General features: G+C 62.8%; 50 protein-coding genes (2 of these 50 cut by a window edge). 27 read left to right on the top strand and 23 right to left on the bottom strand.

The genetic code is table 11. The features are described from left to right. Positions 1-128, bottom strand: the beginning of a protein-coding gene (locus tag ACMU_RS13020; RefSeq protein ID WP_035260244.1) for a VOC family protein. Its footprint begins 355 nt before the window's first position; the window shows 128 of its 483 coding nt (coding positions 1-128); the start codon lies at positions 126-128; its stop codon lies off the left edge, out of view. 180 nt (positions 129-308) lie between these two features. Here ACMU_RS13020 and yghU point away from each other — a divergent pair, with 180 nt between their 5' ends. Both yghU and ACMU_RS13030 read left to right on the top strand, forming a co-directional pair. After that, entirely contained in the window at positions 309-1,175 is an 867-nt protein-coding gene (gene yghU / locus ACMU_RS13025; protein ID WP_035260641.1) for a glutathione-dependent disulfide-bond oxidoreductase, read from the top strand. A gap of 251 nt (positions 1,176-1,426) precedes the next feature. Continuing rightward, positions 1,427-2,485 carry an aspartate-semialdehyde dehydrogenase gene (locus ACMU_RS13030; protein WP_051588329.1) on the top strand — a complete coding sequence of 353 codons (1,059 nt, stop codon included), beginning with the start codon at positions 1,427-1,429 and terminating at the stop codon, positions 2,483-2,485. A 50-nt stretch (positions 2,486-2,535) separates the two neighbouring features. Here the strand turns inward: ACMU_RS13030 and ACMU_RS13035 are convergent, their stop codons facing one another. Together ACMU_RS13035 and trpS are read right to left on the bottom strand one after the other, a co-directional pair. Then, positions 2,536-3,066, bottom strand: coding sequence for a carbonic anhydrase (locus ACMU_RS13035; protein WP_051588330.1), 531 nt, complete (start codon positions 3,064-3,066; stop codon positions 2,536-2,538). Positions 3,067-3,212: 146 nt separating this feature from the next. Continuing rightward, positions 3,213-4,229 carry a tryptophan--tRNA ligase gene (trpS, locus tag ACMU_RS13040; RefSeq protein WP_035260245.1) on the bottom strand — a complete coding sequence of 339 codons (1,017 nt, stop codon included), beginning with the start codon at positions 4,227-4,229 and terminating at the stop codon, positions 3,213-3,215. 77 nt (positions 4,230-4,306) lie between these two features. Here trpS and ACMU_RS13045 point away from each other — a divergent pair, with 77 nt between their 5' ends. Then, positions 4,307-4,999: a rhomboid family intramembrane serine protease gene (locus tag ACMU_RS13045; RefSeq protein ID WP_035260246.1), complete on the top strand. Its 693-nt coding sequence runs from the start codon at positions 4,307-4,309 to the stop codon at positions 4,997-4,999. Positions 5,000-5,087: 88 nt separating this feature from the next. On the opposite strand, the gene murJ is transcribed toward ACMU_RS13045, so the two are convergent. The 3 genes from murJ to ACMU_RS13060 are packed head-to-tail and all read right to left on the bottom strand — an operon-like array spanning position 5,088 to position 10,583. After that, complete coding sequence (murJ, locus tag ACMU_RS13050) at positions 5,088-6,629, bottom strand: murein biosynthesis integral membrane protein MurJ (RefSeq protein ID WP_035260249.1); 1,542 nt, start codon at positions 6,627-6,629, stop codon at positions 5,088-5,090. Beyond that, positions 6,629-9,448, bottom strand: coding sequence for a [protein-PII] uridylyltransferase (locus ACMU_RS13055; RefSeq protein WP_081805528.1), 2,820 nt, complete (start codon positions 9,446-9,448; stop codon positions 6,629-6,631). Before ACMU_RS13055 ends, murJ begins: the two co-directional genes overlap by 1 nt. Further along, positions 9,408-10,583 (bottom strand): penicillin-binding protein activator, encoded by a 1,176-nt coding sequence (locus ACMU_RS13060; protein WP_035260252.1) that lies wholly within the window; start codon positions 10,581-10,583, stop codon positions 9,408-9,410. Before ACMU_RS13060 ends, ACMU_RS13055 begins: the two co-directional genes overlap by 41 nt. A 98-nt stretch (positions 10,584-10,681) precedes the next feature. Here ACMU_RS13060 and rsmI point away from each other — a divergent pair, with 98 nt between their 5' ends. The 4 genes from rsmI (at position 10,682) to ACMU_RS13080 (ending at position 14,295) form a co-directional block, all read left to right on the top strand. Next, positions 10,682-11,539: a 16S rRNA (cytidine(1402)-2'-O)-methyltransferase gene (gene rsmI, locus ACMU_RS13065; protein ID WP_035260254.1), complete on the top strand. Its 858-nt coding sequence runs from the start codon at positions 10,682-10,684 to the stop codon at positions 11,537-11,539. Then, entirely contained in the window at positions 11,536-11,889 is a 354-nt protein-coding gene (locus tag ACMU_RS13070; protein WP_035260256.1) for a YraN family protein, read from the top strand. Before rsmI ends, ACMU_RS13070 begins: the two co-directional genes overlap by 4 nt. Before the next feature lie 577 nt (positions 11,890-12,466). Beyond that, entirely contained in the window at positions 12,467-13,408 is a 942-nt protein-coding gene (gene gshB, locus ACMU_RS13075) for a glutathione synthase (protein WP_035260649.1), read from the top strand. Further along, entirely contained in the window at positions 13,405-14,295 is an 891-nt protein-coding gene (locus ACMU_RS13080) for an alpha/beta hydrolase (RefSeq protein ID WP_152544613.1), read from the top strand. The genes gshB and ACMU_RS13080 overlap by 4 nt, the downstream gene beginning before the upstream one ends. On the opposite strand, the gene ACMU_RS13085 is transcribed toward ACMU_RS13080, so the two are convergent. Together ACMU_RS13085 and ACMU_RS13090 are read right to left on the bottom strand one after the other, a co-directional pair. Then, positions 14,292-15,800, bottom strand: coding sequence for a YifB family Mg chelatase-like AAA ATPase (locus ACMU_RS13085; RefSeq protein ID WP_035260651.1), 1,509 nt, complete (start codon positions 15,798-15,800; stop codon positions 14,292-14,294). The genes ACMU_RS13080 and ACMU_RS13085 overlap by 4 nt on opposite strands. Positions 15,801-15,845: 45 nt before the next feature. Continuing rightward, positions 15,846-16,721: a glutathione S-transferase gene (locus ACMU_RS13090; protein ID WP_035260259.1), complete on the bottom strand. Its 876-nt coding sequence runs from the start codon at positions 16,719-16,721 to the stop codon at positions 15,846-15,848. 137 nt (positions 16,722-16,858) lie between these two features. Between ACMU_RS13090 and ACMU_RS13095 the strand changes: the two genes are divergently transcribed. The 7 genes from ACMU_RS13095 (at position 16,859) to ACMU_RS13125 (ending at position 24,189) form a co-directional block, all read left to right on the top strand. Next, entirely contained in the window at positions 16,859-17,737 is an 879-nt protein-coding gene (locus tag ACMU_RS13095; RefSeq protein WP_035260261.1) for an RNA polymerase factor sigma-32, read from the top strand. Beyond that, on the top strand, positions 17,734-18,513 hold the full coding sequence (locus ACMU_RS13100; RefSeq protein WP_035260263.1) for a ChaN family lipoprotein: 780 nt from the start codon (positions 17,734-17,736) through the stop codon (positions 18,511-18,513). Before ACMU_RS13095 ends, ACMU_RS13100 begins: the two co-directional genes overlap by 4 nt. A gap of 59 nt (positions 18,514-18,572) precedes the next feature. Continuing rightward, the gene (coaBC, locus tag ACMU_RS13105; RefSeq protein WP_035260264.1) at positions 18,573-19,766 is read left to right on the top strand and encodes a bifunctional phosphopantothenoylcysteine decarboxylase/phosphopantothenate--cysteine ligase CoaBC; all 1,194 of its coding nucleotides are present in this window, start codon (positions 18,573-18,575) and stop codon (positions 19,764-19,766) included. Then, positions 19,763-20,230 carry a dUTP diphosphatase gene (gene dut / locus ACMU_RS13110; protein WP_035260267.1) on the top strand — a complete coding sequence of 156 codons (468 nt, stop codon included), beginning with the start codon at positions 19,763-19,765 and terminating at the stop codon, positions 20,228-20,230. The genes coaBC and dut overlap by 4 nt, the downstream gene beginning before the upstream one ends. Continuing rightward, positions 20,227-21,264 (top strand): HesA/MoeB/ThiF family protein, encoded by a 1,038-nt coding sequence (locus ACMU_RS13115; protein ID WP_035260269.1) that lies wholly within the window; start codon positions 20,227-20,229, stop codon positions 21,262-21,264. Before dut ends, ACMU_RS13115 begins: the two co-directional genes overlap by 4 nt. Positions 21,265-21,312: 48 nt before the next feature. After that, complete coding sequence (locus ACMU_RS13120; protein WP_236626258.1) at positions 21,313-22,011, top strand: hypothetical protein; 699 nt, start codon at positions 21,313-21,315, stop codon at positions 22,009-22,011. Positions 22,012-22,164: 153 nt separating this feature from the next. Beyond that, positions 22,165-24,189 (top strand): M3 family metallopeptidase, encoded by a 2,025-nt coding sequence (locus ACMU_RS13125; RefSeq protein ID WP_035260272.1) that lies wholly within the window; start codon positions 22,165-22,167, stop codon positions 24,187-24,189. On the opposite strand, the gene ACMU_RS13130 is transcribed toward ACMU_RS13125, so the two are convergent. Next, positions 24,186-24,647, bottom strand: a complete 462-nt coding sequence (locus tag ACMU_RS13130) for an SH3 domain-containing protein (protein ID WP_328286660.1) — start codon at positions 24,645-24,647, stop codon at positions 24,186-24,188. The two genes, ACMU_RS13125 and ACMU_RS13130, sit on opposite strands and share 4 nt — an antisense overlap. Before the next feature lie 156 nt (positions 24,648-24,803). On the opposite strand from ACMU_RS13130, the gene ACMU_RS13135 reads away from it, so the two are divergent. The 3 genes from ACMU_RS13135 to ACMU_RS13145 all read left to right on the top strand — a co-directional run bounded on the left by ACMU_RS13135 (position 24,804) and on the right by ACMU_RS13145 (position 27,712). Further along, positions 24,804-25,790 carry a 2-hydroxyacid dehydrogenase gene (locus ACMU_RS13135; RefSeq protein WP_035260274.1) on the top strand — a complete coding sequence of 329 codons (987 nt, stop codon included), beginning with the start codon at positions 24,804-24,806 and terminating at the stop codon, positions 25,788-25,790. Positions 25,791-25,793: 3 nt separating this feature from the next. Beyond that, the gene (locus ACMU_RS13140; protein WP_035260276.1) at positions 25,794-27,236 is read left to right on the top strand and encodes a glycosyltransferase family 39 protein; all 1,443 of its coding nucleotides are present in this window, start codon (positions 25,794-25,796) and stop codon (positions 27,234-27,236) included. Between the two features lie 89 nt (positions 27,237-27,325). Beyond that, positions 27,326-27,712 (top strand): hypothetical protein, encoded by a 387-nt coding sequence (locus tag ACMU_RS13145; protein ID WP_152544614.1) that lies wholly within the window; start codon positions 27,326-27,328, stop codon positions 27,710-27,712. Between the two features lie 2 nt (positions 27,713-27,714). Here ACMU_RS13145 and ACMU_RS13150 read toward each other — a convergent pair whose 3' ends face one another. The 8 genes from ACMU_RS13150 to ACMU_RS13185 form a co-directional block, all read right to left on the bottom strand. Beyond that, positions 27,715-28,782 (bottom strand): NAD(P)/FAD-dependent oxidoreductase, encoded by a 1,068-nt coding sequence (locus ACMU_RS13150; protein WP_051588332.1) that lies wholly within the window; start codon positions 28,780-28,782, stop codon positions 27,715-27,717. A 66-nt stretch (positions 28,783-28,848) separates the two neighbouring features. Continuing rightward, positions 28,849-29,928 (bottom strand): BMP family ABC transporter substrate-binding protein, encoded by a 1,080-nt coding sequence (locus ACMU_RS13155; RefSeq protein ID WP_035260278.1) that lies wholly within the window; start codon positions 29,926-29,928, stop codon positions 28,849-28,851. A 71-nt stretch (positions 29,929-29,999) separates the two neighbouring features. Then, positions 30,000-30,932 carry an ABC transporter permease gene (locus ACMU_RS13160; protein WP_035260280.1) on the bottom strand — a complete coding sequence of 311 codons (933 nt, stop codon included), beginning with the start codon at positions 30,930-30,932 and terminating at the stop codon, positions 30,000-30,002. Then, positions 30,932-32,014 (bottom strand): ABC transporter permease, encoded by a 1,083-nt coding sequence (locus ACMU_RS13165; protein ID WP_035260281.1) that lies wholly within the window; start codon positions 32,012-32,014, stop codon positions 30,932-30,934. Before ACMU_RS13165 ends, ACMU_RS13160 begins: the two co-directional genes overlap by 1 nt. Further along, positions 32,001-33,524 carry an ABC transporter ATP-binding protein gene (locus ACMU_RS13170; protein ID WP_035260282.1) on the bottom strand — a complete coding sequence of 508 codons (1,524 nt, stop codon included), beginning with the start codon at positions 33,522-33,524 and terminating at the stop codon, positions 32,001-32,003. Before ACMU_RS13170 ends, ACMU_RS13165 begins: the two co-directional genes overlap by 14 nt. After that, positions 33,521-34,456 carry a xanthine dehydrogenase accessory protein XdhC gene (gene xdhC, locus ACMU_RS13175; RefSeq protein ID WP_035260283.1) on the bottom strand — a complete coding sequence of 312 codons (936 nt, stop codon included), beginning with the start codon at positions 34,454-34,456 and terminating at the stop codon, positions 33,521-33,523. The genes ACMU_RS13170 and xdhC overlap by 4 nt, the downstream gene beginning before the upstream one ends. Continuing rightward, positions 34,453-36,753: a xanthine dehydrogenase molybdopterin binding subunit gene (gene xdhB / locus ACMU_RS13180; protein ID WP_035260285.1), complete on the bottom strand. Its 2,301-nt coding sequence runs from the start codon at positions 36,751-36,753 to the stop codon at positions 34,453-34,455. The genes xdhC and xdhB overlap by 4 nt, the downstream gene beginning before the upstream one ends. Next, positions 36,750-38,108, bottom strand: coding sequence for a xanthine dehydrogenase small subunit (locus ACMU_RS13185; RefSeq protein ID WP_035260286.1), 1,359 nt, complete (start codon positions 38,106-38,108; stop codon positions 36,750-36,752). Before ACMU_RS13185 ends, xdhB begins: the two co-directional genes overlap by 4 nt. A gap of 254 nt (positions 38,109-38,362) precedes the next feature. Here ACMU_RS13185 and dnaE point away from each other — a divergent pair, with 254 nt between their 5' ends. Next, positions 38,363-41,887: a DNA polymerase III subunit alpha gene (dnaE, locus tag ACMU_RS13190; RefSeq protein WP_035260289.1), complete on the top strand. Its 3,525-nt coding sequence runs from the start codon at positions 38,363-38,365 to the stop codon at positions 41,885-41,887. Between the two features lie 299 nt (positions 41,888-42,186). On the opposite strand, the gene ACMU_RS13195 is transcribed toward dnaE, so the two are convergent. Further along, the gene (locus ACMU_RS13195) at positions 42,187-42,390 is read right to left on the bottom strand and encodes a SlyX family protein (RefSeq protein WP_407636996.1); all 204 of its coding nucleotides are present in this window, start codon (positions 42,388-42,390) and stop codon (positions 42,187-42,189) included. Positions 42,391-42,408: 18 nt separating this feature from the next. Continuing rightward, positions 42,409-43,182 carry a phenylalanine 4-monooxygenase gene (locus ACMU_RS13200; RefSeq protein WP_035260291.1) on the bottom strand — a complete coding sequence of 258 codons (774 nt, stop codon included), beginning with the start codon at positions 43,180-43,182 and terminating at the stop codon, positions 42,409-42,411. Positions 43,183-43,289: 107 nt separating this feature from the next. On the opposite strand from ACMU_RS13200, the gene ACMU_RS13205 reads away from it, so the two are divergent. The 4 genes from ACMU_RS13205 (at position 43,290) to hisG (ending at position 47,099) form a co-directional block, all read left to right on the top strand. Beyond that, the gene (locus ACMU_RS13205) at positions 43,290-43,748 is read left to right on the top strand and encodes an Lrp/AsnC family transcriptional regulator (protein ID WP_035260293.1); all 459 of its coding nucleotides are present in this window, start codon (positions 43,290-43,292) and stop codon (positions 43,746-43,748) included. Between the two features lie 75 nt (positions 43,749-43,823). Then, complete coding sequence (hisS, locus tag ACMU_RS13210) at positions 43,824-45,296, top strand: histidine--tRNA ligase (protein ID WP_035260295.1); 1,473 nt, start codon at positions 43,824-43,826, stop codon at positions 45,294-45,296. Between the two features lies 1 nt (position 45,297). Further along, a complete protein-coding gene (locus ACMU_RS13215) occupies positions 45,298-46,404 on the top strand; it encodes an ATP phosphoribosyltransferase regulatory subunit (RefSeq protein WP_035260296.1) in 1,107 nt (368 codons plus the stop codon). Continuing rightward, complete coding sequence (gene hisG / locus ACMU_RS13220; RefSeq protein WP_035260297.1) at positions 46,401-47,099, top strand: ATP phosphoribosyltransferase; 699 nt, start codon at positions 46,401-46,403, stop codon at positions 47,097-47,099. The genes ACMU_RS13215 and hisG overlap by 4 nt, the downstream gene beginning before the upstream one ends. Positions 47,100-47,178: 79 nt before the next feature. On the opposite strand, the gene ACMU_RS13225 is transcribed toward hisG, so the two are convergent. Next, the gene (locus tag ACMU_RS13225) at positions 47,179-47,607 is read right to left on the bottom strand and encodes a DUF1489 family protein (protein ID WP_152544615.1); all 429 of its coding nucleotides are present in this window, start codon (positions 47,605-47,607) and stop codon (positions 47,179-47,181) included. Between the two features lie 114 nt (positions 47,608-47,721). Here ACMU_RS13225 and ACMU_RS13230 point away from each other — a divergent pair, with 114 nt between their 5' ends. Then, on the top strand, positions 47,722-49,986 hold the full coding sequence (locus ACMU_RS13230; RefSeq protein ID WP_035260303.1) for an adenosylcobalamin-dependent ribonucleoside-diphosphate reductase: 2,265 nt from the start codon (positions 47,722-47,724) through the stop codon (positions 49,984-49,986). Positions 49,987-49,991: 5 nt separating this feature from the next. Here the strand turns inward: ACMU_RS13230 and ACMU_RS13235 are convergent, their stop codons facing one another. Both ACMU_RS13235 and ACMU_RS13240 read right to left on the bottom strand, forming a co-directional pair. After that, on the bottom strand, positions 49,992-52,547 hold the full coding sequence (locus ACMU_RS13235) for a hybrid sensor histidine kinase/response regulator (protein WP_152544616.1): 2,556 nt from the start codon (positions 52,545-52,547) through the stop codon (positions 49,992-49,994). Position 52,548: 1 nt separating this feature from the next. Continuing rightward, positions 52,549-53,037, bottom strand: a complete 489-nt coding sequence (locus ACMU_RS13240; RefSeq protein ID WP_035260659.1) for a molybdopterin-dependent oxidoreductase — start codon at positions 53,035-53,037, stop codon at positions 52,549-52,551. Positions 53,038-53,203: 166 nt separating this feature from the next. On the opposite strand from ACMU_RS13240, the gene ACMU_RS13245 reads away from it, so the two are divergent. Further along, a complete protein-coding gene (locus ACMU_RS13245) occupies positions 53,204-53,821 on the top strand; it encodes a response regulator (RefSeq protein WP_035260308.1) in 618 nt (205 codons plus the stop codon). On the opposite strand, the gene ACMU_RS13250 is transcribed toward ACMU_RS13245, so the two are convergent. Further along, positions 53,818-54,471 carry a GntR family transcriptional regulator gene (locus ACMU_RS13250; RefSeq protein ID WP_035260309.1) on the bottom strand — a complete coding sequence of 218 codons (654 nt, stop codon included), beginning with the start codon at positions 54,469-54,471 and terminating at the stop codon, positions 53,818-53,820. The genes ACMU_RS13245 and ACMU_RS13250 overlap by 4 nt on opposite strands. A 217-nt stretch (positions 54,472-54,688) precedes the next feature. Between ACMU_RS13250 and ACMU_RS13255 the strand changes: the two genes are divergently transcribed. The 3 genes from ACMU_RS13255 to ACMU_RS13265 form a co-directional block, all read left to right on the top strand. Further along, positions 54,689-55,567: a LysR family transcriptional regulator gene (locus ACMU_RS13255; protein WP_035260312.1), complete on the top strand. Its 879-nt coding sequence runs from the start codon at positions 54,689-54,691 to the stop codon at positions 55,565-55,567. Between the two features lie 119 nt (positions 55,568-55,686). Next, entirely contained in the window at positions 55,687-56,595 is a 909-nt protein-coding gene (locus ACMU_RS13260) for a lipid A-modifier LpxR family protein (protein ID WP_035260313.1), read from the top strand. Positions 56,596-56,684: 89 nt separating this feature from the next. Next, a protein-coding gene (locus tag ACMU_RS13265) for a Hint domain-containing protein (protein ID WP_035260315.1) crosses the window boundary here: on the top strand, positions 56,685-57,461 show its 5' portion. Its footprint extends 294 nt past the window's final position; the window shows 777 of its 1,071 coding nt (coding positions 1-777); the start codon lies at positions 56,685-56,687; its stop codon lies off the right edge, out of view.

The following is a 57,461-nucleotide window of genomic DNA, read 5'->3' on the forward strand; positions in this document are numbered from 1 at the left end:
CCGCGCCCCATGCGTTGCTGAACCTTGAAGCCCAACACACCAGCGTAAAACGCGACAGCACGGTCCAGTTCCGCAACGCGCAGGTGGATATGGCCGATTTTTGTTCCGGCGGGAGCGGTAAATTCCATCTTTGCACCTCTATTTGAGTCGTTTCGTTGATATTTGGGGGCGCGGACTGCAAACACGAGGTCAACATGCGAACCATATCTGTGCATGTGTGCAGATAGTGCAGGCGTGTACAATTCATTGCACCGACAAGAATGCCGCTTATGTTGGCCAGCGAAGGTTTAAAAGGAAAGCACGCAATCATGTCTGATACGTATACGCCGCCAAAGGTCTGGGAATGGGACCAGAGCAATGGCGGGCAGTTTGCCTCGACCAACCGCCCGATCGCCGGCGCCACCCATGACAAGGAACTGCCGGTGGGCGAACATGCCTATCAGCTGTATTCGCTGGCCACGCCGAACGGCGTGAAAGTCACCATCATGTTCGAAGAGCTGCTGGAAGCAGGCTTTGACACCGAATACGACGCCTGGCTGATCAATATCGGCGAAGGCGACCAGTTCGGCTCGGGCTTTGTCGACATCAACCCGAACTCCAAGATCCCCGCCCTGCTGGACAAAACCGGCGACGAACCGGTGCGCGTGTTCGAAACCGCGTCGATCCTGGTGCACCTGGCCGAGAAATATGACTTCCTGCTGCCCAAATCCGGCGCCGCGCGGACCGAGGTTATGAACTGGCTGTTCTGGCAGATGGGCAGCGCGCCTTATCTGGGCGGCGGTTTTGGCCATTTCTACGCCTACGCGCCCGAGAAATGGGAATACCCGATCAACCGCTTCGCGATGGAAACCAAGCGTCAGCTCGACGTGCTGGACCGTGCTTTGGCAGATCGTGAATTCATCGCTGGCGACAACTATTCGATTGCCGATGTCGCGATCTGGCCATGGTATGGCGTGCTGGCCCAAGGCAAACTGTACAACGCCGGCGAGTTCCTGGACGTGGAAAGCTACAAAAACGTTCAGCGTTGGACCGCTGCCATTGATGCGCGACCTGCCGTACAGCGTGGCCGCATGGTCAACCGCTCGTGGGGTGAACCGGCCGAGCAGCTGCGCGAACGCCACGGCGCGGCTGATTTCGACACCCAGACCTGGGACAAGATCGGCACCGACGAATAACCCGTTGCAATGGGGCCCCGGTTGCGGGGCCCTTTTCGCATTCGTGACTTGTGCGAAACGCGCCGCGCTGCTATTGGCCGCCGCATGATCCGTTTTATGACCACCAAGACCACCACCAAGACCACCGCCTCGGCGGGGGTTTCTGTGTGCTTGGCCTGACGAACGGTTAACCCAGAACGCCCCGCCGGAGACGGACGGGGCCGCAGTCAGAAAGGTCACCGTCCGCTCCTGAGACATCAAGGAGAGACATAATGACCGAACTTCACCCCATTGCCCCCGCCCCCCGCGCGCTGCCCGCTGCACCCGTGATTGCCATCGTTGGCGCCACCGGCGCCGTGGGCGTTGAACTGCTGGGCAGTCTTGCGCGCCGCAACTTCCCGCTGTCGCAATTGCGCCTGCTGGCCTCGAAACGCTCCGCCGGGCGCGAGATGCGCTTTCGCGGAGGCACGCTGATTGTCGAAGAACTGACCGAGAACAGCTTTGACGGCGTCGACATCGCGCTGTTTTCGGCCGGCGCCACGATCTCGCGCCGTTTCGCGCCCATCGCGGCGGCCGCCGGCGCCCGCGTGGTCGACAATTCCTCGGCCTTCCGCATGGACCCCGCCGTGCCGCTGGTGGTGCCCGAGGTGAACGCCGACACCATGCAGGGCGACGAAGCCATCATCGCCAACCCCAATTGCGTCGCCGCCATCGCCGGTGTGGCGCTGGCCCCGCTGCACCGCGCCTTTCCGATCCGACGGTTGCAGATGGCCACCTATCAGGCCGCCAGCGGCGCCGGGGCAGAGGCGATGCAGGAACTGCGCGACGGCACCGCGGCCGAGCTGCGCGGCGAAGCGTTTGAACCCAAGGTGATGCCGCACCCCTATGCGTTCAACATCTTCAGCCACAACGCCGATATCGACCCCCAGACCGGCTATAACGGCGAGGAAAGCAAAGTCATCGCCGAGCTGCGCCGCATTTTTGATCTGCCGCAGCTGCCGGTGGGCGTCACATGCATCCGCGTGCCGATCCTGCGCGCCCATGGCATGGCGATCAGCATTGAATTCGATCAGGTGGTTGACCCGCAGGTCGCGCGCGACCTGCTTTCCGACGCGCCGGGTCTGCGACTGGTCGATGACTGGGCGGGTAATCACTTTCCCATGCCGTCCGAGGCAACGGGGCAGGAGGACGTGCTGGTGGGCCGCATCCGTACCGATCTGGGCGATCCTTCGGGCCGCACCCTGACACTGTTCGTGGTGGGCGACCAGTTGCTGAAAGGCGCGGCGCAAAACGCGGTGCAGATCGCCGAAAGCCTTTTGCCGGCACATTAAGGTCACATGAAGGTCACGTGGGGCGGTCCAAGACCGCCCCGCTGTTTTGCTTAGGCGTCCAGGCGCGCCGGGCCTTCGACCTGCCGCAATTTGCCTGATTCGACGTGGTACATATGGGCCGAGGCGGTGATGTATTTCGGCACGCGCGGGTCCTTGCGCAACCGCTCCAGGTCGCGGCGCAGGTCTTCGTCGTGATCGGTGATCGCAATCTCGGACACATCCACACCGGTCTTGGCCAGCAATCCCTCGCGGAAGTCGGGCTTGGCAAACAGCTCGGCCCCGCAATCGCTGTGCTGGATGACCAACAGCTCAAACGGCGGCTCGTCCTTGCCGGAGGCCAGCTGCGCCAGATGGCCCAGCGCGGCCAGGTCGTCGATCACCGAATCGGTGACGCGGCCGCCGGTATTGCGGATCACCACCGCATCGCCCAGCCCGACCCCAAGCACATGCGCCGGGTCAACGCGCGGGTCCAGGCATGTCAGGATCGCCGCCCCCATCTTGGGAAAGGGCGGCAAATCGTCGGCTTTGAAGGTTTCGGCGAATTCTGCGTTGCGTTTGTAAACTTCTGTCGTGGCTGTCATCGGACCCTCCGTGGTTTGTGACACGGGTAGGATTTGATCATTAACTTTAAAAAATCAAGTAAGCGATTTAAAAAATAAACTTACGAGGCCGGACACAAAAAAAACCGCGCCCGAAAGCGCGGCTTTGTCGTGGTGATCGGCGGCGGCTACCGGCCCACCATCCCCACGATCTCATAGGTTTTGGCCAGGATCGGGTCGGCGATGGCGCGGGCCCGGTCGGCGCCTTCGGCCAGAACCCGGTCAATCTCGGCCGGGTCATCCATCATCCGCGCCATTTCTTCGGAGATCGGCGCCAGTTTCGACACCGCCAGGTCCGCCAGCGCCGGTTTGAACTGGCCCCAGCCAGCGCCCGCGTATTCGGTGACAACCTCGGCCGGTGTGACATCCGACAGAGCGGCATAAATGTCGACCAGGTTGCGCGCCTCGGGGCGCTCGGCCAGCCCGTCATAGGTCTCGGGCAGGGGTTCGGGATCGGTGCGGGCCTTTTTGAACTTCTTGGCGATGGTGTCGGCGTCATCGGTCATGTTGATGCGCTCCATATCGCTTTGGCCCGATTTCGACATCTTCTTGGTGCCGTCGCGCAGGTTCATCACCCGCGTGGCGGGGCCGTCGATCACCGGGTCGGGCTGCGGGAAGAAATCCACCTTGTAGTCATGGTTGAACTTGGCCGCGATATCTCGGGTCAGCTCTACATGCTGTTTCTGGTCCTCGCCCACCGGCACCTGCGTGGCGTGATAAAGCAGAATGTCAGCCGCCATCAGCGACGGATAGGCGTAAAGGCCCAGCGACTGCTTTTCAGCGTTCTTGCCGGCCTTTTCCTTGAACTGGGTCATCCGGTTCATCCAGCCGACGCGCGCGACGCAATTGAAGATCCAGCCCAGTTCGGCATGGGCGGAAACCTGGCTTTGGTTGAAAAGGATCGACTGCGACGGGTCCAGCCCCGAGGCCAGGTAACCGGCGGCCACTTCGCGGGTGGCGTTACGCAGGTCATCGGGGTCTTGCCAGACGGTGATCGCGTGCAGGTCCACCACGCAATAGATGGTTTCCATGCTGCCTTGGGTGGCGACAAATTTCTTGATTGCGCCAAGATAGTTGCCAAGGGTCAGGCCGCCCGAGGGCTTGATGCCTGAAAACACGCGCGGGGTGTGCACCGTGTCGGCCATTTTGCGTTCTCCGTCTGGAAATTCCTGCCCGGCTCGCTTACCCAAGGGCGCAAAGCCCGTCAACCGGAGGCCGGTAAATGAGTGATGCGCCGCACAACAATGCATTCAACCCGCTGCCCACGATTTTGTGGGTGCTGGCCCTTCCCGCAATTGCGGTCGAGGTTGTTCTGAGCCTTGCGAAGACTCCATTTATAACGGCACCGGGTGCCGATGCGTGGCGTGGGCAGGTTTTGCAGGACTATGCGTTCTTTGCGCAGGCGCAACAGTGGATGTTTGAAAACGGGCAATTCCCGGCGGAATTGATGATCCGGTATGTGAGCTATCCGTTCATACACCCGGCCCCGTTGTCGACCGTGTTTTCTTTGGTGTTTCTCTTGGCGCTGGGCAACATGGTGGCTCGGATTTTCGCGGTTTGGGCGGTGGTGGTGATTTACCTGACCGCGGCGATATTTGGGGCCTTTGTGTTCGGAGTTCTGGTGACCGAGGGCGGCATGCTGGCCGGTGGGTTTCCTGCAAGCTATGGGTTGATTGGGGCGTATACGTTCATTTTGTGGGTGAATCTTGCGGCGACGGGTGGGCAACAGAGCCAGGCCTTTACACTGATTGCGTTCCTGATGGGACTACAGCTGCTTTTTGGGATCATGTTCGATAGTACGCCAGACTGGATCGCGGACCTCGCCGGGTTCGTGGCAGGGTTCGGATTGTCATTTCTGGTCTGTCCGGGCGGGTTCCGCAATGCGGTGGCCATGATCCGGCGCCGCGGTAAGTAACCAAAATGCGCGCCTGCGGCGCAGGTTTTTTGTCTCGCACTGCGCCTTCGGCTGCGTGCTCGGGCGGGTGTTCGTTGCCCGGTAGGGATTAACCGCGGCGGAGCGAGGCTTTGAGTTCTGACAGGTGGAATGCGCCAAGAGCTTGGCCGATCACTGCGTAGCTGCCCATGCCGACAGCCACCAACAAGGCCAGCGCGGCATAACGGACGGTTGCCATTACAAGCAGCGGCTCCAGCAGAGAATGCGCCGCGACTAAAATGACAGCCATGAACAGGCTGGCCAGCAGGGCTTTGCCCGCGCGCGACCAGAATCGGGTGTCGAGTCGGGCGGCGTCACCCATGTCGCGGGATCCACGCCACAGCAGGGCTACGGTGGCCCAGCCTGCCAGGGTGGTGCCCAGGGCAGCGGCAAGGTAGCCGATGACGGGCGCAAGTCCCACGGCAAGCGCTGCGTTCACGGCCATGGCCACCAACGCGTAGTAGAAGGGGCGGCGGGTATCCTCGCGGGCGAAATAGAGTGGTTGCAGCACCTTCTGAATCACAAAGGCGGGCAGGCCGAGGCCATAGATCGCCACGGCCAGTGCGGTTGCGGCGGTATCTTGCGCAGTGAATGCACCGCGTTGGAACAGTGTGCCGATCAGCGGGCCGGGAATGGCAACCAACGCAGCGGCGGCGGGCAAGGTCAGGATCAGGGTGATTTCGCCAGCGCGGCTGAGGGCGTTCTGGCTGCCAACAGTGTCTTCGGCCTGCAGGCGGCGGCTGAGATCGGGCAGAAGGACCACTCCAATGGCGATGCCGACCACGCCAAGCGGCAGCTGGTACAGCCGGTCGGCATAGTTCAGCCAAGCAATTGCACCGTCAAAGAAGCTGGCCACTTGACGACCAACCAGCAGGTTCACCTGCACCACGCCGCCTGCCAATGCCGCCGGGGCTGCAATGATGGCAAGGCGTTTCAGTTCGGGCGTCATGCGGGGCATTCGCGGGCGCAGGCGATACCCGGCACGCGCCGCCGCGGTCCAGACCAGCATCAATTGGGCAAGCCCAGCCAGCGGTACGGTCCAAGCCAGTGTATCACCGATAGGCCAGCCGGACAGATGGCCCAAACCCATTGCCCCGATAAAGAGCACGTTCAGCAGCACCGGCGCCGCGGCTGCCGCGGTGAACCGACCCAGCGCATTCAAAACACCAGATAACAACGCTGCCAGCGAAATGAAGAGGATGTAAACGAACCCGATCCTGGCGAAGTAGGTGGCCAGATCCAGCCGTGCGTCACCGGCAAAGCCACCGGCCATGGCCAGCACCAGCCAAGGCATGAAAAGCTGTGCCAGTAGAGTGAAGACGATCAGTAGGCCCGCCAATCCGGCAAAGGCATCGCGGGCGAAGTCATGCGCACCCTCACCGGCCTCCAGCTTTTTCGAAAACATCGGAACGAAGGCCATGTTGAACGCGCCCTCGGCAAAGAAGCGGCGGAACATATTGGGCAGCGAGAACGCGATCAGGAACGCCTCGGCGACCGGCCCGGCGCCAAGGAACGCGGCGATCAGGATATCACGCACGAACCCCAAGACACGACTGAGCAGCGTCCAGCTTCCGACGGTCAGAAACCCAGATCCCAGCCGGATCGCCCGCATCAGGCCTGCGCCCGTTCTGCACCGCGTTCAATGGCGCGGCGCAGCTTTTCTTCCAACGCCTTCTGGCGGTTGTCGGCGTGCAGTTTCAGCCCGAACATGTCTTTGACATAGAAGGTATCAACGACCTGCGCGCCGTAGGTCGCGATCACGGCCGAAGCGATATACATGTTGCTTGCCGCCAGTGTGCGGGTCAGGTCAAACAGCAGGCCGGGGCGGTCGCGGGTATCCACCTCGATGATCGTGTAAATCTCGGACCCTTCGTTGTCGAAGGTGATTTGGGTTGGGAATTTGAAGCCGCGTTCGCGTTTCGGCAGCTTGTCCTTGTCGGCAAATTTCTGGCGTGCGATGACTTCGCCCTTCAACGTGCCCTCGATCATCTTGCGCAGCCGCGGCAGGCGGCCCGCGTCATAGGGGGCACCGTCGCCATCCTGCACCCAGAACGCGGCGGTGGCATAGCCGTCTTTCGAGGTATAGGTGCGCGCATCCACGATATTGGCGCCAACCAGCGCCAAAGCCCCCGCCAACCGTGAGAAGATACCGGGGTGATCGGCCAGCGCGAACAGCACTTGTGTGGCGTCGCGGTCGGGGTCCGGGGTCAGGTTAATGCGAATCTCGTTGTCCGAAATGCCGTGCAAAAGCTTGGCCAGCTCTGCGTGGCTTTCGGTGGGCAGACCTTGCCAGTAGGGAGGGTAGTGGCGCGTGGTCTCGCGGCGCAGGTCGGTTTTGTCCCAATCGGACAGGGCCTTGCGAAGGGCGGCTTTGGCCTCGGACATACGGGCCTCGCGGTTGACCGCCTCCATGCCGTTTTCCAGAACCGCGGCGGTTTCGGAATAAAGCGTACGCAGCAGCTGCGCCTTCCAGTTGTTCCACGTGCCCGGCCCAACCCCGCGAATGTCGCAGACCGTCAGCACCGTCAACAAGTCCAACCGCGCGATGGATTTCACTTGTTTGGCGAAATCCCGAACCGTGCGCGGATCGGAAATATCGCGCTTTTGCGCCACGTCGGACATCAGCAGGTGGTTGCGGATCAGCCATTCGACGGTTTCACAATCCTCAGCCTTCAGGCCCAGACGTGGGGCAACCTTGCGCGCGATGCGGGCGCCGAGGATCGAGTGATCTTCTTCGCGTCCCTTGCCGATATCGTGCAGCAGCAGCGCCACGTACAGAACCTTGCGGTTCACGCCCGCCTTCAGGATGCGGCTGGCCACGGGCAGGCTTTCACGCAGTTCCTCGCGCTCGATCTGCGCCAGAACCGAGATCGTCTGAATCGTGTGCTCATCCACCGTGTAATGGTGGTACATGTTGAACTGCATCATCGCCAGGATCGGCTCGAACTCGGGCACAAAGGCGGCCAGCACGCCCAGCTCGTTCATCCGGCGCAGGGCGCGTTCGGGATTGCCGTGTTTCAACATCAGGTCAAGGAAGATGCGCTGCGCGTCCTTGTTGGCGCGCAGATCGTCGTCGATCAGGTGCAGATTGGCCTTGATGAACCGCATCGCGTTAGGATGCAGCAGCGTGCCGGTGCGCAGCGCCTCTTCAAAGATGCGCAGGATGTTGACGGGGTCATCCAGAAACGTTGCCTCGTTTTCAACATCCAGCCGGTTCTGTTCGATCTTATAGCCGGCCTTGGCGCGCTTGCGGCGGCGAAAGAGGCGCGTCAGGCGGGGTTCCTGTTTGACATGGCTTGCTTCCAGCGCGGTCAAGAAAATCCGTGTCAGCTCGCCCACATGGGTGGCGTGGCGAAAGTAATCCTGCATGAAGTGTTCAACGGCGCGTCGCCCACCCTTGTCGACATAGCCCATGCGCGCGGCCACCTCGACCTGGCGGTCAAAGGTCAACTGGTCCAGCGCCCGGCCCGCGATCAGGTGCAGATGGCACCGCACCGCCCACAGAAAGTTCTCGGCCGCATCAAACTCGGCAATCTCGTCCTGGGTAAAGGCGTCCAGCTTGACCAGATCGGCCACCGTGTCGACGCCATGAACGTATTTGGCAATCCAGAACAGCGATTGCAGGTCGCGCAGGCCGCCTTTGCCCTCTTTCACGTTGGGCTCAACCATATAGCGCTGGCCGCCCTGCTTGGTGTGGCGCTCGGCCCGTTCGGTCAGCTTGGCCTCGATGAAGTCGCGGGCGGTGTTGCTGAACAGTTCGTTTTGCAGCCGGTCATGCAGTTCGTCGTAAAGGGGTGCATAGCCGCCAAGATAGCGCAGTTCCAGCATCGCGGTGCGGATCGTGTAGTCCTCGCGGCCCAGCCGCAGACAGTCGCGCACGGTGCGGCTGGCATGGCCGACCTTCAGCTTCAGATCCCACAGCATGTATAACATGGATTCGATCACGCTCTCGGCCCAGGCGGTGATCTTGTAGGGCGTCAAAAACAGCAAATCGACGTCCGAATGCGGCGCCATTTCCGCCCGGCCATAGCCGCCCACACCCAACAATGCCAGCTTTTCACCTTCGGTGGGCGAGGGGCAGGGATGCAGGTATTGCGTGGCCACATGATGGGCCCCCAGCACAAGGCAATCGGTCAGATAGGCATAGGCCCGCACCGCCCGGCGCGAGGCAAACGGTTGCGCGGTGATGGCGGCATCGATGGTCGCCGTCCCGGTCTTGCGGGCGTCCCGCAGCAAGGCAACGGTGGCGCTGCGCATCTTGGACCGGTCAGAGGTGTCGGCCAAGGCGTCACCGACGGCCTGCAAGAAAGCGCCGCCGTCGAAAATCTCGGCGGCGGGGCAAATCAGGCCGTCAGGTGCGTTCTTGAATGGATGGGCGGGGTGGGCCGGATCAGCTGCCGGCGCCACCAAAACTTCTTGGGGCAGGGTCAATAACAATTACCTGGTTTTCTTTGATTTCAGCCACGGCAAGGCCGCGCTCGTTTGTTCCGTCGGCGCGCAGACGGAACACGCCGCTGACACCGGCAAAGCCGGACGGTTGCGTCAGGCCAACCGTGGTCAGGGCGTTAGAGTTGCCCTGTTTGATCAGCGCACCGATCGCAGCAATTCCGTCATATGCAAGGCCCGAGATCGGGTGCGGCGCCTGACCGAAGGCCGCTTGGAAGCGGGCAGCGTAGGCATTGCCCAGCTGCGGGTCGGGCAGTGCAAACCAGCCACCTTGTACCCCGGGAAGTGCCAGCGTTGTGGCAGGAATGTCCCAGCGGGTCAGTCCCATGAACTGGAACTGCGGCGCGGAAATCCGGTTCTCGGGCAGCAACTGCGTGACCAGCGGCAGCGCGCCGGCGGTGTCCGCGGTAAAGAACAGCGAATTTGCGCCCGAATCGCGCGCCGTTGATGCAATCTCAGGGATCGCCTGAACGATGCCGTTTTGTGAGAACTCATAGGTGACCTCGCCAACAACGGCGGTCCCTGCGGCGGCTGCGGCACTGCGGATCGCGCTTGCACCGGCCTGACCGGCAACGTTGCCGTCGCTGACAATCATGACAGAGCCGCGCCCGCGTGCATTGGCAAAGCTCAGCAGCCGTTTGGCGGTGTTCTGGAAGGTCGGACCAAGGACAAACACGTTGCCGCCGGCAATCTCGGTGTTGTTCGAGAAGCTCAGGACGTTCACGTTCCGGCTGGCAACGGCCACGCCGGCAGCGTTGGCGTTTTGTGCGTAGACGGGGCCAAGAATGATCTTGGCGCCTTCGTCCACGGCCTGTTTTGCAACGCTGGCCGCAATTTCGGGGTTGCCGGCGGTGTTGTAGACGCGCAGGTCAATTTTGACGCCGTCCAGATCGGACACGGCCAGACGCGCGGCGTTTTCAAGGTTTTGTGCCAGAACGTCATCGGCTGCCTCGCCTGAACCGCCCGGCACCAAAAGGGCCACCTGCACCTCGGCATTGGGATTGATCGAACGTCCGGTCTGACCCGTGGTGGCCGGCACACAGGCCGCAAGGCCCAGCATCGAAACCGCCATTGTCATACCATACATCGCCTTGCGAACAGGCCGGAAAACGGCAAACATAAGATCTCTCCATCACTGGCGGGCGACATGCCCGGCACGCGGCGCGACACTACGCCGAACCGGGGGGCAAGTAAACGACCCAGAGGGGCCATTTCGCCGTGAAGATTGAAACAGGCACGCTTTCGCCGGGGCTCTATTTTGTCGCTACACCCATCGGCGCGGCGCGCGACATCACGCTCAGGGCGCTGGATGTATTGGCCTCGGCCGATGTGCTGGTGGCCGAAGATACGCGCACCCTGAAACACCTGCTGCGCCTGCACGGTATCACGCTGGGCGACCGGCCGGTGCTGGCCTATCACGACCATTCCGGGCCCGAGACGCGCGACCGGATCGTCGCCCGCATCGCCGAAGGCCGGGCCGTGGCCTATGCGTCCGAGGCGGGTACCCCCCTGGTGGCCGACCCGGGCTATCAGTTGGGCCGGGCGGCCATCGACGCGGGCCTGCCGGTGACCACCGCGCCCGGCCCGTCGGCCGCCATCGCGGCGCTAACCGTGTCGGGCCTGCCGTCGGATCGGTTCCTATTCGCGGGCTTTGCGCCCAATGCCGGCGGTCCCCGGCGCAAATGGCTGCGCGATCTGGCTGGCACGGATGCTACGCAGATCGTCTATGAATCGCCCCGCCGCCTGGCCGCCTTTCTGGCCGATCTGGCCACCACGCATGGCGCCGACCGCCCGGTCGTGATCTGCCGCGAACTGACCAAGAAATTCGAAGAAGTGCGCCGGGGCACTGCCGGGAATCTGGCCACGGCGCTGAAGGATCAGCCGGTCAAGGGCGAGGTTGTGGTGCTGATCGCCCGAGCCGAGGCGCAGGTGGCGGATGAGGATACGATCGATGCGGCTTTGGACGCCGCCCTTGAACGTCTGTCTGTCAAGGACGCCGCGGCCGAGGTTGCCGCTGCCCTGAACCTGCCCCGCCGGCAGGTCTATCAGGCCGCCCTGACGCGGGCGAAGAAATGACCGGCAAGACCAGCTATCTGAACGGCCACGCCGCCGAAGACATCGTGGCGCGCCACTACGCGGCGCGTGGTTACGCCCTGTTGGCCCGCCGCTGGCGCGGGCAGGCGGGCGAGATCGACCTGATCGTCGCCGACGGTGACGGGCTGATCTTTGTCGAGGTCAAAGCCGCCCGCGACCACGCCACAGCCGCCGCCAAACTGCGCCCCGCGCAGATGCAGCGTCTGTTGCAGGCAGGCGCCGAGTTTGCCGGCACACAGCCCCGCGGCCAGTTGACGCCAATGCGGTTCGATGCCGCCCTGGTGGATCGCAGCGGCACCGTCGAAATCCTCGAAAACGCCTTCTCGGCCTAGCCGCGGCACCTCCAGCCGGTTAACAGCGCCGAAGGCGCCCGGCTGTTCCATTGGCAACAGGTGTTTCTGAAGGAAACACCGAGTGCACCAGACCGCCTCAGAGGGCTGGCCATTTTGCACGCGTCACCCACGGCATGTCTGTCGAAGGCATGTTGCCACCATTGACCTCTTCGGTGCCTGCGTCCCGTCGCCACCCCGCGGTCTTTGCCACCAAGCTGTAACACCCCCAGCCGGTTAACAGCGCCGTAGGCGCCCGGCTGATCGCCAGACCGCCCGGATGGGCTGGCGATTTTGCGTGCGGCGCGCGCGACATTTCTGTTGGAGGCGTTTGGCCACCATAAAGCACTCCAAAACCAACGTCCCCTCGCCATCCCGCGGTCTTTATCGCCAGGCCGCAACGCCCGGGCCTGTTTACTGCACCATGGGCACCCGGCTTTTCGCCATGCCGCCCCCGCGATCTTCCGCGCCATTTGCCCGCACAGCCAATGTTGAAATCCCACCAACCGCTTTTCGCACCCAAACGATTGCAACCGGCGCCCGGGCTTGCCATGTAAGGCGCAGCCTGCAGGAGACCGCAATGCCCCTCAAGATCGCCTTTCAGATGGACCCGATCGGCCCCATCGACATCAATGCCGACAGCACCTTCCGCCTTGCCATCGAGGCGCAGGCGCGCGGCCACAGCCTGTTCTATTACACACCCGACAAGCTTTATTGGGACAATGGCCGCGTCATGGCGCGCGGCTGGCCGCTGGAGGTTCGGCGTGAGGTGGGCAACCATTTCACCCTGGGCGATGAACAAGACGTGGACCTGGCCGAATACGATGTCGTGTGGCTGCGCCAGGACCCGCCCTTTGACATGGGCTATATCACCACCACGCATTTGTTGGAGCGTATCCACCCGCAAACGCTGGTGGTCAATGATCCGTTCTGGGTCCGCAATTTCCCCGAAAAGCTGTTGGTGCTGCAATTCACCGACCTGATCCCGCCCACCATGATCGCCCGCGATCTGGACACGATCCGCCGGTTCAAGGACGCCCATGGCGACATCATCCTGAAGCCGCTTTATGGCAATGGCGGGGCCGGTGTGTTCCGGCTGGACCCCAATGACCGCAACCTTGCCTCGTTGCACGAGCTGTTCACCGGCCTCAGCCGCGAGCCGCTGATCGCGCAGAAATTCCTGCCCGACGTCTCGGCTGGCGACAAGCGTGTGATCCTGGTGGATGGCGAACCCGTGGGCGCCATCAACCGCGTGCCGCAAGCCGGCGAAACGCGGTCGAACATGCATGTGGGCGGTCGGCCCGAAAAGATCGGCCTGACCGAGCGTGATCTGGAGATCTGCGCCGCCATCGGCCCGACCCTGCGCGACAACGGCCAGATCTTCGTGGGCATCGACGTGATCGGCAACTACCTGACCGAGATCAACGTGACCTCGCCCACCGGCCTGCAAGAGCTGGAACGGTTCGACGGCACCAACGTGGCCGAGAAGATCTGGCAGGCGATCGAGGCCAAGCGCGCGTGAGCCTGCGCATGGGGTGGTCGGCGGCGCTGATCCGCCCCGTCGCGCGGGCCGCCATGGCCCGGGCCGACGACCCCGCACCGCTGCGCCGGGCCATGCGGCTGATGTCGAAATACCTGTTGCGCGGGCCGCGCAATGTGCCGGCCCAGACTATCACGACGCCCACCGGCCGCGCCCTGTGGCTGGGCGCGCGGTACGCCGACGGCCCCGTCATCCTCTATTTTCACGGCGGCGGCTTTGTCGCCGGTTCCCCGCAAACGCATCGCAAACTGGCCGCGCGCTTATCGGTTCTGACCGGTCTGCCGGTGGTTCTGCCGCCCTACAGGCTGGCACCCGAACACCGCCTGCCCGCCGCGCAACACGATGCGCTGGCCGCAGCGGACTGGCTGATCGGGCAGGGGGTTGCGGCGGACCGGATCATTCTGGGCGGTGACAGCGCCGGGGGCGGGCTGGCCTTGTCGGTACTGTCGGCGCTCTGCAAGCGCGACACACCGCCCCGCGCCGCCTTTGCCTTCTGCCCCTTCACCGATGTCACCTTCGCGGGCGCTTCGGTGCGCGAAAATGCCCGCACCGACCACTTCTTTCCGGGTGACCGAGTGGGCGATCTGGCCACACGCATTCTGGGTGATACCCCGCCCGACGATCCGCGCCTGTCGCCGCTTTTTGCGCGCTTTCCCAATTGCCCGCCGGTGCTGCTGCAGGCTTCGACCACCGAAATCCTGCGCGACGACAGCGCGCGCATGGCCGAAGCTCTGACCGCGCAGGGCGCAGAGGTCACATTGCAATTGTGGGAAAACGCCCCGCATGTTTGGCACCTGGCCGACGGCTGGTGGCCCGAAGCACGGGCCGCCTTACGCAAGGCGGCCACATTTCTTTCAGAACTTGATTAGGCGTTTGATAGGTTCAGGCGAAAGCTGACAGCCTCGGCCACATGGGGTTGGGCCACGGTATCCGCCCCTTCCAGATCCGCGATTGTGCGCGCAACCCGCAAAACGCGGTGATACCCGCGCGCGGTCAGGCCGAACCTTTCAGCGACGCGGGTCAAAAGGGCCCGACCCTCGGTGTCTGGCGTAGCGATATCATCCAGCAACTGTCCCTCAAGGTCTGCGTTGGTGCGCGCGCCGCTGTGCTCGAAGCGGGCCGTTTGAAGGTCGCGCGCCCGTGCAACCCGTGCTGCCACAGTTGCGCTGTCATCGCCCGAAGGTGGCAGGTCAAGATCGGTGAACGCAACGGGCGGCACGTCGATGCGCAGATCGAACCGGTCCAAGAGTGGCCCCGAGATGCGGCCCAGATAGTCGGCCCCACATTGCGGCACGCGCGCGCAGGCGCGCGACGGATCGGACATGTGTCCGCATTTGCAGGGGTTCGCCGCGGCCGCCAGCATGAACCGACAGGGATAGCGCATATGCGCGTTGGCGCGCGACACCACAACCTCGCCCGTTTCGATGGGCTGTCTAAGCGTTTCCAGCACGTTGCGCGGAAATTCGGGCAACTCATCCATGAACAGAACGCCGTTATGTGCCAGGCTGATCTCGCCCGGTTTGGCGCCGCGCCCGCCGCCCACTATTGCCGCCATAGACGCGGTGTGGTGCGGTTCGCGAAAGGGGCGGCTTCGCGAGATACCGCCTTCGTCGATCAGCCCGGACAACGAATGGATCATCGAAGTTTCCAGCGCTTCGATCGGTGTCAGCGGCGGCAGGATCCCGGGCAATCGCGCCGCCAGCATGGATTTGCCCGAGCCCGGCGGGCCAACCATCAGCATATGGTGACGCCCGGCAGCGGCAATTTCCAATGCGCGTTTTGCGCGTTCTTGTCCTTTGACGTCCCGCAGATCGCGCGCGGCAGGATCACCGGTGGCCTCGCCCGGTTCTGCCGGCGCCAGGGGCGACTGCCCGCTGAAATGGCGCACAAGTTCGGCCAACGATCCTGGCGCGATCACCTGCGTGGCGCCGACCCAGGCGGCTTCGGGGCCGCATTTGGCCGGGCAGATCAGCGCCCGTTCCGCCTCGGCCGCAGCCATTGCGGCGGGTAGCGCGCCCAGCACCGGCACCAGCGAGCCGTCTAAAGACATCTCTCCCAACGCGACGCTGCCCTCGGCCTCTTCCCGAGGCACCACGTCTAGCGCGGCCAGCAGGGCCAGCGCAATCGGCAGATCAAAATGCGACCCCTCTTTGGGCAGGTCGGCGGGCGACAGGTTCACCGTGACCCGTTTGGATGGCAACGCCAGCGACATCGCTGTCAGAGCGGCCCGCACCCGGTCGCGCGCCTCGCTGACTGCTTTGTCCGGCAGACCGACGATGGAAAAAGAGGGCAGGCCGGCGGTTACGGCGCATTGCACCTCGACCAGCCGCGCCTCGACCCCTTCAAATGCTACCGTATACGCCCGCGCAACCATCTGTGCCGTTCCCATAACCTTGGTTAACGGCTAGCGAGGGAAGGTTTACGATTGGTAAATTTCTGCAAAAGCGGACCAAGCCAGCGGATCATTCACCGTCTTGTCCCGACAAAAAGCGTTGCAGAACCCAAAAACCCGGCCATCCACTTGCAGAAAATGGGTCATTTCTTTCTTTGAATAGGGGCAAAGCGTGTTTTCCGCGTTCTTGCCGCTGTCCACTGCCTGGGCTGGCAGGGGGGCGGGACCGGGCCACGGGGCCTTTTCGGCGTCCATCGGATAGGGCTCGAAATCATAGGACTTGGTTAATCCCATCGCGCGCCAGCGCCGAAAGGCCGGGTCCGACAAATGCGCCGCGACATAGGCCTGCGCCGCGTCCGAGACCGGCAGGCCGTATCCGGCAATCCGCGCAGCGACCGGCGCATAAAACGCATCGGCAGCTGAATACTTTCCGAACAACCACGGGCTGGTGCCGCCAAACTTTGCTCGTGCAGTGGCCCATAGTGTTTCGATCCGCTCAAGATCGGCCTTGACCCCGTCCGACACCGCAAAGTCGTTATAGCCTGTGCCCAGGTTCATCGGGCATTCGCTGCGCAGGGCGCCGAAGCCTGAATGCATCTCGGCCGCAACCCAGCGTGCCAAAACGCGTGCAGAAGGGTCGGCAGGCCAGATGCCGGCCTCGGGGTGGTGTTCGGCCAACGTCTCGGCAATCGCCAGCGTATCCTGCAAGGGGTCGCCCTGCGGCGTTTGGATGGTTGGAACCAGCCGCGCGGGTGCATAGGGCGCAAGATCCTGCGCCATCGTACCCGAATACAGCCCCACCATGGTGGTTTTGAAAGGAATGTCGAATTTCTCGAACAACAACCAGCCGCGCAAGGACCAGCTGGAGAAGGTTCGGTCGCCAATAAAAAGATCATAAGTCATGACCTTTACCCTGCCGCGCGTCCCATTGCGGTGCAATCGATCTTTCGTGAAGTCATCCATCAAGAAGTCTGATCTCAAGTGATCCAGATAAGACCGCGCCACGTAACTCTTATGTCACTCAACGCGGAGGAGCATCGATGGCCCTGGACGGAACGCATGAACGGCAAATTGCGCGGCGCGCGATGGGCACTGCGATGTTAACAGCTGAGGCCGAGCACGAACTGGCCGTTGCGTGGCGAGATCGCGGTGACGAGGATGCTTTGCACCAATTGGTCAACGCGTATTTGCGTCTGGCGGTGTCTGTCGCCCGCAAGTTCCGGCGATATGGCGCGCCGATGAACGATCTGATCCAAGAGGCCAGCGTGGGCCTGATGAAAGCGGCGGAACGGTTTGATCCTGACCGTGGTGTGCGCTTTTCGACTTACGCGGTGTGGTGGATCAAAGCGTCCGTGCAGGATTACGTCATGCGCAATTGGTCGATGGTGCGCACGGGGTCAACCTCGGCACAGAAAGCGCTGTTTTTTAACCTGCGCCGGGTACAGGCGCGGCTGCAGCGCGAGGCTGAACAGCAAGGACAGGAGCTGAACGCGGCGGAATTGTCGACGCTGGTGGCCCACGAAATGGGTGTCAGCGAACGCGATGTCGAGGTGATGACGGGCCGTCTGACCGGGTCTGATCTGTCGCTGAACGCCCCGCAAAAGGCAGATGAGGAAGGGCGCGAGTGGGTTGACCTGCTGGAAGATCCCGCCGACAGCGCCGAGGCGGTCGTCACTGCCCGCCGCGATACCGACACCCTACGCAGTTGGCTGGTCGAGGCGATGGGCGCCCTGACCCCCCGCGAGGCGTCCATTGTCACGCAGCGTCGTCTGACAGCGACGCCACGCACGCTGGAAAGCCTTGGCGACGAGATGGGCCTGTCTAAGGAGCGCATCCGCCAGCTCGAGGCACAGGCCTTCACGAAGATGCGCAAGACACTTGAACGCGACGCGCCCGAGGTGCAGAACTTCTTTGCATGAAACATCTGCTCCTGGCGTTGGTCTTTGCGGCCGGGCCTGCCCTTGCTGAAACTCCTGTGGCGCAAATCGTGATCTCGGGCGAGATCCACGATAATCCGGCACATCAACAGGGCCACGCCGACCTGGCGCGCGCCATTGGCGCAAAAGCGCTGGTGTTCGAGATGCTGTCGCAAGCACAGGCCGACCTGGCCACCCCCGACCTGATCGGCGATCGCGAGAGGTTGCAAACCGCCTTGGGCTGGAACGCGTCAGGTTGGCCGGATTTCGTTGCTTACTACCCGATCTTCGCGGCCGCCCCCGACGCCCGGATCTACGGAGCCGCTGTCCCGCGCGAGGCTGCGCGCGCTGCGTTTTCCGACGGGATCGCCGCCACGTTTGGCCCCGATGCCGCTGCGTTTGGCCTGACCGAGCCGTTGCCCGACAACGAGCAAGTCTTGCGCGAGGCGGATCAGCTGGCCGCTCATTGCAATGCGCTGCCTGCTGAAATGCTGCCGATCATGGTTTCAATCCAGCGCCTGCGCGACGCGTCGTTGGCCCGCGCGGCGCTGACGGCACTGCAAGACACCGGTGGGCCGGTTTTGGTTGTCACAGGCAACGGTCATGCACGGCGGGACCGTGGTATTCCCGTCTACCTTGCCAAGGCCGCGCCGGATGTCACAATCCATGTGCGCGGGCAGGGCGAATTTGGTCGCCTGCCACGTGGTGGATTTGATGCCACCACTCTCGCCGCCCCGGTGGACCGTGACGATCCCTGTGCGGCCTTCGACCAAGGGTGAACTTGCCCCCCGCCTCGCACGGCCTTAGACATGAATAAGAAGCCAAGAAAAGAGGCCCCATGCTGGCGGGAAAACGCATTCTTCTGATCATCGGCGGCGGCATCGCGGCGTTTAAGTCGCTCGACCTGATCCGCCGCTTGCGCGAACGCGGCGCCACGGTGACCCCGGTTCTGACCAAGGCCGCCGAAGAGTTTGTCACGCCGCTCTCGACCTCGGCCCTGGCGGCTGAAAAGGTCTATCGCGACCTCTTTGATCTGACCGACGAGGCCGAGATGGGCCATATCGAGCTGAGCCGCGCCGCCGATCTGGTGGTGGTTGCACCGGCCACGGCGGACTTGTTGGGCAAGATGGCGAACGGGCTGGCCAATGATCTGGCCTCGACCCTTTTGATGGCCACGGACAAGCGTGTCCTGGTGGCGCCGGCGATGAATGTGCGCATGTGGTTGCACCCGGCCAACCAGCGCAATGTTGAAACCTTGCGCGGCGACGGCGTTCTGTTTGCTGGCCCGACCGAGGGCGACATGGCCTGCGGTGAATACGGACCGGGCCGCATGGCCGAACCGTTGCAGATTGTCGATGCGGTGCAGGCCGCACTGGCCGACGGGCCGCTGAAGGGAAAGCGGGTGATCGTGACCTCGGGGCCCACGCATGAACCGATTGACCCGGTGCGCTATATCGCCAACCGCTCGTCAGGGGCGCAGGGCACGGCGCTGGCGCGTGCGCTGTCGGCGCTGGGGGCCGAGGTGGTGTTTGTTACCGGCCCCGCGGACGTGCCGCCGCCCGACGGCGTGCAGGTGGAACGCGTGCAGACCGCTGATCAGATGCTGGCCGCCGTACAGGGCGCTTTGCCGGCCGATGCGGCGATCTTTGCGGCGGCGGTGGCGGATTGGCGGGTCGACAATGCGGCCGAAAGCAAGATCAAGAAGGATGGCAGTGGGAAGTTGCCGGTGTTGAACTTCACCGAGAACCCGGATGTACTGGCGACCGTCGCGCAATCCAAGGCCCGCCCCAAGCTGGTGGTGGGGTTCGCCGCCGAAACCGACGATGTGGTCGCTCATGCGACCGCCAAGCGCGCGCGCAAGGGCTGCGACTGGATTGTCGCCAACGATGTCTCGCCCGAGACCGGGATCATGGGTGGATCTGAAAACGCAGTGACGGTGATCTCTGCATCCGGGGCGGAAACATGGCCGCGTATGAGCAAGGATCAGGTTGCCGCAAAGCTGGCTGCGAAGATAGCCGAGGCGTTGACATGAAGCCTGTCATTGCGGTGCTGCGCGAAGCCTGGGCCGACGCCGAAATTGCCTTGCCTGCGTATGAAACCCCGGGTGCCGCCGGTGCAGATTTGCGTGCCAATCTGCGTCCCGAAGATCGGAACTCGGGGTTGATACTGCCCCCCGGTGCCCGTGTTCTGGTGCCCACTGGCCTGCGGATCGAGATCCCGGAGGGGTACGAGGTACAACTGCGGCCACGTTCGGGTCTGGCGCTGAAACATGGGATCAGCCTGCCCAATACGCCGGGCACCATCGACAGCGATTACCGGGGGCCGTTGGGGGTCATCGTGATCAACCATGGTAACGGGGATTTTGTCATTGCCCATGGCGAACGGATTGCCCAGATGATCGTAGCGCCGGTTGTTCAGGCCAGCTTTGCTCTGACCGACACGCTGAGCGACACCGCACGCGGGGTCGGCGGCTTTGGCTCTACCGGGCGGGGCTGATGATTGTATTTGTTCTTGCGGCCGGTTTGTGGGGGCTGGGACATTTGATGGGCACGCCCATGCGCCTTCGCTGGGTCATGATCGGAGTGCTCTATCTGGCTGTCCTGGTGGTGCATGCCGTTTTGCCCGATGACAATACTCTGCGGGTCTCGATTGGCGGCAACCTGGCCGGGTGGTTGGTGTTTGGGGCGATTGTGGTGCTGATTGTAGGGTACCGGCGGCTTCTCGGCCTCTTGCGCACGAAAGCCCGGGACGAAGATGTTCTTAAGCCACGATCCAGCACCTTCAGCGCTTCGGAGTTGGACCGGTATGCCCGACATATCATTTTGCGTGAAATTGGTGGGCCGGGGCAGAAAAAGTTGCGAGATGCCAAGGTTTTGGTGATTGGCGCTGGCGGGCTGGGCTCGCCCGTGCTGCTTTATCTGGCGGCGGCCGGGGTGGGGACCATTGGCATCGTCGATGACGACGTCGTCAGCCTGTCGAACCTGCAACGGCAGGTGATCCATCGCGACAATCGTCTGGATATGCCCAAAGTGTTTTCGGCCGAAGCAACAATGCAGGAAATCAACCCGCATGTAGAGCTGCGCCCCTATAACCGGCGCTTGACGGAGGCTGATGCGGCGGAGCTTTTTGCCGAATACGACCTGATTTTGGACGGCACCGACAATTTCGAAACGCGTTTCATGGTGAACAGGATGGCGGTTGCCGCCGGCACGCCGCTGATCGCGGCCGCGATCACGCAGTGGGAGGGGCAGATCAGCCTGTACGATCCGGCACGAGATGCACCGTGCTACCAATGCGTTTTTCCCGTTGCCCCGGCGCCGCATTTGGCACCGTCTTGCGCCGAGGCCGGCGTGGTGGGGGCCTTGCCCGGCGTTGTGGGTTCGATGATGGCGATGGAAACTATCAAGGAGATCACCGGCGCGGGGCAGAGCCTGCGCGGGCGGATGCTGCTGTATGATGCGCTTTATGCTGAGAATCGCGTGATGAATGTGAAACGCCGCGCGGACTGCCCGGTTTGTGGCGGTGTCTGACCTTTGCGCTGGGTTGGTCATGGAGTGGTCTTTGTTCTGCTCACCCTTTTGACGCAACTAGGTGGGCTGGCCTGGCTGGGGGCATTGGCCTTTCGGCGGCGGTTCCCGGCGTTTGCCGGGTTGTATGCGGTGGTGTTTTTGGCGGCGCACCTGTTGGCCCCCACCTATGGGCGTGTGGCGTTGCCCTGTTTTGGCGATGCACTGCGGTCGCAATCTCCGGCCTATTGCTTGATGATGCGCAACTTTGTGGTGCCTGAGTTGCGGCACGTCGCGCAGGACACAGCGCAGAATGCTAATGCCGCCTTTCCAGGAACCGTGACGCTGACCTTGGACGGGGGTTTTCCGTTCTGGGACGAGTTCCCGATGCTGCCGCACCTGTCTCACGATGATGGCGAAAAACTGGATCTTGCGTTTTATTATCAAAGAGATGGTGAGTATTTACCTGGGACCACGCGGTCGCCAATTGGGTTCTGGGCGTTCGAATTGACCGGGCCGGACGCTTGCCCGCCCGCTTTTCCAACCATGCGCTGGGGGATGTCATGGATACAGCCCCTGTTGCGGGACTTGCGGTTCGAGCCTGAACGTACGGCACATGTGATCCGAGTGCTGTCGGCTGATCCACGGGTGGGTAAGATTTTTGTCGAACCCGAACTGGTTACTGCAATGTCTGTGCAGCATGAAAAGGTGCGGTTTCAGGGGTGCCGCGCTGCGCGGCATGACGACCATATTCATTTTCAGCTGAAGTAGATCGGTCAGCGGAAGCGCGTGCAAGATCCGGCAAGAATCGGCACATTCGGTGCAGTCAACGAATGCGGGGCTATTGCTGGTGCCGCGCGCTTGCAAAGATGCTGGAAAACGACGTGGCAAGCACATAGCTTCGCAACAAAGGAGATTTCCCTGATGACGAACCCGCTTTTGGACGATTGGTCTACCCAATTTGCATTGCCGCCTTTCGCTGACATTTCCGATGACCATTTTGCACCGGCCTTCGAGGTGGCTTTGGCCGAGGCGCGGGCCGAAATCGCGGCGATCGCCGATTGCGCCGACGAGCCGACATTTGCCAATACCATCGACGCGTTGGAGCTTTCTGGTGCGCAGCTGGACCGGGTGCTGGGGGTGTTCTATTCGCTGGCGGGCACCGATTCGAACCCCGCGCGCGAAGCGTTGCAGCGCGAGTTTGCGCCGAAATTGTCAGCCTATTCCTCCGAGATCACGTCGAACACGGCGCTTTTTGCGCGGATCGAGGCATTGTGGCAGGCCCGCGATGATTTGGACCTGACGGACGAACAGGCGCGGGTGTTGTACCTGACCCGGCGGGGGTTCGTACGGGCGGGGGCGCAACTGCAAGGTGCGGCCAAGGACCGGTTGACCGAGGTGAAGGCGCGGCTGGCGGTGCTGGGCACCGATTTCATGCAGAACCTGCTGGCCGAGGAACGCGGCTGGTTCATGGAACTGGCCGAAGAGGATTTGGAGGGCCTGCCCGATTTCCTGATTGCAGCGGCGCGCGCGGCGGGTACCGAAAAAGGGGTGGATGGCCCGGTCATTACCACCTCTCGTTCCCTGATCGCACCGTTTCTGGCCTTTTCGCCGCGGCGGGCGCTGCGCGAGAAGGCTTATGAGGCCTGGCTGGCGCGCGGGGCCAATGGCGGCGAGACCGACAACCGCGCCATCGCGGCCGAGACCCTGGCCTTGCGGCAGGAGCGGGCCGAATTGCTGGGCTATAAAGACTTCGCCAGCTACAAGCTGGAAACCGAAATGGCCAAGACGCCCGACAATGTGCGCGGGTTGTTGATGGATGTCTGGGCGCCGGCGCGGGCGGCGGCCGAGGCTGATGCGCAGGTGCTGGAAACCATGATGCATGCCGATGGCATCAACGGGCCGCTCGAGGCGTGGGACTGGCGCTATTACGCCGAGAAACGCCGCAAGGCCGAGCATGATCTGGACGAGGCCGAGATCAAACCTTACCTGCAGCTGGACCGGATGATCGAGGCCGTGTTTGATTGCGCCAACCGCCTGTTCGGGCTGGAATTCGCGCCGCTGGACGTGACGTTGCACAACCCGGACGCGCGGGCGTGGGAAGTCACGCGGAACGGTGCGCATGTGGCGGTGTTTATCGGCGATTATTTCGCCCGCGGTTCCAAACGGTCGGGCGCGTGGTGTTCGGCCAGCCGCAGCCAGAAAAAGCTGGGTGGGGACACGCGGCCGGTGGTGCACAACGTGTGCAACTTTGCCAAGCCCCAGGCCGGACAGCCGGCGCTGTTGTCTTATGACGACGCGCGCACGCTGTTTCACGAGTTTGGCCACGCGCTGCACCAGATGCTGAGCGATGTGACCTATGAATCGATCTCGGGCACCTCGGTGGCGCGCGACTTTGTTGAGCTGCCCAGCCAGCTCTATGAACATTGGCTGGACGTGCCCGAGGTGCTGGGCAAATTTGCCACGCACGCGGAAACCGGCGAGGCAATGCCCAAGGACATGCTGGACCGTCTGCTGGCGGCAGCGACCTATGACATGGGGTTCCAGACGGTGGAATACGTGGCCTCGGCGCTGGTGGATTTAACCTTTCACGAAGGCGCGGCGCCGGCCGACCCGATGGCCGCGCAGGCGCAGGTGCTGGCCGATATCGGCATGCCGCACGCGATCCGCATGCGCCACGCTACGCCACATTTCGCCCATGTCTTCGCCGGGGATGGCTATTCCAGCGGCTATTACAGCTATATGTGGTCCGAAGTGATGGATGCCGACGCGTTTGAAGCCTTCGAAGAGGTTGGCGATGCGTTTGACCCCGAGACAGCCAAGCGGCTGGAAACATTCATCCTGTCCACCGGCGGCTCACGCGATGCGGCTGAACTGTATACCGAGTTTCGTGGCCGATTGCCCGGCGTCGAGGCGTTGCTGAAAGGGCGCGGGCTGAGCGCGGCCTAGTTTCGGATCTCGTCGGGGGTTACGCCCCAAAGCTGTGTCTTGAGAACCCAGCCTTTGCGCCCACCGGCGGTGATCCGGCACCAGTCTGGCTGACAATCACCCAGCTTCGCCACCACGCCGCCTTCGGCCTGCGCGACAAGGTCGGCCTCGGTCGCGGGTTGCCGCCGAAGATCGGCAATTTCGGCGGAAATCAGCACCGTGCGCACGCCCGACAGCAGCGAATAATGCATCCACCCGCCCAGCCCGTCCTGATCGCGAACGCGGCGCCAATGGCCGTATTCCGCTGTAATTTCAAGGGGCTGATTGCGGTGCTTGTAGACCCAGTCAATCCGGTGCGTCTTACCCGGCCCGTGGCGGGCAAACCCTTCGTTGGCCTTCAGCGAAACAAATCGTGGCAGTGGTAAATTCGTCACCGGCCCACGTTCCGACGCGCCGGCAGAACCCGCCAACACACTCATAACCAAACAGAAAGCCAACGCTGCCCGCATTTCCGCCTCACTCATCCCCTGCGCCTGCCTGTCGCGCTTTTCTTTTCATCCCGGGCTTGTTTCCCGGCTTTTTCTCAGACAGTTTGCCATTCAAACCAAGGCTTGAAAAGCGCAAGGAGAGCCCACATGCCCGGTCAACGTTTAAGTGTTGTCGTGACGCGACGGTTGCCCGAGCCGGTAGAGACCCGTCTGCGAGAGCTTTTCGACGTTGAACTGGCCGAAAATGACGCGCCGATGTCACGCGAAGCGCTTGTGGATGCCATGCGCCGGGCCGATGTTCTGGTGCCGACCATCACCGACCGGATTGATCAGGCGATGCTGGCGGCCGCTGGCGACAAACTGAAGCTGATCGCAAACTACGGCGCAGGGTTTGACCATATCGAGGTTCAGACCGCCCGACAGCGCGGTATTCTTGTGTCGAATACCCCCGGAGTGGTTACCGAAGACACTGCCGACATGGGGATGGCGCTGTTGCTGGCGGTGACGCGACGCATTCCCGAAGGTCTGGCGCATATGCAAAGCGGCGACTGGGCCGGCTGGGCCCCCACTGCCCTGATGGGTGGGCGCATCGGCGGGCGGCGGCTGGGGATCCTGGGCATGGGGCGCATCGGGCAGGCGCTGGCACGCCGCGCGCGGGCCTTTGGCATGCAGATCCATTACCACAACCGCCGGCGGTTGCACGCCGCGATCGAGGAAGAGCTGGAGGCAACCTATTGGGAAAGCCTCGACCAGATGGTCAGCCGTATGGATGTGATCTCGGTCAATTGCCCGCACACGCCCAGCACGTTCCACCTGATGAACGCCCGGCGGCTGAAGCTGATGAAGCCCGACGCGGTGATCGTGAACACCTCGCGCGGCGAGGTGATCGACGAGAACGCTTTGACCCGCATGTTGCGCGCGGGCGAGATCGCGGGCGCCGGTCTTGACGTGTTCGAACACGGGGCCGAGGTGAACCCGCGCCTGCGCGAGCTGAAGAACGTTGTTTTGCTGCCGCATATGGGCTCGGCTACTGTCGAGGGGCGGATCGAGATGGGCGAGAAAGTGATCATCAACATCAAGACCTTTGCAGATGGTCACCGTCCACCCGATCTTGTTGTGCCGAGCATGCTGTAACCCATGACGGACCGGGCCGAAGACCACCGCGTCACGCGGCTCTTTGTAATCGTCGTTGTTCTCTATTTCACCGGGCAGATGGTTTTACGGCTGCTCCATGGTGGGGCGTATGAGCTGGACGAGGCCGAGTTGTCGATCATGACACCGGGCTATGCCTGGGGATACGGGCCGCAATTGCCGCTGTATAACTGGCTGCAACTTTCGGTGTTCCACCTGCTGGGCCGGTCGCTGTTTGCCTTGGCTTTGCTGAAGGCGCTGCTATTGGCCGGGATCTATCTGGGCCTGTTCCTGGGGCTGCGGATGTACGCACCGGCACGCAGCGCGGCGCTGGCGGCGGTGTCGCTGTTCCTTGTGCCCTACATGGCCTACGAGACGCAGCGCGCCACCTCGCACACAACCATCATGCTATGCATGTCGTCCCTGTTTCTGGCGGCGTTCTTTTGGGCGGCAAAAAAGCGCAGTTGGGCAGCTTACGCCACGCTTGGTCTGACGATGTTGGTCGGGGGTGTTTCAAAGTACAATTTCTGGCTGTTGCCGGTGTGCCTGTTCCTGGCTGCATTGATCCTGCCCAAATGGCGGCACGCTGTTGCAACGCCAAAGCTGGCTTTGCCCTTTGCGATTATCGGGCTGTTGTGGCTGCCTTATGGTTGGATGCTGAACAATCCCACCTTGGCATTTGCCTCGGTCGGCAAGATTGCCATGGGCACACACGCCACCCCAACGTGGGTGCAAGGCCTGTCCGAGGCCGCCTTGGCCGTGATCAGTATGGTGTTGTTCCCATTGGCCATCTGGGGAGGCGCACTTGCCTTTGGCCGGCAGCCTGCACGGAATGCGACGCCGGACCTGGCGCGCCTGTTTTCGTGGACGTCCGGCTTGATGGCAGGGGGTATTTGTATTGGCGTCATCGTGGCCGACGCGGGCAACGTGTCAGCGCATTGGATGCTGCCCCTGTCCATCCTGTTGCTGGTGTCCTTGGCTTTATGGTTGGCGCCGCGATTGTCGGAAAGGGGCGCAACGGTCCTTGTTATTGCTGCAGTGGTGCTGGCGTTGATCGTTGCTGCGGGCCTGACATATGACCGCTACAAATACGGTGCTCGCAAGGACGCGGATTTCGTCTCGTTGCCATCCCAGATTGCAGAAGTTACCGGCAACGCGGCCACGCTGATTGTCGCTGATTTCTTTGTTTCGGGGAACCTGAAACGGCTTTTGCCCAATGCTGACATTGCACCGTATTTGGCTCGCGCGCGATTTCAGCATGATGGGCAACAGGTTCTTTTGATCTTCCGCAAAAACCAGCCGTCAGATGTGGAACAGGCCCTTGCTTTGGCTGGGTGGGCAGAGGTCAACGAGTTCGACACGGTCGCCACGGGTTCCTTCGCCCTGCCGTATCAGCGGGGTGGGGATCCACTGGAATTGCCGTTTGTCTTGGTGCGCCTGGCTTCTTAAGGCTTTCGCCGAATGGTCGTGCAAGGGGCACAATTTTGCCGGGATTGCCTGCGATCCGTGGGGGGGTCAAAGGCACCGAGGAATTTGCGATGAACTGGTTTGCAGCAACGTTTGTAGGGGTGGCGGGTTTCGCCGTTCTGGGTGTGGACTATGCCGTTCAGACGCGATCGGCTGGGCTGACACTGGGTCAGCTTTCTCCGGTGGCTTACGTTGGCACCATCACGGGCCGCGCTGACAAGGTTGCGGCGCTGGACATCTCGGCAGAGCCCGTTGACGATGTGGCAACACTGGCTGCTGAAATCTCGCAACCACAGGCCGACCTGTCCGAGGTTGCGGCCTTGCCTGTTGAAGAGGTCAAAGGACAGGGCTGGGAGATGTTTGGCGAAAGCCAGTCCAAGCCCGCCATGCCACGCGTGCTGACCTTGTCCGGCAGCAACGGGTGCGGTGCCGGTAAATTCTGCACGGTTCAAAAGTAGATCTAACGAAATCTATGTGGTGAAAGCGCCGCGACCAGGTCGTCTGGAATGTCGGGCGCGTGCCCGGCAATCAGGGCGGCGGCCAGTTTTCCTGCGGCGGGCGCGGTCTGAAATCCGCTGCCGCCCTGCCCGGCATGCCAGAAAAACCCCGGTTCTGCAGGGTCGAACCCGATGGCCATGGCCCGGTCGGGGGTAAAGCTGCGCAGCCCCGCCCAGCTGGCATCGACCCGGGTCACGGGCTGGGTCACCATCGCCTCGTATCGTGCAAGACCTTCGGCCAGCACCATGTCATCGGGCCAGGCGTCCATGGGCGCGCAGGGTTCCTGATCGGCGGGCGAGACCAGCAGGCTGCCGGCGTCAGGCTTGGCGTACCACGTTTCGCCTGCGCCCAAGGTCATGGGCCAGCCGCTGACATCCTGCCCGCCCGGGGCCGGCAGACGGGCCATGGATCGGCGCAAGGGCGTGATCCCGAGGGGCGCGACGCCGGCCATTTCAGCCACCTTGTCGGCCCAGGCACCCGCCGCGTTCACGATGATATCGGCCCTCAGGCCTCCGACGGCGGTTGTCACCTGCCATTTTGAACTAACACGTGTGATCGCGGTTGCCGCCGCTTTGGTGACGATTTGCGCACCGTTGCGGCGCGCGGTACGGGTGAAGTGCATCATCAGTTCGTGGGTGTCGATATCCCATGCCTCGGCGTGATACCCGGCTTGGGCCACCCGATCGGCGCGCAGGATGGGCATCTTGAACAGGGCCTCGTCCACGGTGATCGGGGCCAGCCCCATAACCTCGCAATCCGTGGCGAAGGCCCGGGTGCTGTTGGTATCCGCAACCACCATCAGCCCGCGCGGGGACAACACACCGGCGGCATGATGAAAGGGCTGCGAGGCCTTGTTCAGCTCAACCGAGGTTGGGTGCCCGTACGAGGTATCAAACAACGCCGCCGAGCGCCCCGAGGCGTGGTACCCGGTGGCGGCCTCGGCCTCCAGCAAGGTGACGCTGGCATGGGGTGCCAGATGGGCCGCAACAGACAATCCGCCGACGCCTCCGCCGATGATGATCACATCCACTGGACCCTCCCTAAACAACGAAACGGGCCCCGTATTGGGGCCCGAAACGAACACATTGTCAAAGGCTTACTGCGGGATTTCGCCGGTCAGCCCTTCGACGTAGAAGGCCATGCCGGCCAGCGTACCGTCATCGGCAACCTCGCCCTCGGCCAGCCAGTCCGAGCCGTCCTGCTTTTTCAGCGGGCCGGTGAACGGGTGGTAGGCGCCGGTGCGCATCGCCTCGACCATACCCAGCGCTTCGGCCTTGACCTCTGCCGGTACGGCGTCAGTGATTTCGCCGATTTTCACCATGCCGGTGGGGATGCCGTCCCAGGTGTCGACGCTTTCCCATGTGCCGTCCATCACGGCCTGGGTACGGGCCACGTAGTAGGGCGCCCAGTTGTCGATGATCGAGCTGACGCGCGGGAAGGGCGCATATTCAGCCATGTCCGAGGCTTGGCCAAAGGTGACAACGCCCCCCGCCTGCTCGGCCGCGGCTTGAGGCGCGGTCGAGTCGGTGTGTTGCAGGATCACGTCGGCGCCCTGTTCGATCAGGGCCTTGGCGGCGTCGGCCTCTTTGGCGGGATCAAACCAGGTATAGGCCCAGATGATCTTGAACTCGACATCCGGGTTCACCTTCTGGGCGTGGATATAGGCCGCGTTGATGCCCCGGATAACCTCGGGGATCGGGAAGGACGCGATATAGCCGATCACATTGGTTTTGGTCATTTTTCCGGCGATGTGACCCTGCACGGCGCGGCCTTCATAGAAGCGGGCCGAATAGGTCGACACGTTGTCGGCGCGCTTGTAGCCGGTGGCGTGTTCGAACTTCACGTTGGGGAACTTGGCGGCCACGTTGATGGTGGGATCCATGTAGCCAAACGAGGTGGTAAAGATCAGGTCTGCACCGCCAAGAGCCATCTGGGTCATCACACGCTCAGCGTCGGCGCCTTCGGGCACGTTTTCCTGATAGATGGTCTCGACCTTGTCGCCAAATGCCTCTTCGACGGCCAGGCGACCCTCGTTATGTTCGAAGGTCCAGCCGCCGTCGCCGATGGGGCCGACATAGACGAACCCGACCTTGGTCTTCTCGTGCCCGTCGGCAAAGGCGCCGGTGGCAAGGCCCAGCGTCATCGCGGCAGTTGCAAGTAGTTTTGTAAGTTTCATGCGTTTCTCCCAGATGGTTTTTAAAGTTTCGTGGCCCGAAATGGGCGGGTGAAAGGTTAACAGGTGATGGCTCAGCCGCTGGCGTGGAACGGGCGGCCCAGCGAGGCCGGCGCGGCCAGAGCGGCGCGGTTTCGGGCGCTGGACATCACGACCAGCACAACGATGGTGATGACAAAGGGCGAGCTGTCGAGCACCACAACCGGCAGCTTGGCCCCGGCGGCCTGCAGGTTCAGTTGCAGCACGGTGATGCCGCCAAAGAGGTAAGCGCCCAGCAGCACCCGGCCGGCCTTCCAGCTGGCAAAGACCACGATGGCAAGCGCGATCCAACCGGCGCCGGCGGTCATGCCCTCAACCCAGGTGGGCACGCGCACCAGGCTCAAATACGCGCCGCCCAGCCCCGCGCAGGCGCCGCCGAACATGATGGCCATCAGCCGGATACGCACCACCTTATAGCCCAGCGCATGGGCGGCGTCGTGGTTTTCACCCACCGACCGCAGGATCAGCCCGCCGCGCGCGTTCTTCAGCCACCAGGCCACGCCCGCCACCATGGCCAGCGACAGGTAGAGCATCACGTCATGGCTGAACAGCACCGGCCCGACAAAGGGCAGATCCGACAGCACCGGGATATCCAGCCGGGCAATGGGCGGGGCCTTTTGGCCGACATAACCCTGGCCCAGCAGCGCCGACAGGCCCAGACCAAACAGCGTCAGCCCCAGCCCCGTCGCCACCTGATTGGACAGCAGATATTGCGTCAGCACCCCGAATAGCAGCGACAGCACCGCCCCGCCAAAGGCGGCGAAGGCAAAGCCTGCCAACGGGCTGCCGGTCTCTACCGCGATGACAAAGCCACAGACGGCGCCGGCGATCATCATGCCTTCGACGCCCAGGTTCAGAACGCCGGCTTTCTCCACCACCATCTCGCCCAACGCGGCCAGAAGGATGGGGGTGGAGGCCACCATAAGCGAGGCAATCAGCGACGCGGCATTGATCGAGGACAGATCCATTACGACACCCCCACGCGGCCAAACCGCAGCCGGAAATTGGCGAAGACATCCATCGCCAGAAGGAAGAACAACAGCATACCCTGAAACAGCTGGATCGCCGCCGAGGGCAGGCCCAGATTGCTTTGCGCCGCCTCGCCGCCGATATAGGTCAGCGCCAGCAGCAGCCCGGCCAGAAGGATGCCGATCGGGTTCAGGCGGCCCAGAAACGCCACGATGATGGCGGTGAACCCATAGCCCGAGTTGAAGTCGATGCTGATTTGTCCGGCGGGGCCTGCGACCTCAAAAAGGCCCGCAAGGCCCGCCAGGGCGCCCGACAGCCCCATGCAGATCAGGATCAGGGCGGTGGGGTTCACGCTGGCAAACCGCGCGGCGCGCGGGCTTTCGCCCGTCAGGCGGATCTGGAACCCCAGCATGTGCCGCGACAGGGTGATATAGGCCAGGATCACGGCGATAAAGGCCGCGACCACGCCCCAATGCATGCCGGAGCCGGTGATGATCTCGGTATTGGCGGCGGCGTCCCAGTTGCGCAGGTTGCGGCTGCCGGGGAAGCCCTGCCCCTCGGGGTTGCGCAACAGGCCCGAGCTGACCGAGGCGAGGATGTTTTCAGCCACATAGACCAGCATCAGCGAGACGAGGATCTCGTTGGTGCCGAACCGGGTTTTCAGGATCGCCGGGATCATCGACCACGCCCAGCCCCCCAGCGCCCCGGCGATGATCATGACGGGGAAGATCAGAAAGCTTTCGGACGGGTAAAAGGCCAGCCCGGCACCGGCGCCGCAGATGGCGCCCATGATATACTGACCCTCGGCCCCGATATTCCAGATCCCGGCGCGGAACCCCATCGACAGGCCGATGGCGATCAGGATCAGCGGCCCGGCCTTCACCAGCAACTGACCGCGGTAATAGAAAGCGAACTCGCCAAAGAGCGGGTCCCAGAAGATGGTGCGGATCACCGCAACCGGGTTGGTGCCCAGGAGCGCGAAGAGCACGCCGCCCGCCACCATCGTGGCCAGCACCGCAAGGATGGGGGTGGCATAGGTCCAGAACGCGCTGGGCGAGGGGCGTTGTTCAAGCCGTACCATGATGTGCCACCTCCATCCCGTGGGCGCCGCCCATCATCAGACCGATCTCTTCGATGCTGAGCCCCTGCGCGGGGCGCGGCGCGCTGAGGCGGCCCTCGTTCAGGGCGGCGAAACGGTCAGAGATTTCCATCAGCTCGTCCAGATCCTGGCTGATCACCACCAGCGCCGCGCCGTTATGCGCGAGGTCCAGCAGCGATTGCCGGATGGCGGCGGCGGCCGAGGCATCGACGCCCCAGGTGGGTTGGTTGACCACCAGCACTTCGGGGGTTTGCAGCACCTCGCGGCCGATCACAAATTTCTGCAGGTTGCCGCCCGACAGCGCGCGGGCGGCGTTGCCGGGGCCGGGGGTGCGGACGTCGAACCGGGTGATGATCTGTTCGGCGAAGCGGCGGGTGGCGGCCCAGTCGATAAAGCCGTTTCTGGTCAGGTTCTGCCGGGTGGCGCCGGTGAGCAGGGCGTTTTCGATCAGCGACATATTGGGCGCGGCGGCATGGCCCAGCCGCTCCTCGGGCGCGGCCAATACGGCGAGGGCGCGCCGGGCGTTGGGGCCCAGGGTGCTGATGGGCTGGCCGTTCAGGCGCACGGTGGCGCCACTCGTCGCGGCTTCACCGGAGAGGGCCGATAGCAGTTCATCCTGCCCGTTGCCGGCGACCCCGCCGATGCCCAGAACCTCGCCCGCGTGCACGGTGAAAGAGATGTCGCGCAGGGCGGTGCCAAAGGCCGAGGGCGCAGGCAGCGACAGGTTGGTCACCTGCAGCTTGGGCGCGCCGGGTTCGGCGGGCGTGCGCGAGGGGGGGCGCAGTTCGCTGCCCACCATCATCTCGGCCAGTTCGGCGGCGGATTTCTGACGCGGGTCGCAGCGGCCCACCACCTTGCCCAGCCGCAGAACGGTGGCCTGATCGCAGAGGCTGCGGATCTCTTCCAGCTTGTGGCTGATATAGAGGATCGCTGTGCCCTCGGCCGACAATTGCCGCAGGGTGGCAAACAGGATCTGCACCTCTTGCGGGGTCAGGACGCTGGTGGGTTCGTCCATGATCAGCAGCTTGGGGTTTTGCAGAAGGCAGCGAATGATTTCAACGCGTTGGCGTTCGCCGGCTGACAGGTCGCCGACGGTCATGTCGGGCGACAGGGGCAGGCCGTATTCGGTGCTGACATCGCTGATGCGTTGCGCCAGTTCGGCCATGGGGGGCGGGTTTTCCATCCCCAGCGCGATGTTTTCGGCCACCGACAGGGCGTCGAACAACGAGAAATGCTGAAACACCATCGCCACGCCATCGGCGCGCGCGGCGCGAGGCTCGGGCGGCTCGAACGGCTGACCGCGCAGGGTCATCGTGCCGCTGTTGGGTTTCACAAGCCCATAGATCATCTTGACCAGCGTCGACTTGCCCGCGCCGTTTTCGCCCAGCAAGGCGTGCACCTGACCCGGCGCAATTTCGAACGACACGTCGTCATTGGCGACCACGCCCGGATAGGCCTTTGTCAGGCCTTCGATTTTCAACAGCGCCGTCACCCCGTTGCGTCCCCAGTTTGTTTATTGGCGGTTTCTTTTGACCGCACAGACAAAATTAGCTCTGACGCCACGCCAAGGGCAATGGCTTGCGGGTGTTTTCCCAGCTCGGGCCGCCCGATGGGGCAGCAAATGCGCGAAATTTGTGCATTCGTGTGGCCGAGTGCCAACAGGCGGCTGCGAAAGCGGGCCCATTTGGTGGCCGATCCGATCAGGCCAGCGCTGGCAAAACCGTGGCCCAGCAGGCGGTGACACAGCTCCAGATCCAGCGCGTGGCTGTAGGTGAGGATCAGGTGATGCGCATCTGCGGGCGCCAGCGCCACAGCAGCGGCGGGGTCGGGCGTGGGCAGGGCGCGGATGTTTTCGGCAATCTGGTCCGGGAATCGATCGGGGGCGGTATCAACCCATGTGATGGTGAAACCGGGCAGGGGGGCGATAGTGTCGACCAGCGCGCGGCCCACGTGACCGGCGCCATAGATCCACAGGGGTGCAGCGGCGGGGGCGATGGGTTCGATCATCCAGCCATCCACCATCTGCGGGCGGGGCGGCGTGGCGCCGTTGCGCGCCTGGGCCAGCAGGCGTTTGACCGACAGGGGCATCGGCGTGTTGCCGGTGGGTCGCGCGTAAATGTCGCCGGTTGGCGCCGCCGAGAACCGTTCAGACAACAGCGTGACCGCCCCGCCGCAGCATTGGCCGAGCGCGGGGCCAAGTGGCACCTGGGTGAGGGCGCAGTCGGTGGCCATGGACCGCGCGCGTTCGGCGGCGTCGAACTCCAACGCGCCGCCGCCGATGGTGCCCGATTGCCCATCGGCCCAGACCAACATCGACGCCCCAACCTCACGCGGGACCGAGCCGCGCGTGTCGGCCACCACCACGCGCACCACCGGCCCGTGGCGGGCGATGGCGTCGGCAACGGCGTTGCGATCAAAGCTCATCCCTGCACCTTTTGAACGGCGTTCAAGACCTGTTCGGCCGTGGCGGGCGCTTGCAGGTCGGGATAGGCGTCGCCGCAGGCCGCCACCGCGTCGCTGAGCGCCAGAAAGGCGGAAATGCCCAGCATGAAGGGCGGCTCGCCCACGGCTTTGGATTTGTAAATCGTGTCCTCGCGGTTTTCGCCGTCAAAGAGCGCCACATTGAACACATCGGGTCGGTCGGAGCAGGCGGGGATCTTATAGGTGCTGGGCGCATGGGTGCGCAGGCGGCCCGCATCGTCCCACACCAGTTCCTCGGTCGTCAGCCAGCCCGCGCCCTGAACATACGCGCCCTCAACCTGACCGATATCCAGCGCGGGGTTCAGCGAGGCCCCGGCATCGTGCAGGATATCGGCGCGCAGAATGCGGTTTTCGCCGGTCAGCGTGTCGATCACCACCTCGGTCACTGCCGCGCCATAGGCGAAGTAAAAGAAGGGCCGCCCGCGCCCGGCGATGCGGTCCCATTCGACCTTGGGCGTTTTGTAGAACCCGGTGGCCGACAGGCTGACCCGGGCCTGATAGGCCGATTGGGCGGCCTCGGCAAACGTCATCTCTGCGTCGCCGACAAAGACCTTGCCGCTGGCGAAATGCACCTTGGCGGGCAGGGTTTGATAGCGTTCGGCCAGGTGTTCGGCGATGCGGTCGCGGATCGTGTCGCACGCCGCCTTAACCGCCATGCCGTTCAGGTCGGACCCGCTGGAGGCCGCCGTGGCCGAGGTGTTGGGCACCTTGCCGGTATCGGTCGCGGTGATCTTGACCGCGCTGACATCCACGCCAAAACTGGCGGCGGCCACCTGCGCGACCTTCTGAAACAGGCCCTGGCCCATCTCGGTGCCGCCATGGTTCATGTGGATCGAGCCGTCATTATAGACATGCACCAACGCGCCGGCCTGGTTCAAAAAGGTCAGGGTGAAGCTGATGCCGAACTTGACCGGGCTGAGGGCCAGCCCGCGTTTCAGCACCGGGTTGGCGGCGTTCCATTCGGCGATCTCAGTACGGCGGGCGGCGTAGTTTGAACTTTGTTCAAGCTTGGCGCAGAGGTCATCCAGAATGAAGTCTTCGACGGGCATGTGATAGGGCGTGGTGCCAGCCTGCGCGGCATCGACGGCGACCGTTTCGGCCGAGGCATAGAAGTTCGCGCGCCGCACCTGCAGAGGGTCGCGGCCGAGGTGGTGGGCGATGTGATCCATCACCCGCTCGATCCCGACCATGCCTTGCGGGCCGCCAAAACCGCGAAAGGCGGTGGCCGATTGCGTGTGGGTCTTCAGCCTGTGGCTTTCGATGCGCGCATGGGGCAGGTCGTAGGCGTTGTCGGCATGCAGCATGGCGCGGTCGGCCACCGGCAGCGACAGGTCCTGCGCCCAGCCGCAGCGGGCGTATTGCAGGAACTCGATGCCCGCGACACGGCCGTCATCGTCAAACCCGACGCGATAGGAAATGCGGAAATCGTGCCGCTTGCCGGTGACCATCATATCGTCATCGCGGTCATAGCGCATGCGGGCCGGGCGGCCGGTATTCAGCGCGGCGATGGCACAGGCGATGGCCAGCGCGTTGCCCTGGCTTTCCTTGCCGCCAAAGCCGCCACCCATGCGCCGCACCTCGACCCGAACGGCGTTCATGGGCACGTGCAGAGCGTGGGCCACCTTGTGCTGAATCTCGGACGGATGCTGGGTGGAGCTGTGCACGACAAGGTCGCCGCCTTCCTGCGGGACGGCCATGGCGGCCTGCCCTTCGAGATAGAAATGCTCTTGCCCGCCGATCTCGAACTGGCCGTCGATCTGATGGGTGGCCCCGGCGATGGCTGTGGCGGCGTCGCCTTTTTCATAGATACGCGGGCCGTCCTCGAACCGGCTGTCGGCGGCCATTGCATCGTCGATGGTCAGAATGGCCGGGGCCGCTTCATAGGCGATCACGCCCAGCCGCGCGGCTTTGCGGGCGGCCAGATGGCTTTCGGCGATGACGAGGAACACGGGCTGGCCCAGATAAAACACCTCGCCCATGGCCAAAAGCGGTTCGTCATGGGTGGAGGGCGAGCAGTCGGGCATGTCGTCGAAATCATCGGCCGACATAACCGCCACAACGCCGGGTGCGGCGCGCACGGCGTCAAGGTCCATCGACACGATCCGGCCGCGCGCCACGGTTGACAGGCCAAAGGCCAGATGCACCGCGTTGCCCGGCGCCGGGATGTCGTCGACGTAACGCGCCTGACCGGTCACGTGCAGGCGGGCGGCGTCATGGGGCAGGGGTTTCGCGACGCTCATACCCGGACCTCCAGCACGTTGGTGGCCGCGCCGATATCTTCGAGGAAATAGCGGGTCAGCAGGTTGCGCGCTGTCTCCAGCCGGTAGGTGGCCGAGGCGCGCATGTCGCTCATCGGGGTGAAATCCTGCGCCCAGGCGTCCCAGGTGGCGGCGACGGTGTCTTCGGTCCACGGCGCGCCGGTCAGGATGTCCTCAACCGCTGTGGCGCGTTTCGGGATGCCGGCCATGCCGCCGAAGGCGATGCGTGCCTCGGATACCGTGCCATCGGTCACGGTGATGTTGAAACAGCCGCAAACCGCTGAGATATCCTGATCAAACCGTTTGGAGATCTTATAACATTTCAGCCGGTCGGGTTGGCGCGGGATGCTGAGCGCCTCGACAAATTCGCCGGGGTGGCGATCTTGTTTGCCATAGTCGAGGAAGAAATCCTGCAACGGCAATGAACGGCGTTCATCGCCGCGCCGTAGATGCAGCGTGGTGCCCAAGGCAATCAACGCCGGGGGGCTGTCGCCGATAGGCGAGCCGTTGGCGATATTGCCGCCGATCGTCGCGGCATTGCGCACCTGGGTGGAGCCATAGCGCCGGATCATCTCGGCCAGCGAGGGGTGATGCTCGGCGATGCCCGCGCCAAAATCCGTGACGCTGAGCGCGGCGCCGATGCGGATTTCGTCATCGGTGACGTCAAAGGTTTTCAGGTCGGTGCAGCCACCGACAAAGGCCACCGGCGCCAGGTCGCGCAGGGCTTTGGTGACCCACAGGCCCACATCGGTGGCCCCGGCGATCAGCGTACCATCGGGGTTGTCGGCGTACCATGTCGCCAGCTCGTCCGACGATTGCGGCAGGGCCAGATCGGGCGCGGCTTCGGGCAGATCGTCGTGCAGCCAGTTGGGCACGGGGGCGTCCGCAGCCGCTTCGGCCGCGCGGATGATCGGGGCGTATCCGGTGCAGCGGCACAGGTTGCCGGCCAGTTGATCGTCGTAATCCGTTGCGCCATTGGTGTGCGCGGTAGCCATCGAGGTGATGAAACCCGGCGTGCAGAACCCGCATTGGCTGCCGTGATGGTCGATCATCGCCTGCTGCACCGGGTGCAGCGTGCCATCGGGGGCCGAGATGCCTTCGACCGTGCGCACCGCCTTGCCGTTCAGCTGTGGCAGGAACAGGATACAGGCGTTCAGCGCCCGCGCGCCGCCCGCGTCGCGCACCATCACGGTGCAGGCGCCGCAATCGCCCTCGTTGCAGCCCTCTTTGGTGCCGTTCAGCCCGCGTTCGTCGCGGAGCCAGTCCAACAATGTCTGGGTGGGCTGAACGTCGCTCAGCTGCACGGTCTCTCCGTTCAGAAGAAACGTGATGTCCATCGGGGTTTGCCCGCCGCCTTACCAAAAGGTGATCCGTTACGCGCGCCCTCGATGCGGCGTAGAAAGCGCGCCGGAGATGTCAGGCATCGATGAAAACGGCAAACCGGCGGATTTGCAAGAAAATTAACAAACGCATGGGCAACGCCATGATCTGCCTGCCTTTTTGGCAGGCTTGGTGGGGCGCTGCTGCAAAACTGGCCGGGGTCGGACGGAAATGGCTTTTCGTTGCGCGGTGCGCATCTTAGGGTTGGCGCATGTCAAAGACCCCTCGATTCATCCATCTTCGCCTGCACACCGAATACTCGTTGTTGGAGGGGGCGGTGCGGGTCAAGAAACTGCCCGGCATCTGCGCCGATATGGACATGCCCGCGGTGGCGATCACCGACACCAACAACATGTTCGCAGCGCTGGAGTTTTCCGTGGGCGCGTCGGGGGCTGGCGTGCAACCGATCATCGGCTGCCAGGTGGATTTGGAATACGACCCCGCCGCGCCGGGCGAAAAGGTGCGCGCACCGGCGGGGTTGGTGTTTCTGGCCCAGTCCGAGGCCGGGTATGAGAACCTGATGAAGCTGAACTCGTGCCTGTATCTGCGGGCCGACGGCACGGCGCCGCATGTCACGCTGGACGAGGTTCAGCAGTATTCGGATGACGTGATCTGCCTGACGGGCGGGCCGGACGGGCCGGTGGGGCAGCTGCTGCAAAACGGGCAGCGGCCCAAGGCCGAGGCTTTGATGCAGCGGCTGGCAGCGGTATTTGGCGACCGGTTATACGTGGAATTGCAACGCCACCCGCGCGAGGATGGCACGCCGCCCGAGGCCGAGCGGCTGACCGAGCGAGGCCATGTAGAGATGGCCTATGCGATGGATCTGCCGCTGGTGGCGACGAATGATGTCTATTTCCCCAAATCCGACATGTTCGAGGCGCATGACGCGCTGATCTGTATTGCCGAGGGGGCTTATGTCGATCAGCAGGAACCGCGCCGCCGCCTGACGCCGCAGCACTACCTGAAAACGCCCGAGGAAATGGCGGTGCTGTTCGCCGATCTGCCGGAGGCTTTGGATAACACGGTGGAGATTGCCCGCCGCTGCGCCTTCATGGCCTATCGCCGCGATCCGATCCTGCCGAAATTTGCCGATGACGAGGTGGAGGAGCTGCGCCGCCAGGCCAATGAGGGCTTGCGGAAACGGCTGGCGGTGATCGAGGCGACGGGCACGCCCGAGGAATACCAGGAGCGGCTGGATTTTGAGCTGAACATTATCGAGGGGATGGGCTTTCCGGGCTATTTCCTGATCGTGGCGGACTTCATCAAGTGGGCCAAGGATCACGACATTCCGGTGGGTCCGGGGCGGGGTTCGGGCGCGGGGTCGCTGGTGGCGTATGCGCTGACGATCACCGATCTGGACCCGCTGCGCTATTCCCTGCTGTTCGAGCGGTTTTTGAACCCCGAACGCGTATCCATGCCCGATTTCGACATCGACTTTTGTATGGATCGCCGCGAGGAGGTGATCCGCTATGTGCAGCAGAAGTATGGCCGCGACAAGGTGGGCCAGATCATCACCTTTGGGGCGCTGTTGTCCAAGGCGGCGGTGCGTGATGTGGGGCGCGTGTTGCAGATGCCCTACGGTCAGGTGGACCGGCTGTCGAAGCTGATCCCGGTGGAGGGCGTGAAGCCCGTGTCGATCAAACAGGCGCTGACCGACGAGCCACGCCTGCGCGAAGAGGCCCGCAACGAAGAGGTTGTGGACCGTCTGCTGACCTATGGCCAGCAGGTCGAGGGGCTGTTGCGCAATGCCTCGACCCACGCGGCGGGTGTGGTGATTGGCGACCGGCCTTTGGACGCTCTGGTGCCGCTTTACCAGGACCCGCGGTCGGACATGCCGGCGACTCAGTTCAACATGAAATGGGTGGAGCAGGCGGGGCTGGTCAAGTTCGACTTTCTGGGCCTGAAAACCCTGACGGTGATCCAGGGCGCGATGGATTTGCTGAAACAGCGGGGGGTGGAGTTTGACATCGGCCTGATCCCGCTGGACGACAAGCCGACCTATGACCTGTATGCCAGTGCCAAAACCGTGGCCGTGTTCCAGGTGGAAAGCTCGGGCATGATGGACGCGCTGCGGCAGATGAAGCCGACCTGTATCGAGGATATCGTGGCGCTTGTGGCGCTGTACCGGCCCGGCCCGATGGAAAACATTCCAACCTATTGCCAGGTGAAGAACGGGCAGAAGGAACGCGAATCCGTACACCCGCTGATCGACCATATCCTTGAGGAAACCCAGGGCATCATCGTTTACCAGGAACAGGTAATGCAGATCGCGCAGGTGATGGCGGGCTACAGCCTGGGCGGGGCCGACCTGTTGCGCCGGGCGATGGGTAAGAAGATCAAAGAGGCGATGGATGCCGAGCGCCCGAAATTCGAGAAAGGTGCCGCCGAAAACGGCGTGCCGGCCAAGAAGGCTTCCGAGGTTTTTGACCTGCTGGAGAAGTTTGCGAATTATGGCTTCAACAAATCGCACGCGGCGGCCTATGCCGTGGTCAGCTATCAAACCGGGTATCTGAAGGCGAATTACCCGGTAGAATTCATGGCCAGCGTGATGAACTGCGATATCCACCTGACCGACAAGCTGAACACCTATGCCGAGGAGGTGCGGCGGGGGCTGGAGATCGAGATCATCCCGCCTTGTGTCAACCGGTCAGGCGCGAGGTTCGGCGTGGCCGATGGCAAGCTAGTCTACGGTCTGGGCGCGTTGAAAAATGTCGGTACCGAGGCGATGGCGATGATCGAAGCAGCGCGCACGGGGGACGCTCATCAGACTTCGCAGTCTTCTTCGCTGGCGGCAGCGAAGAGGGCCGAAAGGACCGATGAGCGGGCGGATAAACCATTTGTGAACCTGTTCGACTTCGCCCGCCGGGTTGACCTTAAACGCATCGGCAAACGCCCGATGGAGATGTTGGCCCGCGCCGGGGCGTTTGATCAGTTGGACCCGAACCGGCGCCGCGTGTTTGACAGCCTTGATGCGCTGGTTGGGTATTCCGCTGCCATCCACGAACAACGCGCCAGCAATCAGGTGTCGTTGTTTGGCGAGGCCGGCGACGATCTGCCCGAACCGCGCTTGTCGCCCGTGGCGGACTGGCTGCCGAACGAGCGGCTGGCCGAAGAGCACAAGGCCATCGGCTTCTATCTGTCCGGGCACCCTTTGGACGACTATATGCCTGCGCTGAAGCGCAAAAAGGTTCTGACCTTGGAAGAGGTCATGGCCGCCGTGCAGAACGGCCCCAAGGTTACCAAGCTGGCCGGGTCGGTCGCCGGGCGGCAGGAGCGTAAATCGGCCCGTGGCAACCGGTTTGCATTTGCGCAGCTGTCCGACCCCACCGGCCTATACGAGGTCACCCTGTTCTCGGATGTGCTGGAAGCCAGCCGGGATCACCTTGAGGCGGGTTCGAACGTGGTGATGACGGTTGAGGCCAACCTGGAAAGTGATCAGTTAAAACTGCTGGCCCGCTCTGTCGCGCCGGTGGACAGCGTCGTGGCGGATGCAGGCGGCGCGGGATTGCGCGTGTTTGTTGACGAGATGCAGGCGCTTGGCCCTGTCGCCGGTCTGCTGCAGCGCGCGCGCAACGAAAGCAGCGCGCGGGGGCGGGGGCCGGTCGAGCTGTGCCTGATGGCGCCGGACCTGCCGGGCGAGGTTAGCATGGCGTTGCCCGATGATTTCCCGGTGAACCCGCAGATCAAGGGCGCGATCAAATCCCTGCCTGGCGTGCTGATGGTTGAAGAGATCTAGGCCACCTGTCAGCGGACGCTCGATTTCAACTCACAACCCCTCACGCGTAAATGAACAGACCTGCGGGCATTCTGCGGTTGTTTGTGCGCTTGCGCACCCCCACCTCTTTTGAACGATCGCGGACAGGTGTCTGCGGCAAGCACCGCGTGGCCATCCCGGTCGCGCCTGGAAAGAGGAGAAGCGCAATGATCCGAGTGGTATTGCCAACTGTAAGTGCATTCGTGTCGTTGATGGCCCTTTGGGCCGTTACCGCCACCGTGGTCTGAGCTTTGCTCAACCACAACAAGATCGGCCGGCCCCTAATAATGCGGTGGGGGCCGGTCGGCGAGCGCGAAGCCGGTTCCATCTGCGGCTTCGCGCTCGGCCTCACGTTCGAGCAGCATTCGGACGCGCCGGGTCAGATGGTCAATGTCGTTCGCCTGGCGCGTCACCACGTCTGAAAGGTCGTCCAATGTGGCCTGCAGATGTGCGATACGCTCTTCCAATTTGGTGATCTGGTCCATGCCCCTCGTCTACGCGCCTCAGGCGGCGCTGTCAAAACGCGGCGGCAGGTCGCCCATTGCTTTGGCGCGGTCGATCATGCCGGCAATGTCGGCGTCCAACGCCGCGACCAGCTGATCGAAACCGTCAATGACGAAATAGGCCGGTTGCAGGATGTCGATGCGATAAGGCGTGCGAAATATGGTCATCAGGTCAAAGGGCAGCATCTCGGCCCCGCCTTCGGTGGCGTGCTGCGCCTCGGACGGGGACGACACGATCCCGGCCCCATAGGCGCGCAGCCCGTCGGGGGTCTGCATCATCCCGAACTCTACCGTGAACCAGAACAGCCGGAACAGCCGCCACGAATAGGCTTTGCCCAGCCGCTGCGCGATATGCCCGAACCGTTCGATGAAATCGCAATAGGCCGGGTTGGTCAGCAGCGGGCAGTGCCCGAACACCTCGTGAAAGATGTCGGGTTCTTCGATATAGTCGATATCCTCGCGCCGCCGCAGGAATGTGGCGACGGGGAATTTACGCTGCGCCAGCAGGGCAAAGAACTGCGACGGGGGAATGATGGCGGGCACGCCCTGCACACCGGCGCCGGTCAGGTCGGCCAGCCGCGCGTCGATATCGACGATCTGCGGCACATGCGTGCGGGTCAGGCCAAGCGCCTGCACGCCATGCAGGTATTCCGGCACCACGCGGCCCGGCAGATAAGCCATCTGGCGGTCGTAAAGCGTGCCCCAGATGTCGTGTTCCTCGGCCGTATAGTCGAACCGGCCGTCGGGGCCGGGCAGTTTCGATGTGTAGCTCATGTGTGCCTCCTATCCCCATAGGATGCCACGGATGGCGTGGCAGGATGTTTCGCTGAGGTCTGGAAAGGGCTGGAATTTTGGATGAATTTGCCAAATACTGACATTCAATGAAATTATCTGATCAAGATCGCCACGTATTGCGGGAAATTCAGGGCGACGCCTCGGTGTCGCTCGCGGCCTTGGCCGAGCGGCTGGATATGGCGCAATCCACCCTGTGGCGGCGGCTGAACGATCTGGAGGCCGCGGGGGTGATCACAGGGCGCGTGGCGTTGTTGGACCCGGCGAAGGTGGGGGCAGAGCTGTGCGTCTTCGCCTCGGTCTCGTTGCATGATCATGCCGAGGCGGCTGTGGACGATTTCGCCAACGTCATCCGCGCCCATCCCGAGATTTTGGAGTGTCACGCCATTTCGGGCGCGGCCGATTACATCCTGAAAATCCGGGTGCATGATGTGGCGGCCTATGAGCGGTTCATGACCCATGTGCTGCTGCGCAACAAACATGTGCAATCGGTGCAATCCAGTTTCTCGTTAAAACAGCTGAAATCGACCACCCGCCTGCCACTGTGACGTGACCCGCACCTTGCCCCCACGCGCGCCATCCGTTATGCCGCCCGCGACCCCTGAACGCAGGACAATCAAGCGATGGCCAAGGTAAAGAAAACCCCGCGCCCCAAGGCGGAAACGCCCAAAGGGTTTCGCGACTATTTCGGCGCAGACGTGACCGAACGCAAAGAGATGCTGGATAAGATCGCCAGCGTCTATCATCGCTATGGCTTTGACCCGCTGGAAACTTCGGCCGTTGAGACGGTTCAGGCGTTGGGCAAGTTCCTGCCCGATGTGGACCGCCCGAACGAGGGTGTGTTTGCGTGGCAGGAGGAAGATGACGGCGACTGGCTGGCGCTGCGATACGACATGACGGCGCCTTTGGCCCGCGTGGCGGCGCAGTTTCGCAATGACCTGCCGTCGCCTTATCGCCGCTATGCAATGGGGCCCGTCTGGCGCAACGAAAAGCCGGGGCCGGGGCGGTTTCGCCAGTTTTATCAATGTGATGCGGACACGGTGGGCAGTGCCTCGGTTGCCTCGGATGCCGAGATCTGCGCGCTGCTTTCCGACACGCTGGAGGCCGTGGGCATTCCGCGCGGCGACTACATCGTGCGGGTCAATAACCGCAAGGTTCTGAACGGCGTTCTGGAATCGATGGGTCTGGCCGATGACGCCACCCGCGACGCGGTTCTGCGCACCATCGACAAGTTCGACAAGGTCGGCGAGGCCGGGGTGCGCGAGCTGTTGGGCAAGGGGCGGCTGGACGCCTCGGGCGCGTATATCGACGGTGTGGGGCTGGCCGCCGAACAGGCGGACCCGGTGGTGGCGTTCCTGACGTCGAAAGGCGCAGATGCGGCCGAAACGCTGGCCAATCTGCGCGCCGCGGTGGGCGACACCAAGGTGGGCTTGGATGGCGTGCAGGAGCTGGAGGATATCGCCGCCCTGCTGGCCGCGCAGGGGTATGGGCCGGACCGGATCGAGATCGACCCCTCGGTCGTGCGGGGCCTGGGCTATTACACCGGCCCGGTATTCGAGGCCGAGCTGACCTTTGAGATCACCGACGAAAAGGGCCGCCCGCGTCAATTCGGCTCGGTCGCCGGTGGTGGGCGCTATGACGATCTGGTCAAACGCTTCACCGGGCAGGCCGTGCCCGCGACAGGCGTGTCGATCGGGGTGGACCGGTTGCTGGCCGCGCTGCGCGCCAAGGGCCGTGCGGGCGGTGCGATGGCGGGCCCGGTGGTGGTGACCGTGATGGATCGCGACCGGCTGGCCGATTACCAGTCGATGGTGGGCGAGCTGCGCGCCGCCGGCATCCGGGCCGAGATGTATCTGGGCAACCCCAAGAACTTCGGCAACCAGATGAAATATGCCGACAAGCGCAATTCCCCCATCGCCATCATTCAGGGCGGGGATGAGGCCGAACGAGGCATGGTGCAGCTGAAAGACCTGATCCTGGGCGCCAAGATCGCCGAAACCGCGACGCTGGAGGAATGGAAAGACCGCCCCAGCCAGATCGAGGTGCCGCGCGACGCGTTGGTGGTCGAGGTTCAGAAAATGCTGGATGGTCAATAAGATGGCATCAAAAGCCGACATTCGCACTCAGGCGCAGGCGCTGCTGGCGCGGTTTCAGATGGCCGGCGCCGAGGTGGTCGAGGCCGACATCCTGCAACCGGCCGACATTCTGCTGGACCTTTATGGCGAGGACATGCGGGCGCGCGCCTTCGTGACCGCCGATCCGCTGCGTGGCGAAATGATGCTGCGCCCCGATTTCACCGTGCCCGTGGTGCGGATGCATATGGACGGTGGCGAGGCCCCGGCGCGCTATGCCTATATGGGCGAGGTGTTTCGCAAGCAGGAACACGAGGTTGGCCGGCCGGCAGAATACCTGCAGGCGGGGTTTGAAATCTTTGACAAGGGGGATCCGGCCGAAGCCGATGCCGAGGTCTTTGCGCTCTTTACCGAGATGCTGGCGCCCTTGGGTCTGCGGGCGGCCACCGGCGATATCGGCATCCTGCGCGCCGCGGTGCAGGGGCTGTCGACGACCGATCGCCGCAAAGCCGCGCTGATGCGCCATATCTGGCGACCGCGCCGGTTCCGCGCCATGTTTGACCGGTTTGCCGGCCGTGTGCCGCAGCCCGAGGCGCGCGCCGAACTGGTACGGCAGGTGGACGCGCAGGGGCTGGCTACGCTTATGGAACAACGCGCGCCGGCCATCGGCCTGCGCAGCGTGGCCGAGGTTGAAAGCCGCGTTGCGGTGCTGCGTCACGACATGGCCGCCCCGCCGATCCCGGCCGCCCAGGCCGAGGTGCTGGACCATATCCTCGACCTGCGCGAAACCTCGGAAAACGCGCTGGAACATCTGCGCGACGCGGCAGTGGACCTGCCCAGCCTGGCCGAGGCCGTGGCCCGCGTCGAACGCCGGATGGAGGCGCTGGCCGCGCGCGGCATCGACATGGCGCGCCTCGATTTCGAGGTCACCTATGGCCGCACCAACATGGAATATTACGACGGGTTCGTGTTCGGCTTTTACGCCGAGGGGCACCCCGACCTGCCGCCGATCGCCACCGGTGGTCGGTTCGATGCGCTGACGCGCGAGCTGGGCCAGGGGGCCGAATGCCCGGCGGTGGGCGGCGTGATCCGCCCGGCGCTGATGCTGGCGGTGACGGAGGGCGCGACATGAGCCTGAAGCTGGGCGTGCCGTCCAAGGGGCGGCTGATGGACAAGACCTTTGCGTGGTTTGCAGACCGCGGCGTGGCACTGCGGCGCACCGGGTCGGATCGCGAATATGCCGGCGCGGTGGACGGGGTCGATGGTGTCGATCTGGTGCTGCTGTCGGCGGGCGAGATCCCGCGCGAACTGGCAGCGGGCCGCATCCATATGGGTGTGACCGGCACCGATATGGTGCGCGAACGCATCGCCGACTGGCAGGATCACGTGCGCGAACTGGCGCCAATGGGGTTCGGCCATGCCGATCTGGTGATCGCGGTGCCGGATTTCTGGGTGGATGTGGACGGGCTGGACGATCTGGACGCTGTCGCAGCCGCCTTCCGCCGCGAACATGGTTTCCGCCTGCGGATTGCCACGAAGTACCACCGGCTGGTGCGCGAATTCCTGCGCGAGGCCGGCGTGGCGGATTATCAACTGGTCGACAGCCAGGGCGCAACCGAAGGCACGGTCAAGAACCTGACCGCCGAGGCCATCGCCGACATCACATCCACCGGGGAAACCCTGCGCGCCAACCACCTGCGCATACTCAGCGACGGGCTGGTGCACCAATCGCAGGCCACGCTGTTCCGTGGCCGCCGCGACAACTGGAGCGACGAGATGCGCAGCAGCTACACAGCACTGATGGCGGCATTGGGGCAGGACGGCTGAAGCGGAACGTCCACCCGAGCGCCAAAGCCGCAAGGCGACGCGCGAGACAAAGGCTTGCGCCGCAAGGCGCACCTTTGGGTCAACGAATGCCGATTTCGGCCAAGGCCGCCGACAGCTCGGGCGGAAGATCACTGGCATCCGACCGTTGATCCAGATCCGCGGGCGCATCGGCCTGCGGCAAATACCGCCAGCCCTGAAAAGGGCGCCGAGGTGCAGGTTGGGTGCGGATGATCTCTTCGTCCATGACAATCCCACACCGCCGGATGCCGTCCTGACCAATCACCTCGTCCAGCCGCAAGATGCGCTGCCGGGCGCCAATCACGCCGCGAAAAACCCAGTAGAGCGAGCCACCATTCAGCAGCTCCGCTTCGCGTTTTGGCCACATCCGGGTGACGTGTCGGCAGAGATAGTTCCGCTCAACCTCTTTACGGTGCGCACGCCACGCAATCAGATCGTCAAGGCTGTCCACCCCAACGCAGAGTTTCACAAGATTGACGGACTTATCCACAGAATCCTCCACAGGCATGGCAGATATTGTATGTGTTTTTGTCAGAGCTTCAAACGCTTGTGGTAGTGTCGCCGCACGGCTATTCTATGCGCCCGTCGAACTGAGGATTCCCGCATGACCCGCTTTGCTGCCCCCATTGCCGAACAGATCTGGGACATCAAGTACCGTCTGAAAGAAGCGGATGGCACGCCCATCGACGGCTCGGTTGAGGATACGTGGCACCGCATTGCGCGCAGCCTGGCCGAGGTGGAAAAGGACCCCGCCGCGTGGGAGCCGAAATTCTTTGCCGCGCTGGAGGATTTCAAATACCTGCCCGCGGGCCGGATCACCGCGGGCGCGGGCACGGCGCGGTCGGTGACGCTGTTTAACTGTTTTGTCATGGGCACGGTGCCAGACAATATGGGCGGCATATTCGACATGCTGAAAGAGGCCGCGCTGACCATGCAGCAGGGCGGCGGGATCGGCTATGATTTCTCGACCATCCGTCCCAAAGGCGCGGATGTGAAGGGCGTGGCCGCCGATGCCAGTGGCCCGCTGAGCTTTATGGATGTCTGGGACGCGATGTGCCGCACCATCATGTCGGCGGGCAGCCGGCGCGGCGCGATGATGGCCACGATGCGCTGCGATCACCCCGATATCGAGGATTTCATCACCGCCAAGCAGGACCCGGCGCGGCTGCGCAACTTCAACCTGTCGGTGCTGGCCACCGATCCGTTTATGGAGGCGGTGAAGGCCGACGGCCCCTGGGATCTGATCTTTGACGGCAAGGTCTATAAAACCGTGCAGGCGCGCGATCTGTGGAACCAGATGATGCGCGCCACCTATGATTACGCGGAACCGGGGGTGATTTTCATCGACCGGATCAACGCGATGAACAACCTGTCTTATTGCGAGACCATCGCGGCGACCAATCCCTGCGGCGAGCAGCCCCTGCCGCCTTATGGCGCCTGCCTTTTGGGCTCGATCAACCTGGCGCGGCTGGTGGGCCAGCCGTTTGAGGCCGGGGCGGCGCTGGACGAGGCGGCTTTGGACGATCTGGTCGCCACCGCGGTGCGGATGATGGACAACGTGGTGGATGCCAGCCGCTTCCCGCTGGAGGCGCAAGCGCAAGAGGCGCAGGCCAAGCGGCGGATCGGGCTGGGGGTTACGGGGCTGGCGGATGCGTTGTTGATGGTTGGTTTGCGCTATGGCTCGGACGAGGCGGCGCGTCAGACCGAGCGTTGGCTGCACCGGATCGCGCGCGCCGCGTATCTGGCGTCGGTGGAGCTTGCACGGGAAAAAGGTCCGTTCCCGTTATTTAATGCCGAGAAGTTCCTGGCGTCAGGCCATATGCGCGACATGGACGAAGATGTGCGCGCGGCGATTGCCGAACATGGGATACGCAATGCGCTGCTGACCTCGATCGCGCCAACTGGCACGATCAGCCTTTATGCGGGCAATGTCAGCAGCGGGATCGAGCCGGTCTTTGCCTATTCCTATACCCGCAAGGTGTTGCAGAAGGATGGCAGCCGGACCGAGGAAGAAGTGACCGACTATGCCGTCCAGATGTGGCGCGAGAAGTTTGGCGACGCAGACCTGCCCGACTATTTCGTCAACGCCCAGACCCTTGCGCCGCTGGATCATGTGAAGATGCAGGCGGCAGCGCAGAAATGGGTGGATTCGAGCATTTCGAAAACCATCAACTGCCCCGAGGACATCAGCTTTGATGCGTTCAAGGATGTCTATATGGAGGCTTACGAGACCGGCTGTAAAGGCTGCACCACGTATCGGCCCAATGATGTGACGGGGTCTGTGCTGAGCGTGTCGGAAAGCTCGGACAATGCGCCCGAGGCGGATAGCGGCGCGGATGTCGTTTATATCTCGGAGCCTTTGGACCGGCCGCAGGCGTTAGAGGGCAACACCTACAAGCTGAAATGGCCCGACAGCGAGCATGCGATCTATATCACCATCAACGACGTGGTGATCAACGGGCATCGGCGGCCGTTCGAGGTGTTCATCAACTCGAAAAACATGGAGCATTTCGCCTGGACCGTGGCGTTGACGCGGATGATCAGCGCGGTGTTCCGGCGCGGCGGCGATGTGTCGTTTGTGGTGGAAGAGCTGAAGGCGGTGTTTGATCCGCGCGGCGGGGCGTGGATGGCGGGCAAATACGTGCCGTCGATCCTGGCGGCGATTGGCGGGGTGATCGAGACGCATCTGGTGCAGATCGGGTTTATCGAGGGTGAGGGGATGGGGCTGAAGACCGACCCGAAGGCCGAGGTCATGGTGGCCGGCGAAAGGCCGCGCGGGCCGGCCTGCCCCAGCTGCGGCCAGTATGACCTGCAGATGGTCGAGGGCTGCATGACCTGCATGAGTTGCGGGTATTCGAAGTGCGGATAAAGTTTTCAGGGTAGGGCGGCCAGAGCCGCCTTGGCGTCTTGCAGCGCCGCTGTGAGTGCTGATTTTGCGTTTGCGGTGGCATCCTTGTCGTCAGCCTTGGTCGCGGCAGAGAGGATGTCGAGATGTGTCAGCACGCCGGTCAGGCCCAATAGCGCGGCGGCCCCGCGTATCTTGTGCAGTCTTTCGCGCGTTTCGGAGGGATCAACCGCCGGAAGCGTTGCCAGAGATTGCGCGGTCTCTGCAAAGAAATCGGCCGCGGTGCGGGTCAGCTTTTCATGGCCAAGCACCTGCTTTAGCTCGGCGAGGACTGTGAAATCCACCCCTCCTTGAGGCTTGGCACGGTTATCGGTGGCAGCAGGCGACGACTGATCCAAGATGCCGCGCAGAACGGGTAGTCGGATCGGTTTGGTGAACAGTTGCGTCATGCCTGCGTGCAGCGCGCGGTCGCGGTATTCCTCGGATCCATGGGCCGTTAGACCAAAAATCGGCGTTTCGGCGTTGGGTCCGGTACCTTTGCGGATTTGCTGCGTGGCCTCGATGCCGCCCAGAACCGGCATGCTGATATCCATCAGGACCAACGCAAACGGGCGCGCCGCGCAGGATTCGATGCCTTCTTGGCCATTGGTGGCCTCGAATACGTTGTGGCCAAGCTGGCTGAGCATGTCACGCAGGACCGAGCGGTTCACGGCGTTGTCCTCGACGATCAGGATGTCTTGGCTGGCGGTGTCCGGCGTGGTCGCCTCGTCGGTGGATTTGGGTTCGGTCGGGGCGGTTGCAACGCGTTGCAACGGCAGGGACAGGGTAAAGACGCTGCCTTGGCCCGGGGTGCTGTCAACGGCAAGGTCACCATCCATCAGCCGGGCAATGCGGCGCGAGATGGACAGACCCAACCCGTCACTACGGGTTTGGCGGCCGGCACCATCTGCCAGTGACGTGAAATCCTGAAAAATCAGGTCGTGGTCTTCGGGTGAAATCCCCGGCCCGGTATCCTGCACCTCGATCTTCAGCGCGGTGGTTTGCGGCCCGTTTACCCCCGTGACCATGACGCCGATCGCGCCGGTATCTGTGAATTTGATGGCATTGCCCACGAGGTTGGTCAGGATTTGCCTCAGACGATTGGCGTCGGCTCGGAAGGGCCGGTTCATCGCCGGGTCAATCTCGAGGCTCAACCGCAGGCCCTTTTCCTGTGCCAGAGGTTCCAGCACGTCGACAACCTCGTGCACAAGGCTGGACAGCTGAAAGGTGGACGGTGACATGGCCAATGCGCCGCTTTCGATGCGGGTGATGTCCAAGGCCTCGTTCACATGTTCCAGAAGGATCTCACCCGACGCGGTGGCGATTTGGGCATAGCGTGACTGTTGCGGAGAAAGAGGCGTGGTTTTCAACAGGTCCAGCACGCCGAGAATGCCGTTCAGGGGGGTGCGCATCTCGTGGCTCATGACGGCCAGGAATTGCGATTTCGCCTTGTCGGCCTGCTGTGCGCGGTCGCGGGCGTCGATCAGGCCCTGTTCGTTGATGATACGCTGGCTGATGTCGCGCATATAGGCGATCAGCATGGTTTCCCCCCCAGCACGGGCCGAAGTGATGTTGATCTCGACCGGGAATTCCTCGCCGCTTTTGCGCAGGGCCGAAAGTTCGATCCGGCCGGAATCTACGACAACCGGTTTTCCCGTGGCCAAGAATCGTTCCATTCCGTGTTCATGTGCTTCGCGGTACTGCATGGGGATCAGGACATCGGCCATGGGTTTGTCGATGACCTCGTTTCGGGACCAGCCAAATATTTCTTCCGCGGCGGTGTTGAAGCCACGAATAACGCCGGTCTTGTCGACCGTGACGATGGCATCGAGCGAGGCTGCAACCGTGGCCGACAATCGGCGCGTCGTCAGGCGCAAGGCGCTGTCGGACCGGCGCACGTGCTGCAACGACTGGTTCAGCCAGATCAGAACACCAACCAATGCGACCAGCAGAGCCACCGCCGCGCCGCCCGTGCGCAGCAGTGTGGCCGAGAACTCGGCACGTGTTTGTTCGGATTGCGAGGCCTGAACCGAAACCCCCAAGAGGGCCAGCTGACGCACATGGGGGGCGGTTTCGTCCACCATCGCAGCCATTTGCGGCAACACGGCGTGGTTCAGCGCGCCGGGTTGATCGAGGACGTCGATCAGTTGGTCGCCGAACAATTGAATTTTTCCGCGCAGATCGTCGGCTTTGGCGTTTCCGGCAAACAGTTCGCCAATTTTTCCGGTATCCAGCAACGACAGGCGGCTGAGCATGATGTCCGAGCGGAACCGCACCGTGTTCAGTTGCGATTGCGGATCGGTGCGCGCAACGGCGACCGCGGCACCAAGGCGCGCCAGCTCGGTCTCGACCTGCGAAAGGGTCCACTGGATGTTGTCGGTGTCGGTTCTGGCCAGCCCCCGCAAGTCGCGCGCCAGGCTGGAGCCAAACACAAGCAGTGCGAAGAACAGAATGCCAATCGCCGCAAGGATGAAATAGCCGAAGCGCGCCATACCGGGATCTGCCTTTGCAAGCCTCTGTGGCTTCAGCTTAGACAGGTCGGCCACGTCAATCCAAGATATTCAGGCGAGACAATTGCCAAACGCTTTGCGAATACACTGTTTCAGTCTGGTATTTGGGATCGGCGTCATACGGGAACACCACCCAGAACGGACCCTTGTCGCGCACTGAAAGGGTGGCGCCGTCGATGCGCGTGGCGATGATCGGCGCGCTCTCGGCCACGTCCGACATTGGGATCGTCGCGGCATAGTCGTTCAGGGCCACCATCTCGACCGTGGAACCGGTCAGACCTGCGGCCTTTATGATCTCGGCCATGGCAACGCCGCTGAAGGTGATCGCCGTGTCCGTCCAGATCGTGGATGTCTCGAAGCTGACCTGCGGCAGGGCGTCGAGGTCGGACAGTGACAATTCCAGAGTTGTGCCAGTTGGGTTGGCCGACACCACCTGCAAGGCAGGTCCCTCTTCGGCCGATGCGGCAAAGGCTGCCAGACAAACCGCACCCGCAATTGCAAACCCTGTTGATGAGTGGTGGTTCATGGCCATTCCCCGAAACTGTCACTGTCCGATTACCGTTCTACATCCCAACGCAGGTGCTGTTTGGGTGCAATGGGATAAAATACCTATCCTTTGGTGTAGGTCGGGGTTTGATTGTTAATTATTCCGCGCCATTGTGAGAGGGAAAGCCAAGAAAGAGTTAACGGTTATGCCTTGTATTCTTATTGCAGACGACCACGATCTGGTGCGCGAGACGGTTGCGGCCTATTTGGGGCAGGTGGACGAATTCACGGTGCTGACGGCGGCCTCGCTGGATGCAGGGATCAAAGTGATCAGCGGCGAGATTCCCGTGGATTTGGCCGTGTTGGATTACAATATGCCAGGTATGGATGGGCTGGACGGGCTGGACCGCATGCGTCGCAGCCATCCACAGATCAAAGTGATGCTGCTGTCCGGCAGCGCCACGCGTGAGGTGGCAACAGACGCGATGGCGCGCGGGGCGGATGGGTTCATTCCCAAGTCCATGCCCGCGTCGTCCATGGTCAACGCGATCCGCTTTGTTCTGGCAGGCGAAAAATACTTTCCGTTCGACTTTGCCGCCCAGGCAAACGGGGGCAACTCAGCCGCCGAAGATGCCGGCCTGTCTGAACGCGAGCGCCAGACGCTGGAGCAGCTGTGCCTTGGCCTGACCAACAAGCAGATCGCCCGGAACCTTGGGCTGCAGGAGGTCACGGTAAAGCTGCATGTGAAAAACCTGATGGCCAAGCTGGGTGTCAGCAACCGTACGCAGGCGGCCTTGTTGGCCAAGGAACGGCATCTGGTTTAGCTGGCTTCGCGTTCGCGCATTGCGCGGGAATAGGCGTCATAGGAATGCTGCAGATGGCTTTCGCACAAAGTGACCAGCGTGGCGTGATCGCCTTGTGACAGCGCATCGATCATCGCGTGATGCTCTTCGCGGGCTTTCGACAGGGCGTTGTGGTCATCAAGGGTCGAAAAGCGCACGGCATGCGCTTGCATCGCTGCCTTTTCAATGGCCTCGGTCAGAAAGGCATTCGGACAAAGCGCAAACAGGGCCCGGTGGAAATGCAGGTTGGCCCGGAACAGGCCCGGCATATCCTGATCCTCGGCTGCTTTGTCGTGGCGGGATTGAATTGCCTTCAACTCCTCCAGTGCAAGGATCGATGCGGGCAAAGGTATCTGGCCTGCTGCGGCCGGTTCAATCACGCGACGAAACGCGTAAAGGGCGGCGACATCTTCGGGGTCATAGCTGCGGACAACGGAACCGCGGTTGGGAATACGCTCGACCAGCCCCATTTCCGACAGCTTTGCAAGCGCAGCGCGGGCCACATGGCGCTTGGCCTCGAACCGTTCGATCAGGTGGTCTTCGATCAATCTTGTGCCGGGGGTAATGACCCACAGCACGATATCCTCTTCCAGCGCATTGACGATCTTCTGAACTTCGTGATCCGTCCCCATCTACCAACCTTGTTTTTCCATTCATCACCCGGACGGCAACGCGTGTCCCGCGCGTATTCAACCCGGTTTGGTGCATCGCGGCAACCGGGCTTGTTCGAATACGTTGCAAACGTGCCACGAGGATGTGCCTCAACGCACCGGATTTCTGGTTCGCATTGGGTGCACATTTTGCTAATTTCTGTCGGATCGGATCATTTTTTATCCACCTGAGGGGCAGATGCACGACACTGATTGGGATCGTATCCGGATTTTCCTTGAGGCCATGCGCGCCGGCAGTCTGCGCGGGGCGTCGGAAAAGTTGGGCGTGAACCATGCCACGATCAACCGGGCGATCAGTCGGCTGGAAGAGACCTATGGCACGCGGCTGTTCGACCGATCAGCGGGTGGATTGTCGCTGACCCAACCGGGCGAGGCGTTGGTCGAACATGCGGAAGAGATGGAGGCGCAGGCGTTTCAGATCGCCCGCAAGATCTCGGGTCTGGACAGCCATCCGTCCGGTGTTGTGCGCGTCAGTATCTCGCCGTCGCTGGCGCACCGGTTCTTTGCACCGATCCTTGCGGGGTTCTCGGAGGCTTTTCCCGATATCGATGTACGGTTGATCGCCACAAATCAGCGCAGCAACCTGGCTCGTATGGAGGCGGATGTGTCCATTCGCGTTGCCGATCGCGTCAGCGACGACGTGGTTGGTCGGCGGGCGGTGAAATTCGTGCAGGCGGTCTATGCCGCGCCGGAGTACGTGCAGCGCGTGGGGCCGCTGACACTGGGGGATGGCACGGGCGCGCATTGGATCAACTTTCGGTCCGACCCGAAATGGATCAAGGCCAGCCCGTTCCCGAATGCCAAGCCACGCCATTTGATACCCGAGATCACGATGCAGATCGAAGCCGCCGCCGAAGGGGTTGGAATGGTTCTGGTGCCGACATTCATCGGCGACGCCGATCCACGGATAGTGCGGGTGCCCGATATCCCGATCCAGCCGGGCTATTCTATCTGGTTGTTGCTGCATGACGACCTGCGTCATTCCGCACGTGTGCGTGCGTTTGTGGACTTTACTGCCCAATATATCAGCGAGCGAAAGCGGATGTTCACGCGCTGAGGGGCAATCTGTCGATAATTTGAAACTTTTTTGATTTCAGGCGCCCGCCCTATTGGTGCCCGAATCACATTGTTATAAAGTCTGCGCAAGCAGGCAAAAAACAAATCGGCAGGTAACTTATGAATTGGGCGCTGAAACTGGCGGTCGCACTGGCTATTCTTCCCGGCGCTGTCGCAGCCGAGGATCGCACCCATCTGGGTGTTGGCCGTATATTCAACAACGACTTTCTGGGCGATGGCCACGACCGGTGGCGCACGGGATCGTACACACTGAGCGTTGTGCGCGGCCCGGAATGGACCGGTTCGCTGCCAGACGGCGCCGGAGAGCTTTTGGAATATCGGTTGCGCAGCGAGATCATCGCACCTGCCAGCCTTACAGCACCCGCCGCGGGTGACCGTCGATATGCCGGTATCCTGTCCTTCGGCCTGCACACGCATTTCGAGCGCGGTTTGCTCGAGTATTCGGTTGGCGGTGACATGGTTGCCGTTGGCCCGCAAACCGGCATGGACGACCTGCAACGCGCCGCACATGAAGCGCTGGATCAGCCGCTGCCGACGAACGCGGCGGCCAATCAACTGGGCAATGCGATCTACCCGACGCTTGTTGGTCAGGCAACGATGCCGCTGCCGATCTCTGACAGGTTGGAATCGCGCCCCTTTATCGAAGCACAGGTGGGTGTCGAGAATTTCGTCCGGCTGGGGCATGACTTTGTGATTGGCGATCTTGGTCGTGATGACGTCTGGGTTCGTGACGCCGTAACCGGCCAGCTATACCCGGCAACGCATACCGCCGGCCCGGGCTATTCTGTTGTGCTGGGTGGTGACATCGCGATGGTCACCGACAGCCGGTTGTTGCGGGAAAGCGACGGTTTCAGTCTGACGAACGCGCGGACCCGTCTGCGGGCCGGCGTAAACTGGCAGGGCGAAAAAGTCGGCGTTTTCTATGGCCTGACTTGGTTGGGTAAAGAGTTCAAAGGCCAAGACGACAGCCAGGTTGTGGGGTCTTTGAACCTCAGGCTGAAATTTTGATTCCCATTATGCGAATCGGCGCTTTGCCACATGAGCTTCTTGTGTTAACGTCCCGTTAATAAAAAAATATTCGAGGCAGGCAAACAAAGATGGGAACGGGCTTTCGCGGCACGTTTGTCATTCCTTGGGCGCTTACAGAAGTGGACGGGGTGCAGGGCGCACCAGGTGACGCTTTGACGGTGGGATCGTCATGGCGGCGTCTTGGTGAGGCAACACGTGTGGATGGCCCGGCGGAACTCTTGCTTCTGGACGGCAGCGCCGAGGAAAGCGACATGCGCAAGCGTGCGGCTAAAACGGTGCACCGGCTGGTCGGTGCAGCAATGAATCCAGAACAATCGGTCCATGATCAGCCGGTTGAACCGTTGATCGACAGCGGCTTCGTGCTGACCGATGGACAAAACAGTTACGTGGCAACCGAGATTGCAACCGGTGGTGGGCGACGCCCGCTGCTGATGTTTGTCGACGAGTTGCCACCGCAGAACCAGGATCTGTGGGTGGTGCGCGTTCTGGCCGAGAACAGCTCGGTTCAGACCTATTACGAGCATCAGCCCAATGTCATCTGTTTCGCGGCGGATACGCGTATCGCGACACCTGAGGGCGTGAAACAGGTTCAGGACCTGTCCGAGGGCGATATGGTTCTGACCAAGGATGACGGCCCGCAGCCAATCTGCTGGACGGGACGGCGCCGGATCACCGGGGCACGCATGTACGCGATGCCACATATGCGCCCGATCCGTATTCGTGCCAGTGCTCTGGGCGAGTATCGGCCCGAGGGGGATCTTTTGGTCTCGCCCATGCATCGCGTGCTGTTGCAAGGCAAGTCGGCCGAGATGTTGTATGGCGAGTCCGAGGTTCTTGTATCGGCC

The sequence above is a fragment of the Actibacterium mucosum KCTC 23349 genome, assembly GCF_000647975.1.
Classification (GTDB): Bacteria; Pseudomonadota; Alphaproteobacteria; order Rhodobacterales; family Rhodobacteraceae; genus Actibacterium; species Actibacterium mucosum.

What these genes read in the sequence shown, in the direction of transcription:
- coaBC (WP_035260264.1), top strand. Translation starts at nt 18,573, where the DNA reads ATGCTGGCGGGAAAACGCATTCTTCTGATCATCGGCGGCGGCATCGCG.
- ACMU_RS13260 (WP_035260313.1), top strand. Translation starts at nt 55,687, where the DNA reads ATGAATTGGGCGCTGAAACTGGCGGTCGCACTGGCTATTCTTCCCGGC.
- ACMU_RS13250 (WP_035260309.1), bottom strand. Translation starts at nt 54,471, where the DNA reads ATGGGGACGGATCACGAAGTTCAGAAGATCGTCAATGCGCTGGAAGAG.
- ACMU_RS13240 (WP_035260659.1), bottom strand. Translation starts at nt 53,037, where the DNA reads ATGAACCACCACTCATCAACAGGGTTTGCAATTGCGGGTGCGGTTTGT.
- ACMU_RS13130 (WP_328286660.1), bottom strand. Translation starts at nt 24,647, where the DNA reads ATGAGTGTGTTGGCGGGTTCTGCCGGCGCGTCGGAACGTGGGCCGGTG.
- ACMU_RS13185 (WP_035260286.1), bottom strand. Translation starts at nt 38,108, where the DNA reads ATGGACATCACGTTTCTTCTGAACGGAGAGACCGTGCAGCTGAGCGAC.
- ACMU_RS13030 (WP_051588329.1), top strand. Translation starts at nt 1,427, where the DNA reads ATGACCGAACTTCACCCCATTGCCCCCGCCCCCCGCGCGCTGCCCGCT.
- ACMU_RS13140 (WP_035260276.1), top strand. Translation starts at nt 25,794, where the DNA reads ATGACGGACCGGGCCGAAGACCACCGCGTCACGCGGCTCTTTGTAATC.
- ACMU_RS13205 (WP_035260293.1), top strand. Translation starts at nt 43,290, where the DNA reads ATGAAATTATCTGATCAAGATCGCCACGTATTGCGGGAAATTCAGGGC.
- dut (WP_035260267.1), top strand. Translation starts at nt 19,763, where the DNA reads ATGAAGCCTGTCATTGCGGTGCTGCGCGAAGCCTGGGCCGACGCCGAA.
- ACMU_RS13200 (WP_035260291.1), bottom strand. Translation starts at nt 43,182, where the DNA reads ATGAGCTACACATCGAAACTGCCCGGCCCCGACGGCCGGTTCGACTAT.
- ACMU_RS13135 (WP_035260274.1), top strand. Translation starts at nt 24,804, where the DNA reads ATGCCCGGTCAACGTTTAAGTGTTGTCGTGACGCGACGGTTGCCCGAG.
- ACMU_RS13035 (WP_051588330.1), bottom strand. Translation starts at nt 3,066, where the DNA reads ATGACAGCCACGACAGAAGTTTACAAACGCAACGCAGAATTCGCCGAA.
- gshB (WP_035260649.1), top strand. Translation starts at nt 12,467, where the DNA reads ATGCCCCTCAAGATCGCCTTTCAGATGGACCCGATCGGCCCCATCGAC.
- yghU (WP_035260641.1), top strand. Translation starts at nt 309, where the DNA reads ATGTCTGATACGTATACGCCGCCAAAGGTCTGGGAATGGGACCAGAGC.
- ACMU_RS13155 (WP_035260278.1), bottom strand. Translation starts at nt 29,928, where the DNA reads ATGAAACTTACAAAACTACTTGCAACTGCCGCGATGACGCTGGGCCTT.
- ACMU_RS13100 (WP_035260263.1), top strand. Translation starts at nt 17,734, where the DNA reads ATGAAACATCTGCTCCTGGCGTTGGTCTTTGCGGCCGGGCCTGCCCTT.
- ACMU_RS13195 (WP_407636996.1), bottom strand. Translation starts at nt 42,390, where the DNA reads ATGGACCAGATCACCAAATTGGAAGAGCGTATCGCACATCTGCAGGCC.
- ACMU_RS13060 (WP_035260252.1), bottom strand. Translation starts at nt 10,583, where the DNA reads ATGTTTGCCGTTTTCCGGCCTGTTCGCAAGGCGATGTATGGTATGACA.
- hisS (WP_035260295.1), top strand. Translation starts at nt 43,824, where the DNA reads ATGGCCAAGGTAAAGAAAACCCCGCGCCCCAAGGCGGAAACGCCCAAA.
- ACMU_RS13125 (WP_035260272.1), top strand. Translation starts at nt 22,165, where the DNA reads ATGACGAACCCGCTTTTGGACGATTGGTCTACCCAATTTGCATTGCCG.
- ACMU_RS13160 (WP_035260280.1), bottom strand. Translation starts at nt 30,932, where the DNA reads ATGGATCTGTCCTCGATCAATGCCGCGTCGCTGATTGCCTCGCTTATG.
- hisG (WP_035260297.1), top strand. Translation starts at nt 46,401, where the DNA reads ATGAGCCTGAAGCTGGGCGTGCCGTCCAAGGGGCGGCTGATGGACAAG.
- ACMU_RS13165 (WP_035260281.1), bottom strand. Translation starts at nt 32,014, where the DNA reads ATGGTACGGCTTGAACAACGCCCCTCGCCCAGCGCGTTCTGGACCTAT.
- ACMU_RS13090 (WP_035260259.1), bottom strand. Translation starts at nt 16,721, where the DNA reads ATGACTTATGATCTTTTTATTGGCGACCGAACCTTCTCCAGCTGGTCC.
- dnaE (WP_035260289.1), top strand. Translation starts at nt 38,363, where the DNA reads ATGTCAAAGACCCCTCGATTCATCCATCTTCGCCTGCACACCGAATAC.
- ACMU_RS13085 (WP_035260651.1), bottom strand. Translation starts at nt 15,800, where the DNA reads ATGGTTGCGCGGGCGTATACGGTAGCATTTGAAGGGGTCGAGGCGCGG.
- ACMU_RS13215 (WP_035260296.1), top strand. Translation starts at nt 45,298, where the DNA reads ATGGCATCAAAAGCCGACATTCGCACTCAGGCGCAGGCGCTGCTGGCG.
- murJ (WP_035260249.1), bottom strand. Translation starts at nt 6,629, where the DNA reads ATGCGGGCGATCCGGCTGGGATCTGGGTTTCTGACCGTCGGAAGCTGG.
- ACMU_RS13255 (WP_035260312.1), top strand. Translation starts at nt 54,689, where the DNA reads ATGCACGACACTGATTGGGATCGTATCCGGATTTTCCTTGAGGCCATG.
- ACMU_RS13245 (WP_035260308.1), top strand. Translation starts at nt 53,204, where the DNA reads ATGCCTTGTATTCTTATTGCAGACGACCACGATCTGGTGCGCGAGACG.
- ACMU_RS13045 (WP_035260246.1), top strand. Translation starts at nt 4,307, where the DNA reads ATGAGTGATGCGCCGCACAACAATGCATTCAACCCGCTGCCCACGATT.
- ACMU_RS13230 (WP_035260303.1), top strand. Translation starts at nt 47,722, where the DNA reads ATGACCCGCTTTGCTGCCCCCATTGCCGAACAGATCTGGGACATCAAG.
- ACMU_RS13070 (WP_035260256.1), top strand. Translation starts at nt 11,536, where the DNA reads ATGACCGGCAAGACCAGCTATCTGAACGGCCACGCCGCCGAAGACATC.
- xdhB (WP_035260285.1), bottom strand. Translation starts at nt 36,753, where the DNA reads ATGAGCGTCGCGAAACCCCTGCCCCATGACGCCGCCCGCCTGCACGTG.
- ACMU_RS13145 (WP_152544614.1), top strand. Translation starts at nt 27,326, where the DNA reads ATGAACTGGTTTGCAGCAACGTTTGTAGGGGTGGCGGGTTTCGCCGTT.
- ACMU_RS13095 (WP_035260261.1), top strand. Translation starts at nt 16,859, where the DNA reads ATGGCCCTGGACGGAACGCATGAACGGCAAATTGCGCGGCGCGCGATG.
- xdhC (WP_035260283.1), bottom strand. Translation starts at nt 34,456, where the DNA reads ATGAGCTTTGATCGCAACGCCGTTGCCGACGCCATCGCCCGCCACGGG.
- trpS (WP_035260245.1), bottom strand. Translation starts at nt 4,229, where the DNA reads ATGGCCGACACGGTGCACACCCCGCGCGTGTTTTCAGGCATCAAGCCC.